Origin of the sequence: Sporomusa sp. (assembly GCF_035561155.1) — a bacterium.
GTDB lineage: Bacteria > Bacillota > Negativicutes > Sporomusales > Sporomusaceae > Sporomusa.
This window is the reverse complement of record NZ_DATMYD010000011.1, coordinates 1-46,252: the sequence shown is the minus strand read 5'-3', so window position 1 is coordinate 46,252 and position 46,252 is coordinate 1. Positions and strand designations below refer to the sequence as shown.

40 protein-coding genes and 1 rRNA gene are annotated in these 46,252 nt (G+C 44.0%); 29 read left to right on the top strand and 12 right to left on the bottom strand.

What is annotated here, in order from left to right; genetic code table 11:
• The 5 genes from VN447_RS02285 to VN447_RS02265 form a co-directional block, all read left to right on the top strand.
• A 16S ribosomal RNA gene (locus VN447_RS02285) occupies positions 1 to 126 on the top strand; the annotation flags it as partial.
• Positions 127 to 555: 429 nt separating this feature from the next.
• The gene (locus tag VN447_RS02280) at positions 556 to 2,202 is read left to right on the top strand and encodes a glycosyltransferase family 39 protein (protein WP_325522391.1); all 1,647 of its coding nucleotides are present in this window, start codon (positions 556 to 558) and stop codon (positions 2,200 to 2,202) included.
• 43 nt (positions 2,203 to 2,245) lie between these two features.
• Positions 2,246 to 2,938: a response regulator transcription factor gene (locus VN447_RS02275; RefSeq protein ID WP_325522389.1), complete on the top strand. Its 693-nt coding sequence runs from the start codon at positions 2,246 to 2,248 to the stop codon at positions 2,936 to 2,938.
• A complete protein-coding gene (locus tag VN447_RS02270) occupies positions 2,919 to 4,208 on the top strand; it encodes a HAMP domain-containing sensor histidine kinase (RefSeq protein WP_325522387.1) in 1,290 nt (429 codons plus the stop codon). Before VN447_RS02275 ends, VN447_RS02270 begins: the two co-directional genes overlap by 20 nt.
• A 243-nt stretch (positions 4,209 to 4,451) precedes the next feature.
• Positions 4,452 to 5,795: an MFS transporter gene (locus VN447_RS02265; RefSeq protein WP_325522385.1), complete on the top strand. Its 1,344-nt coding sequence runs from the start codon at positions 4,452 to 4,454 to the stop codon at positions 5,793 to 5,795.
• A 65-nt stretch (positions 5,796 to 5,860) separates the two neighbouring features.
• Here the strand turns inward: VN447_RS02265 and VN447_RS02260 are convergent, their stop codons facing one another.
• Positions 5,861 to 6,055: a DUF378 domain-containing protein gene (locus tag VN447_RS02260; protein ID WP_325522383.1), complete on the bottom strand. Its 195-nt coding sequence runs from the start codon at positions 6,053 to 6,055 to the stop codon at positions 5,861 to 5,863.
• A gap of 204 nt (positions 6,056 to 6,259) precedes the next feature.
• Here VN447_RS02260 and VN447_RS02255 point away from each other — a divergent pair, with 204 nt between their 5' ends.
• From VN447_RS02255 to VN447_RS02245, 3 genes are all read left to right on the top strand, one after another.
• Complete coding sequence (locus VN447_RS02255; RefSeq protein WP_325522381.1) at positions 6,260 to 6,808, top strand: hypothetical protein; 549 nt, start codon at positions 6,260 to 6,262, stop codon at positions 6,806 to 6,808.
• A 1-nt stretch (position 6,809) separates the two neighbouring features.
• Positions 6,810 to 8,300: an AAA family ATPase gene (locus VN447_RS02250; RefSeq protein ID WP_325522379.1), complete on the top strand. Its 1,491-nt coding sequence runs from the start codon at positions 6,810 to 6,812 to the stop codon at positions 8,298 to 8,300.
• Positions 8,301 to 8,371: 71 nt separating this feature from the next.
• Positions 8,372 to 9,433, top strand: coding sequence for an SIR2 family protein (locus tag VN447_RS02245; RefSeq protein WP_325522377.1), 1,062 nt, complete (start codon positions 8,372 to 8,374; stop codon positions 9,431 to 9,433).
• 59 nt (positions 9,434 to 9,492) lie between these two features.
• Here VN447_RS02245 and VN447_RS02240 read toward each other — a convergent pair whose 3' ends face one another.
• The 5 genes from VN447_RS02240 to VN447_RS02220 all read right to left on the bottom strand — a co-directional run bounded on the left by VN447_RS02240 (position 9,493) and on the right by VN447_RS02220 (position 12,530).
• Positions 9,493 to 9,624: a hypothetical protein gene (locus VN447_RS02240; protein WP_325522375.1), complete on the bottom strand. Its 132-nt coding sequence runs from the start codon at positions 9,622 to 9,624 to the stop codon at positions 9,493 to 9,495.
• 65 nt (positions 9,625 to 9,689) lie between these two features.
• On the bottom strand, positions 9,690 to 10,622 hold the full coding sequence (gene fba / locus VN447_RS02235; RefSeq protein ID WP_325522373.1) for a class II fructose-1,6-bisphosphate aldolase: 933 nt from the start codon (positions 10,620 to 10,622) through the stop codon (positions 9,690 to 9,692).
• Positions 10,623 to 10,700: 78 nt separating this feature from the next.
• The gene (locus tag VN447_RS02230; RefSeq protein WP_325522371.1) at positions 10,701 to 11,573 is read right to left on the bottom strand and encodes an RluA family pseudouridine synthase; all 873 of its coding nucleotides are present in this window, start codon (positions 11,571 to 11,573) and stop codon (positions 10,701 to 10,703) included.
• 110 nt (positions 11,574 to 11,683) lie between these two features.
• Positions 11,684 to 12,151, bottom strand: coding sequence for a hypothetical protein (locus tag VN447_RS02225; RefSeq protein WP_325522369.1), 468 nt, complete (start codon positions 12,149 to 12,151; stop codon positions 11,684 to 11,686).
• 34 nt (positions 12,152 to 12,185) lie between these two features.
• Positions 12,186 to 12,530 (bottom strand): hypothetical protein, encoded by a 345-nt coding sequence (locus tag VN447_RS02220; protein WP_325522367.1) that lies wholly within the window; start codon positions 12,528 to 12,530, stop codon positions 12,186 to 12,188.
• A gap of 259 nt (positions 12,531 to 12,789) precedes the next feature.
• On the opposite strand from VN447_RS02220, the gene VN447_RS02215 reads away from it, so the two are divergent.
• From VN447_RS02215 to VN447_RS02155, 13 genes are all read left to right on the top strand, one after another.
• The gene (locus VN447_RS02215) at positions 12,790 to 13,041 is read left to right on the top strand and encodes a hypothetical protein (RefSeq protein ID WP_325522365.1); all 252 of its coding nucleotides are present in this window, start codon (positions 12,790 to 12,792) and stop codon (positions 13,039 to 13,041) included.
• Between the two features lie 12 nt (positions 13,042 to 13,053).
• Positions 13,054 to 14,166: a hypothetical protein gene (locus tag VN447_RS02210; protein ID WP_325522363.1), complete on the top strand. Its 1,113-nt coding sequence runs from the start codon at positions 13,054 to 13,056 to the stop codon at positions 14,164 to 14,166.
• A 135-nt stretch (positions 14,167 to 14,301) separates the two neighbouring features.
• Positions 14,302 to 14,697 (top strand): class II SORL domain-containing protein, encoded by a 396-nt coding sequence (locus tag VN447_RS02205; protein WP_325522361.1) that lies wholly within the window; start codon positions 14,302 to 14,304, stop codon positions 14,695 to 14,697.
• A gap of 259 nt (positions 14,698 to 14,956) precedes the next feature.
• Positions 14,957 to 16,699, top strand: a complete 1,743-nt coding sequence (locus tag VN447_RS02200) for a diguanylate cyclase (protein WP_325522359.1) — start codon at positions 14,957 to 14,959, stop codon at positions 16,697 to 16,699.
• A 298-nt stretch (positions 16,700 to 16,997) separates the two neighbouring features.
• Positions 16,998 to 17,543 carry a protease gene (locus VN447_RS02195; RefSeq protein ID WP_325522356.1) on the top strand — a complete coding sequence of 182 codons (546 nt, stop codon included), beginning with the start codon at positions 16,998 to 17,000 and terminating at the stop codon, positions 17,541 to 17,543.
• Positions 17,540 to 19,024, top strand: coding sequence for a flotillin family protein (locus tag VN447_RS02190; RefSeq protein ID WP_325522354.1), 1,485 nt, complete (start codon positions 17,540 to 17,542; stop codon positions 19,022 to 19,024). The genes VN447_RS02195 and VN447_RS02190 overlap by 4 nt, the downstream gene beginning before the upstream one ends.
• A gap of 406 nt (positions 19,025 to 19,430) precedes the next feature.
• Positions 19,431 to 20,411, top strand: a complete 981-nt coding sequence (locus VN447_RS02185; protein ID WP_325522352.1) for a tripartite tricarboxylate transporter substrate binding protein — start codon at positions 19,431 to 19,433, stop codon at positions 20,409 to 20,411.
• A 97-nt stretch (positions 20,412 to 20,508) separates the two neighbouring features.
• Positions 20,509 to 20,961, top strand: a complete 453-nt coding sequence (locus VN447_RS02180; RefSeq protein WP_325522350.1) for a tripartite tricarboxylate transporter TctB family protein — start codon at positions 20,509 to 20,511, stop codon at positions 20,959 to 20,961.
• A 12-nt stretch (positions 20,962 to 20,973) separates the two neighbouring features.
• Entirely contained in the window at positions 20,974 to 22,479 is a 1,506-nt protein-coding gene (locus VN447_RS02175; RefSeq protein ID WP_325522348.1) for a tripartite tricarboxylate transporter permease, read from the top strand.
• A gap of 30 nt (positions 22,480 to 22,509) precedes the next feature.
• Positions 22,510 to 23,499, top strand: a complete 990-nt coding sequence (locus tag VN447_RS02170; RefSeq protein ID WP_325522346.1) for a LacI family DNA-binding transcriptional regulator — start codon at positions 22,510 to 22,512, stop codon at positions 23,497 to 23,499.
• Positions 23,500 to 23,504: 5 nt separating this feature from the next.
• Positions 23,505 to 24,323, top strand: coding sequence for a transketolase (locus tag VN447_RS02165; RefSeq protein ID WP_325522344.1), 819 nt, complete (start codon positions 23,505 to 23,507; stop codon positions 24,321 to 24,323).
• Positions 24,323 to 25,240 (top strand): transketolase family protein, encoded by a 918-nt coding sequence (locus tag VN447_RS02160; RefSeq protein WP_349255154.1) that lies wholly within the window; start codon positions 24,323 to 24,325, stop codon positions 25,238 to 25,240. The genes VN447_RS02165 and VN447_RS02160 overlap by 1 nt, the downstream gene beginning before the upstream one ends.
• Before the next feature lie 101 nt (positions 25,241 to 25,341).
• Positions 25,342 to 25,821 (top strand): hypothetical protein, encoded by a 480-nt coding sequence (locus VN447_RS02155; RefSeq protein ID WP_325522341.1) that lies wholly within the window; start codon positions 25,342 to 25,344, stop codon positions 25,819 to 25,821.
• A 115-nt stretch (positions 25,822 to 25,936) separates the two neighbouring features.
• Here VN447_RS02155 and VN447_RS02150 read toward each other — a convergent pair whose 3' ends face one another.
• From VN447_RS02150 to VN447_RS02130, 5 genes are all read right to left on the bottom strand, one after another.
• Complete coding sequence (locus VN447_RS02150; protein ID WP_325522339.1) at positions 25,937 to 26,086, bottom strand: hypothetical protein; 150 nt, start codon at positions 26,084 to 26,086, stop codon at positions 25,937 to 25,939.
• Positions 26,086 to 31,149, bottom strand: a complete 5,064-nt coding sequence (locus VN447_RS02145) for a heavy metal translocating P-type ATPase (RefSeq protein WP_325522337.1) — start codon at positions 31,147 to 31,149, stop codon at positions 26,086 to 26,088. The genes VN447_RS02150 and VN447_RS02145 overlap by 1 nt, the downstream gene beginning before the upstream one ends.
• A 94-nt stretch (positions 31,150 to 31,243) precedes the next feature.
• Positions 31,244 to 31,477, bottom strand: coding sequence for a hypothetical protein (locus VN447_RS02140; protein ID WP_325522335.1), 234 nt, complete (start codon positions 31,475 to 31,477; stop codon positions 31,244 to 31,246).
• 47 nt (positions 31,478 to 31,524) lie between these two features.
• Positions 31,525 to 32,322 (bottom strand): hypothetical protein, encoded by a 798-nt coding sequence (locus VN447_RS02135; protein WP_325522333.1) that lies wholly within the window; start codon positions 32,320 to 32,322, stop codon positions 31,525 to 31,527.
• Positions 32,323 to 32,431: 109 nt separating this feature from the next.
• Positions 32,432 to 33,247 carry a hypothetical protein gene (locus VN447_RS02130; RefSeq protein WP_325522331.1) on the bottom strand — a complete coding sequence of 272 codons (816 nt, stop codon included), beginning with the start codon at positions 33,245 to 33,247 and terminating at the stop codon, positions 32,432 to 32,434.
• A gap of 313 nt (positions 33,248 to 33,560) precedes the next feature.
• On the opposite strand from VN447_RS02130, the gene VN447_RS02125 reads away from it, so the two are divergent.
• From VN447_RS02125 to lplT, 8 genes are all read left to right on the top strand, one after another.
• Positions 33,561 to 34,187 carry a hypothetical protein gene (locus VN447_RS02125; protein ID WP_325522329.1) on the top strand — a complete coding sequence of 209 codons (627 nt, stop codon included), beginning with the start codon at positions 33,561 to 33,563 and terminating at the stop codon, positions 34,185 to 34,187.
• A 204-nt stretch (positions 34,188 to 34,391) separates the two neighbouring features.
• Positions 34,392 to 36,641, top strand: coding sequence for a cation-translocating P-type ATPase (locus VN447_RS02120; protein WP_325522327.1), 2,250 nt, complete (start codon positions 34,392 to 34,394; stop codon positions 36,639 to 36,641).
• Positions 36,642 to 36,849: 208 nt separating this feature from the next.
• Positions 36,850 to 38,607, top strand: coding sequence for a 2-oxoacid:acceptor oxidoreductase subunit alpha (locus tag VN447_RS02115; RefSeq protein ID WP_325522325.1), 1,758 nt, complete (start codon positions 36,850 to 36,852; stop codon positions 38,605 to 38,607).
• Positions 38,608 to 39,462: a 2-oxoacid:ferredoxin oxidoreductase subunit beta gene (locus VN447_RS02110; protein ID WP_325522323.1), complete on the top strand. Its 855-nt coding sequence runs from the start codon at positions 38,608 to 38,610 to the stop codon at positions 39,460 to 39,462. It begins immediately after the preceding gene.
• Between the two features lie 191 nt (positions 39,463 to 39,653).
• Entirely contained in the window at positions 39,654 to 40,460 is an 807-nt protein-coding gene (locus tag VN447_RS02105; RefSeq protein WP_325522321.1) for a ceramidase domain-containing protein, read from the top strand.
• A gap of 42 nt (positions 40,461 to 40,502) precedes the next feature.
• The gene (locus tag VN447_RS02100) at positions 40,503 to 41,075 is read left to right on the top strand and encodes a helix-turn-helix domain-containing protein (protein ID WP_325522319.1); all 573 of its coding nucleotides are present in this window, start codon (positions 40,503 to 40,505) and stop codon (positions 41,073 to 41,075) included.
• Between the two features lie 75 nt (positions 41,076 to 41,150).
• Positions 41,151 to 43,262: an AMP-binding protein gene (locus tag VN447_RS02095; protein WP_325522317.1), complete on the top strand. Its 2,112-nt coding sequence runs from the start codon at positions 41,151 to 41,153 to the stop codon at positions 43,260 to 43,262.
• Entirely contained in the window at positions 43,255 to 44,424 is a 1,170-nt protein-coding gene (gene lplT, locus VN447_RS02090) for a lysophospholipid transporter LplT (RefSeq protein ID WP_325522315.1), read from the top strand. The genes VN447_RS02095 and lplT overlap by 8 nt, the downstream gene beginning before the upstream one ends.
• A gap of 105 nt (positions 44,425 to 44,529) precedes the next feature.
• Here the strand turns inward: lplT and VN447_RS02085 are convergent, their stop codons facing one another.
• Complete coding sequence (locus VN447_RS02085) at positions 44,530 to 45,780, bottom strand: NAD(P)/FAD-dependent oxidoreductase (RefSeq protein ID WP_325522313.1); 1,251 nt, start codon at positions 45,778 to 45,780, stop codon at positions 44,530 to 44,532.
• Between the last annotated feature and the right edge of the window lie 472 nt (positions 45,781 to 46,252).

Below are 46,252 nucleotides of genomic sequence, written 5' to 3'. Positions count from 1 at the left end.
GTCAGTCACACCCGAAGCCGGTGGGGTAACCAGCAATGGAACTAGCCGTCTAAGGTGGGGCCGATGATTGGGGTGAAGTCGTAACAAGGTAGCCGTATCGGAAGGTGCGGCTGGATCACCTCCTTTCTAGGGAGAACTGTTCGGCGTAACAGCCGAACTACTTCCAAGGTCGACGATGCCATCGAGGAAGTCTGCAGTCTGCAGAAATCTGACGACCGTCTTAAAAGGTTATCTTAATTCGATGCGCGGACATTTGGCAGATGCACAAATCTTACATTGTTTAGTTTTGAGGGAATGCTAGGGAATGTTGCAAAGAATAATAAATAGTAATGAACAATTAAGGCTTACGCGGTTTTTACTTCGTAGGCTTTTGTTCTTTTATCAGTATAAATTTTAGTAGGCATTTATTTGGAGGGGATTAAATGTTTTTATGTGGGGACTTTACTTATGTCGGCTACAGGTGAGATTGTAATACGTATCGGTTTCATTTAGTTTTCAGATTGCATTGATATACTTATTAGATGTCAGTAGTTTACTTTTAGCCAGGAGGATATTATGAACGGTATTATCTCTATCGGTACACTACGCTCACGGGATATTTGCCTGGGCATATTTTTAGCTTCTTTTTTATTTTATCTGTTGTTTAGCCATCTTGTACCTATTACTGATCCTGTAGAGTCTAACTATACACTTACGGCAAAAGAAATGGTGGTAAGCTCAGACTGGCTATCGCCCAGGATATATGGAAATGTGTGGTTTGACAAGCCTATTTTTTTCTACTGGCTTACGGCTATAGCTTTTAAGTTCTTTGGTTTTTCCGATCTGGCCGCGCGTTTATTTCCGGCTTTTTTTGCTGCTTTAGGTGTGGTGCTAATCTATTGGTTCTTAACCAAAGTCTCTCAACCATCGGTTGCATTTATAGGCATGCTTGTCATGGGGACTTCTTTAGAATATATGTTGTTGGCGAAATTCGTCATCACTGATATGGTGTTCTTTGTATTCAATAGTGCCGCATTGGTATTTTTCTATCTGGGCTATACTGGTATGGACGGAACAAAGCGATGGTATTTGGCGATGTATGCCAGTCTTGCCTTCGCGGTACTGACTAAAGGGCCGGTCGGCCTTCTCCTACCCGGTTTGGTTGCTGCCGTATTTCTGGGGCTGCAACGCAATTTATCAGAGCTTAGAAACATGTCCCTGCTATCTGGTGTTTTTCTCTTCTCAATTATCGCGCTACCATGGTATTCCCTTATGTATATCAATTATGGTTCCGAGTTTTTAAACACCTTTCTGGGGGTTCATAACTACTTACGAGCAACGGTGTCAGAGCACCCAAAAGATAATGTAGCCTACTACTATGTTATAGTATTTTTACTCAGCATGCTGCCTTGGTCTTTTCTGGCAATAAGGGCTGTAGTGGATCAGTGCAAGGAATTATCTTCTAAAAAAGCTCATTTGGTGCTGCTAAGTTTTATCTGGGCATCAACCTATTTCATTTTTTATTCGCTAATGGCTACGAAGTATTTAACCTATACTTTTCCAATACTTTTCCCGGTAGCCATTTTGACTGCTGTTTACCTTGATAAGTTGATTGCCCAAGGTAAAACTAAATTAATTGTCTACTGGGTGGGGGCTCCAACAGTGTTGGCCATCATTAGTTATAGTGTTGTAGCTTACCGTTATCTCAATAGTTCTGCGCTTTTATCTATGATAAGCATCTTATTAATAACACTGTTATTTACATGGAGGCAGGCCAAAGGTCAAAATACAAGGTATGTTTTTGGGTTACTTTGTTTATGCCAGCTAGTATGTTATAGTGCACTTTCATTTTTTGTATTTCCCGCAATTGCTCAAACCAGGTCAGAAAAAGGCCTTGCAGAAATCGTATCCGAATATCATGGATACAAGATAGGCTTTTATCAGTTTTATAGCACTTCGGCAGTATATTATAGTGGGAATGTAGCCATTAAAATTAAACCGTCCTCAGAGTCTACTTCAAATCAATCAGAATTGTTGAGTTGGTCCAGTAAGTATACTATGCCTAGCCAAACACTGGATAATTTTGCAGTACAGTCTGAGCAAGATCAAAGATTGATTATCGTACCTGATAGCAACAAAGCGTCATTTCTGAAAGAAGCGGAGAATTTTAATCCTCAACTCTTGAGGAGTGCTGGGGGATTTAGTTATTATAGTATTAAATAACTGATATAATATTATTTAGGTAACAAATGAAGGGGTTTTGTGTATGCGAGTGTTACTGGCCGAGGATGATACAAAACTTGGTAGATTAATTAAGCATATGCTAGAAAAAGCAGCTATACAGGTGGATTGGGTAGTACAAGGGGATATGGCGTTAGATTACGCTACCTATTCCTCATATGATGTAGTGGTTCTAGACTGGATGATGCCAGAGCAAACAGGGATTTATGTGTGTGACCGGCTGCGTAAGCAGGGTTATCAGGGAGCTATCTTAATGCTTACTGCTAAAGATGCACTGGAAGACAGAGTTTTGGGTTTAGATACAGGGGCCGATGACTATCTCGTAAAGCCATTTGAGTTTGCAGAACTGCTTGCTAGACTTCGCGCTCTGTCCCGGCGTAGTAGCGCTAAATTGCAAGAGGACATAGTGGAGTTAGGCAACCTTGTTTTACATCGTTCAACACGCAGTATTAAGCAAGGCGAAACCGAGGTACAACTTACTAGCCGTGAATTTCAGCTTCTTGATTTGCTTGTCCAAAATAAAGGGCATGTTGTCCCAAGAGAGGTTATCTTAGATAAGATATGGGGCTTAGAGGCAGACATATCATCAAATAATTTGGACGCGTATGTGCGATTGCTTCGGAAAAAGATTAATTGGTCTGATGCGAACATTGTGTTGCAAAACATCAGAGGTATAGGCTATAAATTGGAGGACCATGATGTTTGCTCATATTCGTAACCGCTTAACTATGCTTTATTCCGGTATTATGGTATTGTTTTTAGTGACTTTCATTATTGTTAGCTATGCCGGACTAATTTGGGTACTTTATCATGAAGAACAGCGTGATGTACAGGCAATCACAGAAGAGGAAGCACGTGAACACGTGCTTATTTTAAAACAACCAGAGGTATTACCCCACTCAGGGGGGCAGGAAGGGTACAATAACGAAGGAAAAATATTTTATTATGTATTTGGTGAAAATGGAAATCAGGTTTTTCGAGCTGAACCTGCTAGCGACTTGCGTTTAAATGTGCGGGACATCATCCAAAACTGGAATGAAAGAGATGGAGAGGCACGCTTAAAGATATTTTCTCTTCCTAGCGGGGAAAGCGCTTTTGTAATGATGTGTAGTAAAAAAATTTACGACGGGGATCATTTTTTAGGAACAGTTTTTGTGGGAGAGGATTTAACAGCATATTATCAAATGCTAAAGAAGTTGATGGTGATGCTTTTCGCTGTCGCTATCGTATTTCTTCTTATCGCGGCTTTTATTGGGCATACACTCGCAGGGCGAGCTATTATACCTATTAAACAGTCTTTTTTGAGGCAGCGGGAATTTGCTGCAGACGCCTCACATGAACTGCGCACCCCACTCAGTGTACTTATGACCTCTGTGGATGTGGTGCAGACCGATGATGAAAGTAATCTATCGACATTTTCAAGTCAAGTGCTTGCTGATATGAAGAGTGAAATAAAAAGGATGTCAAAACTTGTATCTGATTTATTGATCCTGGCGCGGGGTGATGCCGGGGTGACCACTATGAACAAAGAGAAGTTTAATTTATACAATGTGGGCGAGCAGGTTATTCGCATTCTTCAACCAGCAGCAATTGAAAAGGGTATAAAACTGGAACTTAGTGGCATCAACAACATAAATGTTTATGCCGACAAAGAAAGAATGAAGCAGTTATTATTGATTCTAATTGATAATGCAATCAAATATACAGCCGATGGCGGTACGGTGATTCTCTTGCTCAAAATGGTGAATGGTCTGAAACAAGCAGTCAATATTACCGTGCAAGATAATGGTGCTGGTATTCCTAAAGAGCAGCAGCAGCTGATCTTTGAACGTTTTTATAGAATAGACAAAGCAAGATCAAGAGAAGAAGGCGGCACAGGGCTAGGTTTATCTATTGCTAAATGGATTGCAGAGGCGCACGGGGGGGCAATAAGAGTTGAAAGCGTTCCAGGTATTGGGAGTTCTTTCATCGTAACTTTCCCGATGTAACCGACAAAAAAATGATAAATTGATAATAATATATTATGCTAATCGACATAAATTTGACAAACTGATCAAAGTGTGTAATAATCAGAAAAACCACATATGGAATCCTTTAAATCAGTCCTGTGAGGCTGGCAAGGTCGTCGTTTGATTACTTAAGCTTATTTGTGCTATACAATTAGCTCAATTAAGGCTTTCTGCCACTTCCAGGCAGAAAGCCTTTTTAATTTTTATGCAGGGGGAGTTATAATGGAAATTAACGTAAAAACTAACCAAGGCAGTGTAGGCGTAGTTCAGCCAGATAACTTACCGGCTGAGGTTGATACTACTTCAGCCAAGTATCGTTGGAAGGTACTAATTGCTTCAGTAATGGGGTATGCAATGGACGGATTGGATATGCTTATTCTATCCTTTGTTATGGCCTCAATAATGAGTACGTTTGGACTAACCTTAGCTGAAGGCGGGTTTGTGGCTACTGTAACACTCTTTGGTGCTGTTATCGGCGGCTATGCTTTTGGGATACTGGCCGATTACATCGGACGAGTTAAGGTGTTCTCGCTTACGATCTTGATTTTTTCAGTGTTTACTGGCTTAACGGCATTTGCCTCTAACTTGACAGAACTGAACATTTACCGCTTTTTGGCTGGTCTAGGGTTAGGCGGTGAGTTTGGTATCGGCATGACCCTGGTAACTGAGACTTGGCCGAAAGAAAAGCGCGCCAGAGTCACCGGCGGTGTCGCCATCGGTTGGCAATTAGGTGTAGTGCTTGCTGCAGTTGTAAGCGCCTGGGTATTGCCTACGTATGGATGGAGAGCAGTGTTTCTGGTAGGTGCTCTACCTGCAGTGTTTGCTGCATGGTCTCGGTATGGTTTAGCCGAGCCGCCTATTTGGGTTGCCAGAAATGAACTGAGAAAACGGCTTAAAGAGAAAGTCAAAAATAATGAGCAGCTGACTCAAGAAGAACTGGAAATCTATAAACAAACTAATAAATTTCCTTTGCTTCACCTGTTTGCTAACAAGCGAATTTCCACGACCACGTTTGGTCTTACCGTAATGACAAGCGTGCAAAACATGGGTTACTACGGTATTATGGTCTGGCTGCCAACAATTTTGATGCAAAAACATGGTTTAACCCTCACTAAAACCAGTGCCTGGATGATAGCAACAGTAATTGGCATGATGCTTGGCATCATGGTATTTGGATATGTTGCTGACAAAGTGGGTAGACGTCCGGCATACATTACTTTTCAAATTATGTCTGCGGTTTGTGTGTGGATTTATTCTGGATTATCTGACCCCGTGCACCTTTTGTTTGGCGGGGCAATCCTCGGATTCTTTTGTAATGGCATGATGGCAGGTTATGGGGCATTGCTTTCAGAAAACTACTCAACTGACGCGCGTTCAACCGCTGAGAACTTTATTTTTAATACCGGACGTGCTGTTGGCGGTCTGGCTCCGGTACTAATCGGTATGCTGGCAGCCAAGTATACATTGTCCGGTGCCTTGGCTCTCCTAGCATTTATTTATATCGCAGCTGCAATTAACGTATATTTCTTAATCCCTGAAACCAAGGATAAAGAATTGGTAGACTGAGTAAGTATAGATAAAACCCCTGCTCTGACCAGAGAGCAGGGGTTTTGTTGTTTATTTTCAATTGTTTAAACCCGGCTACGATCCTGGAATAGGAGGGACACAGAGTAAATGCCAGCTAAGCCGACCAAACTGTAAACAACGCGGCTTAAGAAGGACTGCTGCCCTCCAAATATGGCCGCTACTAAATCAAAATTGAATAAACCGACAAGCAGCCAGTTCAATGCACCGGCAATGACAAGGATTAGAGCAATTCTATCCATATGACTCCTCCTTTTTTAAGCGAATATTTATGATCTATAAATATTATGACCGGATAACTAATGATACATCCCCACAAATGCTGGCTGATTTGGATTCTTTTTACGCTATACTATATTTATAATACATGATATAATTTTACCCACTAATAGTGTTACATTAGAGTGCAAAAAATATATACTTCTAGAGGAAGGGGGCATTAAGACATGCCGCAAAAAGACTATAACTGGGTTGTTGGCTGTCTGACACTAGTGCTAACCCTCGCTGCCTTGTTTGGCGGACAATTATTATGGAATAAATACGCAGTAGCCAACCCAATTAACAAAACGTTTCAAAATATTGACGGGATTGAATCAGTTAGTGTTGGGCGTCTGAATGAACAAGGAAAAAATAGTGATAAGATTAAAATATATGTAAAACTTACTCATGTACCGAATTTGCAGAAGGTGTACGGTGAGATGGCTGATGGATTAAAGCGGGTGGACGGAGGAAAGAAATATGATATTGTTATCCAGGATAACCGCACACCGGAACTGGAGCAATTCTACTATTCTATTCATTATAGTATTCAAGAAGCCATTTTCACCGGTAATTTTGCAACAATGGCTGAGCGTATTGAATCTAAGTCCAGCAGCGCGGGAGTGGAGACTCAGACTTATGTAGACACCAAAAATGTTTATGTGAAAATGACCAAAGGAACGAGCGACATGTACGTGGTAGTTGCACGTGACGACAGTAGCCAGGGGGTGAAATAGCATGCGTTATATTGAAATTGGTATTGGGATGGCAGTGGCTATACTCATTTTCTTAGCTATACAAGGGATTGATCTTTTACCGGTGCTTTTTTTTGCTGGCTTAATGGCCGCATTCTTTTATGGCAATATCAAGCGCACCGGTAATAAATCGTTTGCTACTGTTTCTAAAGGGGCGGCTGATGAAAAATTGGTAAGTTTTGACGATATTGGCGGCCAGGATATGGCTAAGGGTGAATTGTGTGAGGCTCTTGAGTTTATCAAAGATGTTGAAGGCATTAAGACTTTAGGAATTCGCCCGCTCAAAGGCATCTTACTCAATGGTCCACCTGGTACCGGTAAAACGCTGCTCGCAAAAGCGGCAGCCCAATTTACCAGGTCAGCGTTTTTGGCAGCCAGTGGTTCCGAGTTTGTCGAAATGTATGTCGGCGTTGGCGCCCAGCGGGTACGTCAGCTGTTTAAGCAGGCCCGCGACATGGCAAAACGCAATCATAAGACAAGCGCAGTCATCTTTATTGACGAGATTGAGGTTTTGGGTGGCAAGCGTGGTCAAAACGCCGGTCACATGGAATATGATCAGACATTAAATGAGCTTCTGGTACAAATGGATGGTATATCGGAAAATGATGCTATCCGCGTCTTGGTGATCGGCGCGACCAATAGGATTGACATTCTTGACCCGGCACTTCTTCGCCCAGGTCGTTTTGACCGCCAGGTTAAGGTTGATTTACCTGATAAAAAAGGGCGGATGAAAATTCTTCAATTGCATACCCGCAATAAGCCGTTGGCTAACGATGTTTCGTTGGCTGATGTGGCCAATGATACCTTCGGCTTTTCCGGCGCTCACCTAGAAAGTGTAGCCAACGAAGCGGCTATTCTAGCTTTCAGGGAAAGTTCCGGAACGATTACTGCCCAGCATTTACGCAGTGCTGTAGAAAAGGTAATCATGGGGGAGAAGCTTGATCGGATTCCGAGCTCACAGGAAAAAAATCGGATAGCCGTTCATGAGACTGGGCACGCGCTGTTAAGTGAGTATACTCTGCCAGGCTCAGTAGCCAGTGTTAATGTAGTGCCGCGCGGTAATGCTCTGGGGTATGTCCGGCAAACGCAACAGGACGATATGTATTTGTATACTGTCGATTATATTAACAGCAAAATCGCAGTAGCTATAGCCGGCGCGATTGCCGAAGAAATGTTCCTTGGCGCACGCAGTACAGGTGCATCCAACGACTTTAAGCAGGCTACCGATTTGGCTAAACAAATAGTATTTGGTGGTATGTCTGAGCTCGGTATTGTATCTCCTGAGGATGTGCCCAAAGAACTGCTGCACAATACAATTACCGGCATTATTAAACAGATTGAATGCCAGGTAAGAACAGTGCTTACTAATCATCAGACAGCATTTACCCTAACGGTAGACACACTACTCGCTAAAGAGTTTATTTCCGGGGCTGAGTTCAGGGTCCTTTTGAACGGTGATGAACAAGCGGCATAACTTGCGTCCATCGTCAGGTGGACGCTTTTTTTTGCATACTCCTGTGTATAGCGGAGAGAATAAAATTCTGTATGATAAAAACAACAATTTTTTTAGGCGGCGGCGCTTCGGCGGCTGAGGGCGCGCCGGTACAAAGCATGCTCTTCAAGAAATATTTTAAAGCACTCCGGGCCGAGAATAATTACAGCGACATGAAGCGGGTAAGCGAACTTTGCGCCTATTTTAAACAAATGTTTTTTATTGATGTGCTTCATGATGATCTGGACGCGATCAATTTTCCGACCTTTGAAGAAGCGATTGGACTCTTAGATTTAGCTGTTCGCAAGCGTCAGTCATTTAAAGATTTCGATCTGGAAAACCTTGCTAAAAGCAGTAATAGAATTGGTTTTATTAGGCAGTACCTGGTGCTGTTAATGGCTGAGGTACTGGAAGATAAGACGTCAGTAGTAAAGGGCCTTCATCGCGTTTTAGTGGAACGCTTGGGCGAACTTGGCTATCTGACTGACATGGTGTTTGTATCCACTAATTATGATGTATTAATCGATCAAGCCTTGGCTTCTAGAGACGATATTGCTGTAGATTACGGCGTGGACTTCACCAATTATATAAGTCCGGCTTTTTCACAGACTCAGAGCAAGCCTATTGTAAACCTTTATAAAGTGCATGGCTCGCTTAATTGGTCCTATTGCCCGACTTGTAATGCTTTAAAGTTAATTAACTACCAACAGGGAATTCTTCGGTTGCTAACCGATCCATCACAAGCGGTATGCGCAAATTGCCAGTCAATAAAAACTCCTGTGATTGTACCTCCGACTTTTTTTAAAGATATGTCAAACAGTTTTTTGAACATTGTTTGGCACAAAACCGAAACAAGTCTTCGTGACACCGGTCACCTTATTTTCTGCGGATATTCGTTTCCTGATGCTGATATGCATATAAAATACCTGATAAAACGAATTCAGACTAATCGTACTGATCGTCTACGCATAACAGTAATTAACAATTATCCGGGTAAAAAGCAGGAAAAGATTGCAGAAGAAAAAAAACGTTATTCGCGTTTTTTGGGAACCAATATTTTCTTCACAAATGATACCTTCGAAGATTTCTGTAGGCAGCCGGAAAAGTTTCTATAAAAAAATAAGCCGCGGCTGGTTACGTGCGTACAACGTGCGTAACCGCGGCGGCTTTTTTGTTACTTATCTTTGTTAAACGCGAGAAGAAAAACTTTACTGCCGTGTTTAGCAGCAAACTCTTTCTCAAACTTTTCAATGGTATCAAGCTCTTCTGTAGATAAAGCAGCAAAATTCACATTATTAGTGTGCATGATAAGACCCCTTTCTATAATGGATTTGTCATTAATTTTTCCCATTATAGAAATTATATGCTAGCCTACTTCAGGCGGCCGCTACAGTTTAAGACATTACGGATTTTGTGCTTGACCATGCCTGTGATGGCTTCACGGGCAGGTTTGAGGTATTGACGAGGGTCGAAGTCGGACGGATTCTTGGACAAATGCTCTCTGATGGATGCTGTCATAGCCAGACGGAGATCGGTATCAATATTAATTTTGCATACTCCCAGTTTACCGGCCCTAAGCAGCATATCCTCAGGCACACCTTGTGCTCCTTTTATCTGACCACCATAATTATTGCACTTTTCCACAAATTCAGGCAGCACAGTAGAGGCACCGTGCAACACCAGTGGGAAATTAGGCAGAAGCTTTGAGATCGTTGCCAAGCGGTCAAAATCAAGATTACAATCGCCTTTAAATTTATAAGCGCCGTGGCTGGTGCCGATGGCAATAGCCAATGAATCTACACTGGTACGCTCAACAAACTCAACGGCTTGATCAGGATCAGTATATGTAGCGTCTTTGGTGCTGACGTTGACGGCGTCCTCGATGCCAGCCAACCGGCCAAGCTCAGCTTCCACAACAACACCGCGTTCATGGGCGTATTCGACTACTTTTTTAGTAAGTGCAATATTTTCCTCAAACGGTAGTTTTGAGCCGTCAATCATGACAGAAGTAAAGCCGCCGTCAATGCAAGATTTACAGATTTCAAAATCCTCACCATGGTCAAGATGTAAGCAAATAGGCAGGCCTGAATCTTCGATGGCGGCTTCAACCAGCTTTATTAAGTAGATATGCTTAGCATATTTACGGGCGCCGGCAGATACCTGGAGGATAAGCGGGGCCTGTTCTTCCTTGGCAGCGTCAACAATACCCTGGATAATCTCCATGTTATTAACGTTAAACGCTCCAACAGCGTACTGTCCTTCATACGCTTTTTTAAACATCTCTTTCGAAGTGACTAATGACAAATGAAATCCCTCCTATGTTTTTCCTGGGAACCAGATATATTATAGCATATTTCCCATACATTATAGCATATTTGTAGCCTAATCGCCAAGTTGGCTTAAAAGATCTGTCAAGTCACCGGGAAGTGGGCTGGTAATATCGATATTCTTTTTCGTAATTGGATGGGGTAAGCTGAGCTTAGCAGCATGCAATGCCTGGCGATGAATTAAATTTGTTGGACCACCGTACAAGTCATCACCTAGTAGTGGGCAGCCGATATGGCTTAGATGCACCCGTATCTGGTGGGTACGTCCGGTTTCTAGTATAATCTCAAGCAAACTGATATTGTTAAAGGTTGTAAGTACGCGATAATGGGTGATTGCCTGCTGGCCGTCTAGACTAACCTCGCGTTCAATTATGCTTCCAGGCTTCCGGCCAATGGGAGCGTCAATGATATCCTTGTCAGGATGAGGTATGCCTGATGCGATGGCCAGGTATGTTTTTGATAATTGCTGTTGGTTTTGATTCAGCCAATGCTGAATGTCAGGCCGTTTGGCGATAAGTACTAAACCTGAGGTATTGCGGTCAAGCCTGTTAACGGGATGGAAACCGCAGGAGTAATTTTGCAGTCGATAATAATGCATGACCGCATTTGCCAAGGTGCCTGACTGTTTTCCGGCTGCCGGGTGTACCAGCATACCGGCAGGCTTGTCAGCGGCTAAGAGCCATTCATCTTCATAGGCAATAGCAAGCGGCAAGTTTTCCGCAGTGATTGTTGAATCTTCCGGCCAGGTGACAGAAATTGTGTCACCTGGATAAACCAAGTCGTGTACAGCTGCTGGGAGGGCGTTTATCTTGAGTGTTCCGTTGTATTTTATCTTACGCCATAAGGTCAGTGATATTCCGGCCTGACGACGTAAGAACTCTTTTACCGGCAGGGTAGGGCAGGTTGACGGTACTGAAAAATCGGGCATAACGACTCCTTAAAATACTTAATTGCTGTGAAATAGTATTCGTATTATCCAGATTAAAATCCTTTAAAAAAATAAAGGAGGCAGTTGCCTCCCTTGCATTAATGGAAGTCTTATATCATATTTTGTACCATGCCAATCATGCCTGCCACATTTTCCCTTTCCATAGCAATAGATTCCTTGATATAGTCGCCCATCGGATTTGTTTTTAAGCCATAGAAGTAGGCAAAACGGCGATGCCGCCGAATAAGCCCTAAGAGGAGCGATAGAAGTAGCAGGCGGCTGCCGTAAAACTGCCGTTCGGCATCTGCCGGCTCGTTGTCGTTCATTTTAAAACCATGTTTTTTCATGACTGCGGCTAAATTTTCATCGTGCATACATATCATGTGGATTACGTCCAAATATTCTTCCCAGTGAGTCTCTGCCATATTATTAAGTGTATCACGTATGCCGTCACTTGCCTGTTCAGATGCTTCGACAGCTGTGCGCATAAGCTCAAGCTGTTCTATGGCTTCCTGGTGCAATGTAATCATGTGCGCCGGGTCAACGGCTAACAGCCGGCGAATGAAGGGTTTTTTCATGGTGTATCATCTCCTCTGCCAAGGCGTTAGAGAATTACCGATGGCCTTTAAAAGGAGCGATGAAACGAATCATTTTAATTGGTATATGCAGTGAAATACAGCGACGGCAGAATTTGCTATTAACGATAATGTAGTCGCAACCTACGTAGCAGATTGTACCGCAGAAAGTAGAGCCTTTGCGGTCGATCAAGGCATCAGTACCGATGAGAACTTCGTCGCCTAAAAAGCAAAGCAAGCGGTCTTTAAAGTTATCCCGGTACATTTTGTAGGACATGGAGTCGTCCATGTATTGATCGTCACAACACATCATGTCTTTATCCGGATAGTCGCAGCACATTTTGTCTTCCGGACCATACCAATGCGGATATTTAGTTTCCATAAATATCAATAACCTCCTTTATTTACCTTAGGGAAAATGATGAAATTTTTATATATCTGTCTCTACTTCAGCATATGAATTTCTAAAACATAATGTTACAACCGTTAACAATTTAGGAGATGAAATATATGCCCTTTTACTCATAAAAAGGAGTGTATGTTCTAATTAGAGTTACTGCTTATTTCGGCTATGCAGGAAAAAAACTGTGTTACAGCGAATAGTAAAGCTATTCTTGATGTAGGCAGGTGAACCTTCAGTAATGGAGTTTATGAAAAATAGCAACATTATTCTAATGGGATTTTTAGTGTGGCTGATTATTGCGCCGCGCGCCACCAGTCCGCGCTATGGCGAACTATTTCTGGCCTATATGGCAGCGCTTTTATTCAGTCTGATTGGTAGTTCAGAGATTATGATGGTAAAGCCAATTGCCTTTTTCTTCACGTTAGGCGGGGTGCTTGCTTTTTGTTACGTAGTAGCGCGTAAAACCATCAGGATAACAATTCGTAAATAGGGAGGTTATTCTATGTCTGAGAAAAAGCCTCCTAGCGGCGGGCGGGGTAGGGAAGGCACTTCCGGAGACCGGGCTGAAGTCCGGTATTTTAAGGGTGAAGAACAGTTTGAACGCTGGCGTAAAGAATTTGTTCAGCATCAGGATTATGAACTTAAGTTGGCCTCAGTCAGCAAATTCAGCTATGAGCCTGCAGATTATCAAGCCCTGCTTGTCAGGGAAGAGTTTGGTGAGCTCAAACTAACAGACTACAGCCACCTTATTGGCCAGGCTAAAACTAAAGTTGAGGCTGAATATTTCTATCCAATTGCTGCCAGGATTGCTGCGATAGTTTTCTTGCTTGGCGCATTAGTCATCCTTTTTAGCCCCGTAGTTCTCCTCATTACGGCAGCGCTCGGAGTTGCTGCTGCAGTATCGTTATACTTTACTAATAAAGATCGGGATGACGCGATGACGAGGGCTGAACAGGATGCAGAGGAGGAAATTTTCCGACGCAATGAGCAAGAGCGGGTAGAATACGAGGAAGCCAAAAAACGTCATGAAGAACAGGAAAATTCCCGAATAACGATTATTGAAAAATTGCTTGCAGGTGAAGCCAGCGCTGTAAGGTCAAGATTGGATGATGCCCTAAATCAACTAAAATTACCGATAGTTGTTGAAGTAGACATTGATTTTCATGTGAATATCCCGTTAGTCAGAGTGTGGTTGCCACCCAAATCAGTCATTCCCCGCCAGACCTGCGAAATGCTTCCGTCAGGCCGTATTCAGTATCAAGATAAAGACACCCGGGTATTTAACAAACAGTATTTTGAATTATGTGCGGCGATCATGCTCCAGATCGTATCCACAATTTTGGCGAACATACCATCTTTTGAGGAGGCATATACTGCAGGTATAGTGAATAGTGAGTTTAGCGACGACTGCGTTATAGCTGCACGAATCTCCAAAGAGAAAGTTGGCAATATTAACCGTGCTTCAAACGCGATTGCTGCTATGCAGGCATTTGATGCAGTATATGAATGTGATACCTCATTAGTGCTTTATCCTGTGGATATACTGCGTCCTCCTGAATGGGAAGGCATTGAACCACAACTATTAAAGAGCTTGCGGGTGCGAATATTTAAATAAAAATCGCAGAATACTAGTCGCAGAAAATTTTTGCAAAAAAATTATAGTCCTCAAAAGGAATTTTAATTTTTATGGAGAATAATTATTTCTAAAGCTGTTGGTAATTTATACTAAACATCTGAGGGGGAATAGTTAATGAAACTTGCTGATTTAGTACAAAGTGCTGATTGGAAAGCTGAAAAGCATGTGCCAGTTATCGAAGCACCTGACAAAGTGAAAGCTGGAGAAAAAGTTACAGTTGAAGTATGTGTTGGTAAAGAAATTGCCCATCCCAATACGACTGAACATCATATTCGCTGGATAAAACTTTTCTTTAAACCTGATAATGCTAAATTTGCTTATGAAGTTGCCGCTTTTGAATTTACCGCTCACGGAGAATCAACTGACGGTGCTAACAAGGGCCCTGTTTACACCGAGCCAGTTGCTAAAGCCGTAGTTAAACTCAATGCTCCCGGTACTTTTGTTGCTGAAGCATATTGCAACATCCATGGTTTATGGGAAGGTTCCAAAGCAATTTCTGTCGAAGAATAAAATAGTTCTCTCTAAGACCAGGGCGTTACTCCCTGGTCTTTTATTTTCCTGACAGAAAGTATAACTTTCTGCTGGATAAGGGCAACATTACCCAAAGGGCACAGGCGGCTTTTCCGCTTTCGCCAAAGGCTCGGCGCAAGCCGTGTTTTCTTTATATTCGGATGAAAAGGAATACACATTTCCATACCGAATGTTAATAAAAATACTATGTAAATAATGGTTATTAGTAAATGCAGAAATCGGGTTGGCGATATTGTAAATGACAAAGAAGGCCTGCTTAATAGTTTTGGTGACACTTTTGACGTCAATTATTTCTAATGGGTTATTTAATATCGTATATGCGGGGCAAAAGTCTGAACATAACATACACTCCATAACTGACTTTGAATTTGTTGAGGATGCAGGTGGTGAATATAGTTTTGATACTATAAGCTCACCTAGCTTTGCTAATCGATTTAAGCAGTATCCCCATGAGGTGATTTCGCTAGGTATTACAAAATCAGTATACTGGATACGCTTTCAACTGCCGCCCAATGATCCACAGGCGATGACTGCCAGTCAATTATTACAGTTTAAGAATCCGAATATTGACAAGATCGACATATTTATACCCGTTGCCGATAATAATGCAGCTTCAGATTTGCATTATCTTACAAAAGCTGTGGGAGTAAGTAGACCTGCAGCGAACCGAGATGTTTTGGATAATACCTGGGTATTCTCTATTCCGGATCAATACCGGCAAAACCAGTTTTTGTATCTTCGGCTTGAAAGTAGTTCGGCTTTGCGGCTACCTGTTGTACTATGGCGGGCGAATGCTTTCATCACCGAGGCTTTTTTGAAAAATATCGGTTTTGGTATTTTCTATGGTATTCTCCTGGCCATGCTGCTTTTTAATCTTTTTATATTTTTCGTTTTGCGAGATAAGGCCTATTTGTTTTATGTTTTATATATTGGCTTCATGTTGCTTTATCAGTTTCAGGTGCATGGCTATCTGAGGCTGTGGCTGGATATCTCCTATGAACTATATAATGCGATTTTTTGGGTATGGTTAGCTGCGGCATTTATCTCGTCGATTTACTTCACCCATCATTTTCTACAGGTTGGCAGTAAAAATACCCTTTGGAATAAGCTGATGGCAGTACTGGTGGCAACGGCTCTGCTGCAGGGGATATTAGGTGTTTGTGGCTATAATATTTGGGCTAACCAAATTGCCCACGGCTTGGGCCTGGTAGGACCGCTGGTGATCATGGTGTTGGCTGTTTTTCGTTTGCGTCAGGGTTTTCGGCCGGCTCGTTATTATCTGCTTGCCTGGGGAGTGCTCTCGATAGGTATTGTAGTATGGGTTCTGGCTGCTTACATACCGGATACATTTTCTGCTGTCAATTATCTATTGGTGGCAACAGCCTGTGAATCGATATTGCTTTCTTTTGCTTTATCGGACAGATTTAAAACCTTACGCTTAAAAGAAGCGACATTAACGAAGAACATGCAATACTATCGGGATTTAAGCCTTACTGATGAACTGACTGGTTTGTATAATAAACGGCACTTAACAGAGCTACTGGGGCGGGAAGTAGCGGGTGGTGGGCTATTAACACTTATGGTGATTGATATTGATCACTTCAAAACATATAACGATAATTATGGTCATTGGCAAGGAGATCAAGTGCTGATTCGGCTTGGTAACATACTGCTCACTATTCTGGAAAAATCTCAGCCGGCTTTTCGGTATGGTGGAGAAGAGTTTGTTGTTTTGCTGCCTAATATCAATTGTGCTGCTGCCATTGGGATTGCAGACCGTATTCGGGAAAGGATCCAGGCTGAAGAGTTTGTACCTGCCCCTAATCTGACAGTAACAGTGACTGCCAGTTTCGGTTTAGCCGAGTTAAGATATGATGATAATGCTGAGAAGCTGTTTCAACGGGCTGATGAAGCGCTGTACAAAGCTAAGGCAGCCGGAAGAAACCAGATTGTCTGTTTATCCGATGACAACCCGCTCTAAGACTCCCATCTTTTACAAGTGGGAGTTATACCCAAAGGGCACAGGCGAGCGGCTAAGTCCCTGGATAAGGGCGACTAACCTTCAGATGGGGTTAAAACCCCACCTGAAGCTAAGTCTACTTTATAACAGGTACGACAGAGTGGCTGGGGTTCACCCCCGGAAAAAACGTATAATTGGAAATATTATCGCTTTGCTGGAGGATTGCTACTTTTTTGGAAGAAATCATATAGTAGTTTTAGGTTAGTTTAAGCTGATCTTTAAATAACCTCATGAATTTTAGTACGAAAGGAAGGAGTGTATGCTGGAGATATATTGGGGCTGTCTGATCTTTGGCGTAATTTTCGCGGTAGTAACTCTGTTATTCGGAGACGTTTTACACAGTGCACTGAGCGTCTCCCCGGAGTTCTCTTTTGATCACTTAGCGTGGTTACAATCTATGGTTGTTGTAGGGGGGATAACCAGCTTTGGCGGAGCCGGCGTGTTACTGACAGGGTATACGGAACTTACGGGCTCTGAGGTGATTATGCTTTCTTTATTTGCAGCTATTGTACTGTCTGTCCTGGTATATTTCGTATACGTTAAACCAATGAGGAACTGTGAAAATTCGTCCGGTTTTTTTATAACAGATCTCATCGGGAAAACGGGAGAAGTGATAGTGCTCATACCTGCCGGTGGTTTTGGTGAGGTGTTGATTAGGATCGGTGCAGGAAATACAAATCAGACTGCAGCAAGTCATGATAAGGTAGAACTTCCTGCCGGCACGCGGGTCGTAGTAGCAGAAATTAGAGAAGGCGTTTTATATGTATGTCGCAATAATGAACAGGGTGGAGGAGGAACAGTATGACCGCAGCTTTTTTAACTATTCCTGTACTTGTATTGATCGTGTTTGTTGTTTTGGGATTAGCTTTTTGGGCGCGATACAAGACTGTAGGACCGGATGAAGCAATGATTGTTACCGGTTCATTTTTGGTGGGGGGAGATGTTCTTACTGACGATTCAGGACGGAAAATTAAGATTGTAAGAGGTGGCGGTGCATTCATCCTGCCAATTTTTCAACAAGCAGCCACGTTATCGCTACTTTCTCATAAGCTAGATGTTTCTACGCCTGAGGTCTATACCGAGCAAGGGGTTCCGGTAATGGCAGACGGGGTAGCAATTATTAAAGTTGGAAGTTCGATTGAAGACGTAGCAACCGCTGCTGAGCAGTTTATGGGTAAACCCACAGAAGCCGTCCAAGGGGAGGCCCAGGAGGTATTAGAAGGGCACCTGCGGGCTATCTTAGGAACGATGACCGTAGAAGAGGTGTATCGTAACCGGGATAAGTTTGCTCAAGAGGTTCAGGGTGTGGCCGCACGGGACTTGAAAAAGATGGGCCTGCAAATTGTATCTTTTACGATAAAGGATGTACGTGATAAGCAGGGGTATCTCGAAGCGCTTGGTAAACCCCGGATCGCGGCAGTGAAAAGAGATGCTGATATTGCTGAAGCCGAAGCAGTAAGAGACTCCCGGATCAAAAAGGCTCAGGCGGAAGAAGAAGGACAAAAAGCAGAGCTATTACGCGACACAAATGTTGCAGAGGCTACAAAAGAGAAAGAACTCAAAATTGCGGCGTTTAAACGAGAACAGGATACAGCCAAAGCCGAAGCAGACCAGGCTTATAATATACAAAAAGCCAAATCAGAGCAGATGGTAACACAAGAGCAGATGAAGATTGAGATTGTTCGTAAAGAGCGGGAAATCGATGTGCAGGAAAAGGAAATTCTGCGCAGAGAGAAGCAGTTTGATGCCGATGTGAAAAAGAAGGCAGATGCAGACCGCTATGCGGTTGAGCAAGCGGCTGAAGCTGCTAAAGCAAGGCAGATGCGAGAAGCGGACGCTCTCCAATATCGCATTGAGGCTGAAGCAAAAGCAAATGCCGAGCAGAAGCGCCTGGAGGGCTTGGCCATTGCTGATGCCGAGCGAGCCAAAGGTACTGCTGAAGCTGATATTGTTCGGTTAAAGGGTTTGGCAGAGGCGGAAGCAAAAGAGAAATTAGCGGAAGCATTCGAAAAATTCGGCGAGGCGGCAGTACTGGATATCATTATAAAGATGTTGCCCGAACTGGCTGGCAAAATCGCAGAGCCGCTTAAGTCTATTGATAAACTTACGATTGTTGATGCCGGAGATGGCGATGGTGCTGTTCGGGTTAGTAAATATGTGACCTCATTGATGGCAACCGCACCTGAAATGTTGAAAAATGTCTCAGGGGTTGATCTTGAGCAAATAATTAAAGGTTTGCTTAAACAACCTACTGATGGTTCTGAAGAGAATAAAGAAGCTAAATAGTGAGACACACAATGAAGGACACCGCAAAACTTGCGGTGTCCTTCATTGTGTGTTTGGTAAGTTACGGGTAGATCTCTTGCTAACTTTAAAAAAAATTAAGAAAACGTTAACGATGATAATACGCAGTAAAAACAGCGGATAAATATGAAAATAAGACTTTAAAGATAAATAATATAGGGTAATTTAGCGTAAATATTTAGAAAATTCTATTGACTATTGCATATATTTCCCATTAAAATAGAAATGAAACGAAAACGTTAACGTTAATAAAAACAGTTATGGAGATGAATTTGCAGGGGGTGATTTGCTGCTCTAACAAGTACGGTTATTACGGGGTAAAGTTTCGCAATTTTAAGTTTTTTTCTAAGGTAGAGTATTATCCAAAGTAATGATGTGAGGTGTAATAATGAGAAAAACGGGTTCCTTATTATTAGCTGTATTGTTGGTCATGTCCCTAATTATTACAGGCTGTGGGAATAAATCGGAGGTCTCCAAGCAGCAGCAAGCGGTTAAATACCCGACAAAGGCCATTGAACTGATTGTGCCATATGCCGCCGGCGGCGGTACGGATGCTGTCGGACGGGCATTGGCTGAGGCATTAAAAAATGTCCTGAAACAAGATGTTGTTGTAATTAATAAAACAGGTGGTGCCGGCGCTGTTGGCATGAATGAGGGCCTGCATGCTAAGGCAGACGGTTACAGTATAACAATGGTTACCCGCGAAGTCGCGATTCTTCCCATGCTGGGGCAGGCCCCCTTTAAAACACTGGATTTTAAATATGTAAGTAATGTTAATGTTGATCCGGAATTAGTTGTGGTGTCATCTAACTCCGAGTATAAAACGATTGAAGATTTGATTGCGGCAATGAAAGCCAATCCAGGCAAACTAAGTTTTGCTGCTGCGTCAACTCCTAATTTCTACGGCATTCAGTTTGCTCAGACTGCTGGCGTCAATTTTAAAACAGTGCCTTTCCAAGGGGCAGCACCGGCCATGACGGAGATACTGGGAGGCAGAGCTGATTTTGGTATATATAATCCCGGCGAAGTAAAGGCACAGATAGAAAATGGCAAGTTGCGTCCGCTGGCAGTTATGGCTGAGAAGCGGTTTGAAGGATTAAAGGATGTCCCTACATTCAAAGAAAAGGGTCTGGATGTCATCTGTGGCACTTATCGGGGTATAGCTGTACCGCCACAAACCCCGGACGAAGTAGTCAAGGTTTTAGAGGATGCCCTTGCTAAAGCTGTAACAGATCCGAAATTTATTGAATTTATGAATAAATCACAACTGGGTATTGCCTATAAAAACCCTGCGGATTTCAAAAGTATGGTTGAACAAGATATGAAAGTCCTGGCACCTATTGTCGAAGTCGTTAACAAAAAACAGTAATAACCGGCTTGTAGGGGACGAAGTCAGGTAAGGGAAAGCTTCGTCCCTGTTGTAATTATTAGAAATAAATGCTGTTATCTGCTGGAGGGTGATAAGTGTGCTGACAAACGCCGGTGTTTGGACAAGTATAGTTCTGTTGGCGTATTCATTGACATTGTTGTTCCAATCGCTTTCTCTTGATTACTATAACCAGCTTGGCCCAGGCCCGGGCTTTCTGCCATTATGGCTGAGCGGGACTTTAGTTATCGTTACCCTGTGTTATTTATGGGATTCGATTAAGGGCGAAGTGATTTCTATTGGCGAGATATTTCCTCGCGGCGATACCTTAATAGATATTGTATCAATGCTCGGAGGCTTGTGCTTTTTTGCGCTAGTTGTTGAATATGTAGGCTTTACTCTATCAGGCAGCCTATTGGTATTCATCATGACAGTTCTGAAGTATAAATGGTATTATGCCTTGCCAACCGCTATTATAGTTGCTTTCTCGATCTTTATAATCTTCCAGATACTTTTGGGGGTTCCATTACCTGTTAACGAGTATGGGTGGTAAGGAGGTTCGGTAGTGGACATATTTATGCCTTTGTTTCATGGCTTTGAGACGGCACTGACAGGCTGGAATTTATTCTATTGTCTGCTTGGTGTTACGATTGGGATGCTAGTCGGTATATTGCCAGGTCTGGGACCGACAACAGGTATTGCTCTTTTGTTGCCGATTACGTTCTCTATGGATGCGATTCCGGCAATTATTATGTTATCTGGTATTTATTATGGTGCAATGTATGGCGGAACTGTGACTTCGGTTTTGATTAATACCCCGGGGGAAGCAGCCTCAGTTGCCACTTGTTTTGATGGTTATCCGATGGCCAAGCAGGGGAGAGCCGGAACTGCGCTCGGTATAGCAGGAATAGGTTCATTTATTGGCGGGACGGTTTCTATGCTAGGGCTGGTATTTATTGGTCCCCCTCTGGCCGAGATGGCATTGCAATTCGGGCCTCCCGAGTTCTTTGCACTGATGGTACTTGGACTGGTAATGGTGATTGGTTTGATGGGGAAGTCTTTAGTCCGCGGACTGATTGCCACCCTGATCGGGTTGAGTCTATCAATGGTAGGGATGGACCCCTTATCTGGAGTGGTGCGCTTTACCTTCGGCGAAGCTAACTTGATGGAAGGATTCGATTTTGTCGTAATATCGATGGGCTTGTTCGGTATCTCAGAGGTCATGATAGGAATGGAAACAGCCCTCCATACTGATAAAATCCCGAAAGTTGGGAAGCTTTTGCCAAACAGAGAGGAGTGGGCTCCGACCTTAAAGGCAATTGCCCGCGCCACTGGCCTTGGTTTTGCTATTGGGCTGATACCTGGTTCCAATTCGGTTATACCAGCGATATTGTCATATTCCATTGAGAAAAAGCTGGCGAAAGACCCTTCGCGTTTTGGTAAAGGGGCTATTGAAGGGGTCGCGGGGCCTGAGACTGCTAATAATTCCTATTGTGGTGGAGCACTTATTCCGTTGTTTACAATCGGTATTCCCAGTTCGCCCACGATTGCTATCCTGTTTGGCGCGTTTATCATGCATGGTTTAACGCCGGGGCCGACACTCTTTCAAAACAATGCCAACTTTGTCTGGGCAGTTATTGCCAGTATGTTTGTCGGCAACTTAATATTATTGATTATGAATTTGCCAATGGCGGGGATGTGGGGGAGAGTAGCCACCATTTCACCATCGATAATGTATCCTGGAATTGTCATTATTTCCGTTGTCGGCGCCTATTGTACCGGCAATAGAATTTGGGACGTCTGGATCATGATTATATTTGGAATTATCGGCTATATCATGAAAAAAATCGATATTCCGATGGCGCCGATCGTGCTGACCTTTGTTTTAGGAAAAATGATCGAGAATTCGCTGGTGCAATCTTTGATCTACTTCGATGGCAGTATGTTAGGGTTTACCAGTCGGCCAATGGCTTGTGTGTTGTTGATTATCGCCCTGATGATTCTGACAGGAAGTATTGTCGCCGGCATCAAAAACAAGCGGGGAATTCTTGCTAATGATGTGGAGATGTAAGAAAAATTATGAATGCTGGAGTACTTGATAATGTTAGGCATTAAAGATATTGCACAAGAATGTAATGTGTCTTTAACGACCGTTTCCCGGGCTTTGAATAATAACAAAGGGATTTCGGAGAAAACTCGTGATTATATACTAGCGGTATGTGAGAAACGGGGCTATAGACCAAACTCAGCGGCGAGAAGCCTGATTCTCAAGAAAACGAATATGATTGGTCTGATTATTCCAGATATAACGAATCAGTATTATGCTTATATCAGCAAAGGTGTCAGTGCTTTTTTAGAAAAGGTTGGGTATGGACTAATTCTGTGCAATAGTGACCGTAACAAGGCTAATGAAAAGATGTATACACAGTTTCTTTCGGAGAAAAGGGTTGACGGTATTATTCTTATTCCAATTAAGCCTAAAAAAGATGACTATAGCTTCTTGCTTAATCATGACATACCACTTGTGCTGATCGACAATTATGTGAATGATTTAGATGTGAGTTTTATTACCAACGATAACTACGCGGGGGCACGGAAGATTGTTACCCATATGATAAAGCAAGGTTACCGTAGGATCGGCGTAATCCTGGGAGATGAGAATTCTTCTGCTAGTAATGGCCGCCTGACAGGCTACCTGGATGTTTTACGGGAACACGGCATGGATATTGATAAAGGTATTTTAGTGTATAGTGATGCTCGCTTCGAAGATGGTTTCAATCTGGCACCAAAATTGATCGAACAAAATGTTGACGCCATATTTGCCATAAATGACGTGGTGGCGCTGGGTGTGTTAAAGTACTGTTACTTAAAGGGGATTAGAATTCCTGAAGATATTGGTGTTGCTGGTTATGATGATATTGAACAGGGATCGATGCTGCCGATACCGCTAACTACGGTACACCAGCGGAAGCATACCCTAGGGGCTAAGGCAGCGGAAATCCTGATTCACGAAATTAATAATCCTCAATTCGGAAAACAAAAGGTAATATTACAGCCCGAAATTGTAATAAGAAAATCTTGTGGGGAGTGAGTTCATTGTTAGATACTAATTTAATTAAAGAAAAAGCCAATAATATGCGCATGGCGGCGCTGGAGGCGATACACTGTGCAGGTTCAGGGCATCCAGGCGGTTCATTATCCGCAGCCGATATTGTGGCAACCCTGTATTTTTATAAAATGAGAGTGGATGTCGCCAATCCGCGCTGGGCGGAACGTGACAGATTTGTTTTGAGTAAGGGGCATGCTTGTCCGATTTTATATGCTGCATTGGGGGAAAAAGGCTTTTTCCCTAAAGCGGACTTAAGGAATCTGCGTAAGCTGGATTGCCATCTGCAGGGCCATCCGGATATGAAAAACACCCCTGGGTTAGATATGTCCACAGGTTCATTAGGACAAGGTGTATCGGCCGCTGTCGGAATGGCTTATGCTGCAAAATTGGATAAGCTGGCCTATAAAGTATATTGCTTATTAGGCTGCGGCGAGTGTCAGGAAGGACAGGTATGGGAAGCGGCTATGAGTGCCGGGCATTTTAAGCTGGATAACCTAGTCGCAATCGTTGATAATAACCATCTGCAAATCGATGGAACAAATGAATGTGTAATGTGTAATGGTGATGTTGGTCTGAAGTTTAAGGCCAATGGCTGGCATGTGATCTATGTTGACGGCCATGATATCGAGCAAATTGCCAAGGCACTGGATGATGCTGATCATCAAGGTAAACCTGTAGCGATTATTGCCGAAACAGTTAAGGGCAAGGGTATTTCATTCATGGAAAACCAAGTAGATTGGCATGGTAAAGCTCCTAGTGAAGCTGAATTGGCTAAGGCTTTGGTTGAATTGGGAGGTGCGAAATAATGGAAGCGAATAGGATTGCGTATGGTAAAGCGTTAGCTGAACTAGGCAAGGTCAACGATAAAATTGTTGTTTTAGACGCGGATTTGGGTAAAGCGACGAACACCATTAAGTTTAAGGACGTAGCCCCTGACCGGTATCTTGATTGTGGTATTGCTGAGCAAAATATGATCGGTATTGCTGCCGGTTTAGCAACTACCGGCAAGATTGCGTTTGCCAGTACGTTTGCCGTTTTTGCCAGTTTGCGGGCTTTGGAACAAGTGAGAAACTCAATATGCTATCCTAATTTAAATGTTAAGGTGGTAGCTACCCACGCTGGCATCGAAACTGGCGGTGATGGGGCTTCCCATCAGGCTATCGAGGATATTGCCACAATGCGCTGTCTTCCTAATATGAAAGTACTGGTTCCGTCAGATCATATCTCAACAAACAAATTGGTAAAGGTATTGAGCGAGGAATATGGGCCAATGTATATGCGGGTAGGGCGGGATGCTAATGAAGCACTCTATGCTGCAGACGAGCAATTTTTCATTGGTGGCAGTAAGGAACTGGTTTCCGGGGATTATGCAACTGTGATCGCCTGCGGCACTATGGTTTACCAAGCACGTGAAGCTGCAAGCAAATTAGCGGCAGAGGGTATTAACATCCGGGTTATTGATATGTATAGCATAAAACCGCTGGATGAAGCGGCAATTATAAAGGCAGCTAAAGAAACGAAAGGTATTGTGACAATAGAAGACCACAACATTATCGGTGGTTTGGGAAGTGCGGTTTGCGAAGTAGTTTCGTTCGCTGCACCAACCAAAGTAATCAGGCTGGGCGTACAGGACAAATTTGGCCGTTCAGGCTCTGCGAATGAATTGTTCCAATTTTATGGTTTGACGGCTGATGCTATTATGGATGCCGTAAAAACATTATAATTTGAGATAATGCAAAAATGTTCACTGCACCCGATCCTATACTTTGAACACATAAACCTTTATTTTACGGGAAAATTAAACTAAGTATAAGGAGGTGCCTTATGAACATATTACGTATGGGAGCTCGAATAATTAGTAAAAGCTCGCCCATATTGCTAATTGCTAGCGGCACGGCGCTTGCGCTGACCTTGCCCCCAGTCCGTCGAGGGCTACGTACTTTTGCGGTCAAAGCAACAAAGGGGGCCTTAATTGTCAGCGATGAGGTAAAAAACCTAACCGCAAAGATGAGAGACAAAGCTTCAGACATAGTAGTGGAGGCACGTGAGACTGGTGAGTGCCCTTGTCCCGCCGCGGCGATTAAATCACTCCGGTCCTCTGCCAAAGTAAAGGGACGTCGAATTGCCGTGGCTACGACCGCCGGAGTACTGAGTATGCAAGAAAAAGCAAAGTCTGTCCGCGATGAGTTCAAGGACATTGTGGATGAAGCTAAACAACTTCGCGGAGTAAATCAATCAGAACCAGATGACGGGAAAAAAACAACTGTTGACGATGCCGATTCTGATATACCTCGATGGACTTGAAGCCCCAACAACATATATTGGTCCGGATTCTTCGCGACAAAGTAACTTTGCCTCATCAAAAGCTATAGATTAAATACCAAACCCTCCGAGATAATTCGGAGGGTTTGGTATTTATTTATAGATGTTCCGGGTCGTGGATCATTTCTTTGTTAGCTTCTCTTACTCCGCAAGCCTTACCTAAACCGTAAACAAGTGGAATTCCAATGGCGTGGACAAGTAGGAAAGCACCCCAGCTAACAGCCGGACGCATGAGCAACCAATGCATCACACCACCTCCTGAATTTTAGTATCTGCAATAGGAATAAATCTATTCTTTTTGCCGCTTCTCTCAATAATACCTTCGATGCCAAAATCCGCTATAGAGGTGAGTCCGGCTAAAAGCGCAGCTATCAACCACTCACTGCCTGTCAGAGCGACAGTACTGAAAATTGGTTGAAGCCAAGGCAGGTGAATAATCCCAACGACCATGGCCAGCGAAAGTGAAAACGCGCCAATAAGCCATGGATTGCTGAAGATGCCAACCTGTCCCGCTTCCCGCTCGATCCGGCAGTCGAAAAGGTGAATAAATTGGCTAAGCGCCAGTTGCGCAATCACGATGGTGCGGGCAAGGGTCAAATTGCCTGTATTAATCAGTTTCCAGGCAAATAGCGCTAAACTTGTGACGCCGATAATTATACCGCGCGAAACGACTTTACGTCCTAATCCACCAGAAAACACACTTTCATCTGCTGTTTTCGGCGATTGAGTCATGATGTTTTTGGCAGGAGGATCATTAACAAGGGCAATAGCCGGTAATCCATCGCCGATCAGATTGAGCCAGAGCAACTGTAACGGGATTAACGGTAACGGCAAGCCGATAACTGCGGCCAACAGCATCAATACAACCTCGCCTATATTGGTTGCGACTAGATAACGGATGGCTTTACGAATGTTGGTATATATAGAGCGTCCTTCTTCCATGGCTCGTATTATGGTAGCGAAGTTATCATCCGCCAATGTCATACTTGCCGCCTGTTTGGTAACATCAGTCCCCATAATACCCATAGCTATGCCGATATCGGCGCACTTTACGGCCGGTGCGTCATTTACCCCATCTCCAGTCATGGCCACAACAAAACCATTGCTCTTTAGCGCTTTAACAATACGTAACTTTTGCTGCGGCGATGTTCGTGCATATACGCTGATATCTGCCACAATTTTTGCCAGTTCAGCATCAGACATGATGTCTAATTCATTGCCCGCAACGACTCGCTCTGTGCTGCCCATCAAACCTAACTCACAGGCAATGGCCTTGGCGGTCAGGGGGTGATCCCCGGTAATCATAATGACTTTGACCCCGGCAGCCTTGCATTTAGTGATAGCCTTAGGCACCTCCAGCCGGGGTGGGTCAATCATACCAACTAAACCACAGAAGACAAGCTGCTCTTCCAGATCATTAGCCTGTTCCTCATCTTGAAAATGCGGTAGATCCCGGTACGCACAGGCAAGCACACGCATTGCCTTGCCTGTCATGTGCAGGTTGGCTTGCTCAATCTTTTCCCGGGAAATAGCGTCTAATGGCAGAGTTTGACCGTCTTTGACATAATGAGTACAAATCGATAGAATTTTATCGGCTGCCCCCTTGCAGTAGAGGGTTGGCAGAGCCTGTTTTTCCTGACAAACGACAGACATCATCCGCCGTTCAGCTTCAAAAGGCAATTCTTTTAAGCGTCGATAAGTACTTTCCAGTTGCGTTTGTTTCAGGCCTGCTTTGGCGGCAACGACGACAAGTGCGCCTTCCGTGGGATCGCCATCAATGGCCCAGGTTGTTTGCCTGGTTTTATTAATAGCAATTACATTGCCTGTGGGTGAGGAGTCTGCTACCAGCCGGGCATTGTTGCAAAGGATGCCACTTCTGAGTGTTGCCATTAATTCTATATTGCTGGAAGGCACAATAGCGGTCTTGTCAAGCTGGAAACAGCCACAGGGCATATACCCTTCGCCGGTTATTCGCCAAGTACGGTCAAGGGTATAAATTTCCCGTACAGTCATCTTATTTTGGGTTAACGTACCGGTTTTGTCTGAGCAAATGGCTGTTGCGCAACCAAGTGTTTCAATGGAAGATAGTTTGCGGATAATGATATTGCGCTTACTCATGCGCTGGACGCCCATAGCTAAAGCAATGATGACAATGGCTGTTAAGCCTTCCGGTATTGCGGCTACTGCCAGACTTGCCGCAGTCTGAAGCATAGTGAGAGTTGTTTGGCCGCGAAGTAGTCCAATTAAAAATACTAAACCGGATACGCCAAGACAGCCATACACCAGATATTTTCCCAGTTCCTCAAGCCGCCGTTGCAGAGGGGTGGTTTCTTCATTGTGGCTTTGAATCAGCGAAGCAATTTTCCCCATTTCAGTTGCCATACCAGTAGCAATTACAACCGCTGTTGCCCTGCCACGTGTTACGCTAGTACCCATAAACGCCATATTACGTCGATCCGCTAACTGATACTCCTGCGGACAGAGTGTGTTGGCTTCCTTACGTACTGGCAATGGTTCGCCGGTTAGTGCTGATTCTTCCACTTCCAAATGAGAACAAGATAGCAGTCGTACGTCCGCAGGTACACGATCGCCGGCTTCGAGAACAATGATATCCCCGGGAACCAGGTTTTCGGCAAATACTTTGAAAGTTCGTCCTCCTCTTGTAACACGAGCCTGAGGAGCTGATAGTGTTTTAAGGGACTCAAGGGAACTACTTGCTTTCCTCTCTTGAATTACACCCAAGAAGGCATTTGCTATTACAATCCCCACTGTGAGCATAGCGTCTCTTGTTTTACCAATGGCAAAGGCAAGTCCTGCAGCCCCAAGTAACACCTGAACCATGAAATCCTTAAATTGAGCACTTAATAACTTCCAGAACGAAGGTTTTTCCGATTCTTGCAGGGCATTTTTTCCATATTGGCCAATACGTAATTGCGCCTCATGATCAGTAAGACCAAACTGACTGGAGGTTTCCAGCATGTCACACACGCTGGTCGAGGCTTGCGCATGCCAGGAATTCTGGGTATCTGCGGAATTATTATATGAGTTGTTGTTACCGGGAAAGCATACTACATTACTTTTTGAGGCGGAACACGCCTTTGCCATACTGTTTTTTTGTGAAAACCGTTGGAGATCCATTTGTACTTGTTCGCGTCGCCGTCTACGTGACAGCAAGCGTCCTGAGTTAAAAATTACTGCCAAAGTGCTGACATTTAGCAGTAAGCCTGCTGTCACCGGCGATATCAAACGGGCAGCAGCTAGTGCCATGCCCACTATGTTCGAGCCAACAGACAGCGCCAAATTCTGTTTAATCACTTCGTTTGTGTGTCTACCGAGACGTACTGCTTGGGGTACCTTTCGAGGATCATCATTGGCAATTACAATATCGGCTGCATGGATTGCCTGTGCCGTCCCGCTCATACCCATGGCAATTCCGACATTGCTGGCAGCAAAGGCAGGAGAATCATTGGTTCCGTCTCCTACCATGGCAATCTGCTTGCCGGTTTGACGTATTTCTTCAATTGCATGCATTTTTGCTTCGGGGAGCATTGAGTGCCACTCCTCCGTCAAACCGAGCTCGGTAGATATGTGTTCCGCAGCGTAGGGAGAATCTCCAGTGATAACACTAATAGCTTTGATTCCCAGGGACCGGAGCTGGCGAATGGCTGTGTAGCTTTCGGGTTTAATCATGTCGCTTACACCTATCAGGCCGACGAGCCGCCGATTGACTGCAACATATAAAATGCTGTTTCCTAAATGTTCTAAGCGCATGACTGTGGCTTTTGCCCGAAAGAACGGAACCTTTTTTCGCTCCATCAAGAGGCGATTGCCGATAACAATTGTCTTTTCGCCAATGATGGCTTGTACACCATAACCAAAAAGCGATCGACTGTTAGCCGGTATTAAAGCAAGATCCCGTTTTTGAGCTTCGCTCAGCAGCATTCTGGCCAGCGGATGACTGGTGGATTTTTCTGCTGAAGCAGCAAGAACCAATACTTCATTTTCATTATAGTCTGGAGTTAACGAAATGATCTCGGTAATCTGAGGTAACGCTGTCGTCAATGTCCCTGTCTTATCAAACAAAACGGTATCGACCTGTCCAACGCGTTCTATAGCCTCAATTTCTTTTACAAAAATTCCTTGTTCTGCCGCTGTGGAAACTGCCGCTCCGAGCGCAGCATTACGCGATAAGGCAATGGCAGCAGGGCAGCCGGTAAGCAGTACGGCCAGACTACGCATCACATCACGTGTCAGCCAAAAGACAGTTCCTGAAATTGCTATCGCCCACCACATAAGTGTATCGGCATACCGATTCGGTGGCAGACTTTTCGTTGCTTTGACCTGAGCTTCTGTTACCAAACAAGCAATCTGCGCCATTGAAGTTGCGTTGCCAACTTTATCAGCGTTTACTTTTAGCGACCCCGCCTGAACTTGGGTACCTGCATATACCATATCTCCCACAATTTTAAGCTGTGGCTGATAGTCACCAGACATGGCAGCTTGGGTTACACAGGCTTTTCCGGCTACGACTTGCCCGTCAACAGGGATACTCTCGCCAGGGTGAATAAGAACGATATTTCCCTCCTGAAGATCGCTGTACTTAACTAAATTCTTTCGCCGATTTTCCCAACGCCATACCTTTTGTTGCTTGTCCGTAAGGAGGTGATTAATATACCCGGTGTTTCGAACTTGCATAGTTAATCTAAATAAATTGGTTAGGTGTACTAGCCAGAGAACAGATAATCCCGTGATGCTTTCCCGCATCGCCAGGAGTACTAGGGTAGCCAGAAACAGTACTAAGTCATGATTAATTCTTTTTTTCTTAGCTAATGTTTCAAATCCGTTGTACAAAATTGGATATCCGGCAATAATCGTCGTAAGGGCTGCAAGATTAAATACGCGGGTAGAGGAGGATAACGGCGATTTTCCAGCTATCAACCTTTTTAATATTAAAGCCGCCAAAACTCCGCCTGTTGCCAAGGTATACATGGTATGGGTTTTGTTCTGCGCATGCGTCGTATTGACTATCGTATTCTTTAGTGTCTGTGGAGTGGACTCCAGGGTAAAATAAGCCTGACTGGCAGCGGAAATCAACCGCTGAATCTCCGCTACGCCTAATAATGCGTGGTCGAAGTAAATGAGTGCCCTTCCTGTTAACGGGTTTGCAGTGACTGACCGAATGGCCTTTTCACCCAGCAAATGTTTTGCTAAATTCTGAGCATACTTAGGATCTTGACGGAGTTCTGTGATCGATATCCGTAAGCGGCCTGGAATCAATCTGTACTCACTTGTTGCGATCACTGCTGGCACTGGAAAGTTCCTCCCTTTTGAACCTAAATGTGGTTAAAAAATCAACAGCAAGGATGATCTCCTTGCTGTTTACGCCAATTGGGAATACCTCGGACTAAAAGAGCTTCAAGCGTGTCCAGGAAATACCCGCAAGTAAGTTATCTTTCGAATCTTTACTTTTTTTCTTAATATACCCAAAAAACTGGCTCAAGAATTCTTCCCAGATTGTTACTACTTCTCCCTTAGCCTGGGGGGATTGGCGTCTTATTTCGACACTCATATCAATGGCTTCTTGCAACTCACGGCTAGCATTTTGGATTTTCTGATGCAGCAATTCAATAGTAGCCAATTGTTCCTCCTGACACACTCATTGGACATAGCCAGTCTAAAATAGCCTCAGCTTGTGCCTCCCGGTTCAACCGGTTCTTCTACTACAGTATCAAGCGAGTCTCTAAAACGTTCAAATTGTGCCTCACTTACCAGGTCTTCAATATCTTCACGCATACCACTAAATATGCCTTGGGCTTGGTCTGTCAACCCAAGTACACCTTGTACTGCTTTGACAGCTAAGGGGCGTAGTTTGTCTCTGACACTGGGAAGTAGGACTGCTCCCACAACGGCAGCTCCTAACCAGAACGTCATGTCCTGGCCTGTACGCATTTTGACCTCATGGTTAACGCGGCGTCTGGTTCTGGCTAGGCCAGTCATCTCTGGGCTTTGTTCTACTAAATCGGTAAGTTCGGCTAAATGCAGTAACTCTGCCCGCTCTTTACGTATCATCTGTTGCAATGACCTACGCGCATAAGGATCAGTAATTGTACCTAATCTTTGTTCATAGATGCGTATCGCAGCCAACTTAGCCTCAAATACCTGTTCCAGCCCCAGGACCGATTCTTCATTACTGGTTTCCATAGCTAACTCGCGCATGCGCTGTTTGCGGCTGTATCTTGACTCATACCGTGGATCACGGGTGGTATCATATCGTGCCTCGCGGCTGGCACTATATCGTGGTTCGCGGTTGGTATCATACCGCGTTTCACGTTTGGCATCATACCGTGGTTCACGGTTATTATCGTACCGTGGTTCACGGTTGGTATCGTACCGTGGTTCGCGGTTAGTATCATATCGCGCTTCGCGGTTGGCGTATGACTGTGCTTCACGTTCATCATCCGGGTGTGCTTCTATATCAGGCATTATATCCCCCCTTTACAGCTTTTATTCACTGTCGTAGACAAGGATATTTTTACCATGATTGTCTATAGTATACATTTTTTTGAGGTTATCAAAAAAACCAGGCATCGTATTACGATGAACTGGTTTTTTTTACTAGATATAAATGGTGAGGCCGGGATGGTACTTGTTTACATGACTCGTGAGAGGAATAAATCAATTTCGCAATATTTTTCATACATTGGTGTTGCAATTGCTGGTAGAAGCTGTCTAGAATTCCAGTCAGGCATTGTGATATATCAGCTATGCAACGTTTTTCTTGGTCTGCCGGGTGACAGTTTGTTACTTTCAACAAGGCTGTGCCTAAGCTTAGCTTTTTTGATACCTTCTTTACAAGCCAGGGAAGAGTAAATTCTTCCAGGCTTTTATTACAAACCGCTTCTGTGACTTTAGCGATGTTCTTAGTAATTATAATAGTATTTTTATATTGTTGGATTAGACCTGCAGAACCGTCAATAAAAGATGCCGGATCGATCATACTTTCTTTTATTGCAGTAGTACAATGCTCGGGCGGTATCGATAAGGTAGTACTTATCTGTAGACTTATCAGGGAAAGCAGCTTTTGAACCTCATCTTGACTAATAATTCTACGGCGAAAGGAGTCCGCGCTGTAAAATTCTTTACCTGATATAATATCAACAATAAATGGTGTAATCTTGCTCCGGGTCTCTTCTAACGAAGCATCAACCAATAGACGAACGAACTGACGGCAAGTCGTTACTGCGATTACCCGTTTCCATTCTTGTTTCCTACGATGTGATTCAGCGGCCATTATTTTTAGCTTGTGATGGGAAGTAATGATTTTTTCACCAAAGATAAATAATTCCTGAAAGCGATGATATCGGGTCTTTAATTTTCGCACCTCAGATTGCTGGAAGGCCAGGCGCATTAAGATTCACCGACTTTCATGTAGTATTCTGTTTTTAGTGTACCGCAATTGGCCGCTGTTTTGGTTAAACATAGATTAACTTTAGGTTAACTTTGATCCCTCCCCGCGTAACCGGGCTCTGAATCTTTCTACCTACAACTTTGGATAGTACTCTCTATTGATAGACAGTGGTATAGTGCCAGTTTGATAAGAAAGTCTCTGTCTGTAAACTGGTAGGGAGTGTATTTTCTTCAGCTAGATATTGACTAATACTCCCACCTGTTCTATACTAATGATAATGATTATCGATATCGCAAGGGGGCTATTCCTGCTTATGTCAGTATATATAAAGCCTATAGACTCGTTGGTCGGAGAATGCATAAAGGATATACGCTGGGAGTTTCATCAAATACGCTCCCGGATTCGGACAGACGAGGTCCATAGGTTAGCAGAAGGCCTTCTCAACCGAACCTCCCTGGAGTGGCCATTAGTATTACTTGAGTTACAAAAAGGGAATGCGCTTAATCGGCTTTTAGAGCATCTGAACTTTCATGTCCGGCGACATGGGTTGCCATCAGAAAAGGAGCTAGTTTTCAAAGGTCCTTTTCCCAGTCTTTCTTTAAGACCTTTGCAGGCTATCGTTGACACGCATCGCTCTACAGTACGTATGGCTCGTTGTATCGAATTCCTAGGAAATAAAGCCTGGGATCATGCGTTAAAACCTGTTAAAAAAAGTTTAGTTCCTTTTAAAGTTGAGGTTGCGACTTTGACACTAAACGCTTTCCAATGTTCGCCTAAACATCAGCTAGACGTAGCGCTGGTAGACCTTTCTCAACGAATCAGAGGGTATATTATTAATTTTTTATGTGAGTGGGAAGCTTTACTAATCCAGCAGGTTCAGGAGCAGCTCTTACTATACAAAGCAGATTCGTATCTGCCAATTTCAGAGGCTGCAGTATAATCCTAAATAACTTCCATATAATACTTCCTAGTGGGGCATTGGCCTTGCTAGACACTCAATAATCCCAGTGTCTGGGATTATTTTTATCCTGATAGAAAGTATACTTTCTCCTGGATAAGGGCAACATCGGCTTCCGCTTTCGCCAAAGGCTCGGCGCAAGCCGTGTTTTCTTTATTTTTTAGACCTCGTAAGGAGGGAAGCTGTTTGTCTCAAGGATACCCGCAGATTGTTCACAAGTTACCCGGACGCATTCGTGTATATATGCCACAGATTAGATGTAATCCTCGCCTTGCTTCTCAGCTTGACGTATTGTTAAGGGAACAAAACGGGGTTAAAGAATGTACAGCCAACCCCAAATCAGGTAAAGTATTAATCTATTATGACAGAGGCATTATTTCTGAACAGGCGCTATGCTCTTTGATACATAGAGTTTCCTGTGAAATTCCGGTGCAAAAAACCGCAACTGTAGAAAAAATATATATAGAAAAGAAAAAGCCCTTTGAGTTAGAGGATATGTCCATCCCTACCCAAATAGCTCTGGTCGTTCTGGGCGGTCTAGGGTTACTTTATCATCTTTTTCACCATCTTCGGCGTCGCGGTCCTCTCTCTCTGGTGCTGGAACGTCAATTAAGTCTGCTCACCTTGATTACGGCTATTCCCATATTACGCAGTGGCCTGGAAAGTCTCTTTCTACATCGCAAATTAAATAATGAAATTTTGATCGGTTCAGCAACTGTCCTTTCTCTACTATTGCGAGAAGGAGCCACCGGTTTAGTTGTCGTATGGTTGGTTAACTTAAGTACACTAATAGAAACGTTAACACTAGATAAATCGCGTCGAACAATTCGAGCTATGCTTGAAGGCAACCAGAAAAACGCATGGATCGTTGTGGATGGACAGGAAGTATTAGTCCCAATACCCCAGTTGCAAGAAAATGATACAGTATCGGTAAAACTAGGTAGTAAGATTCCTGTGGACGGGACCGTTGTTGACGGAGAAGCAGTTGTAAATCAAGCCGCTTTAACCGGAGAACCTATACCTGTTTATAAACACCAGGGTGATCGAGTTCTAGCAGGTTCTACCATTGAGCAAGGCACTTTATATATTAGAGCCGAACGAGTGGGTGACCAAACATCTGTTGCGCGCATCATCCATCTAGTTGAACAAGCTACACAATCCAGAGCTCCGATACAGACCATGGCGGATAAATATTCTGCCCGGATAATTCCTGCCTCCTTCCTATTGGCCTTGATTGTATTCCTGCTGACACGGGATATACGACGTACAATGACGATACTCATTGTTGCGTGCCCTTGTGCGGCAGGCCTGGCAACACCGACCGCTCTGAGCGCGGCAATTGGCAACGCTGCCAGCAGAGGAATACTTGTTAAAGGTGGTCGCTATCTTGAAGAAGCAGGCAAAATAAATTGTTTACTATTTGATAAAACAGGCACTTTGACAGAAGGTAAACCTACTGTGGTAGAGGTTGTTCCAGTTAATCAGGGACATGACGCAAACTCTATCTTAGCTTTAGCCGCTGCGGCTGAGGCAAACGCGAATCACCCGCTGGCCGATGCTATTAAACAGGCTGCAGAAAATCAGGGTATAAAGCTTCCCTGCATCCCCAATAGTGAAATGACGATTGGGCGCGGTGTAAAGGCTACTGTAAATGGCACAGCTATTTATGTGGGCAACTCCCTTTACTTAAGTGAGATAGGTATTAAGATTCCTCCACCAATTCCTGTGCTGATCCGCGATCTTGAGCAAAACTCAACGCTGGTGTACGTAGCCAGCGAGACTCAGGTTATAGGGATTATTGCGATAAAGGACGCTCTACGTAAAAATGCAGTAAAAGCCATTCGTGACATTAGATCTGAGGGCGTTATCGACATCGGCATCGTTAGCGGTGATACTGATGCAGTTGTAAAGGAAACGGCTAGTCACTTAGGAATTGATAGAGTCTGGTCAAATATGCTCCCACAGGAGAAGTTTGAATTAGTAAAATCCTTAAAAGACGAGGGTCATGTAGTTGGGATGGTCGGCGACGGTGTCAACGACTCCCCTTCACTGGCTCTTGCAAACGTTGGGATTGCCATGGGGGTAGGAGGAGCAGATGCGGCCATTGAAACAGCCGGGATTGTTCTGCGTGAAGACAATCCGGAGAAAATTGTCGAAGTCATTCGTCTTGGGAAACGGTCATTATTGATTATCCGGCAAAACTTTCTTTTTGCCATTGGGGCCAATATCATCGGCCTAGGGCTTGGTTCGGCTAAATTAATATCTCCTTTCTTAGCAGCCATCTTGCATAATGCAAGTACCCTTGCAGTAGTACTTAATTCCACACGGCTTCTTTCATACGCCCCAGACCGATTGAACGATGAGCATACGCTCTGCCACACAGAGAAGGATAGATATACACTTACCTATGAACAAGAACTGCCAGTGCTGAAATAGTAATAGATCATAGTGAGGCCCTGAACTCTAATACGAGGAGTTCAGGGCCTTGTTTTGTTGTGAAAGAAAATTTATCAATCTTACTTTTTTTGGCAGGTAGGTTAATAAAGACGTCGAATAATATTCAATTAATAATTATTATTAAAGTGATCAAAGTAAGGTACTTCAGTCAGTCTGGCATAATAAGAAACAGAGCGGAGGATGTTGTATGTGGCGAAAACCATTTACCGTTATGTTTGGCGGGCAAGCAGGCTATGGCATAATGAGCGCAGGCACGATGATTGCCAAAGCGGCAGGCCGTAATGGATTATGGGCATTTGTAGTTAATGAATACCCTTCATTAATCAAGGGCGGGCTCAATACCTGTACTGTAAGCTTTGATAGCAGACCGATAAAAGCCCATGAGGAGCGGTTAGACTTTTTAGGGGCATTATCTCAGGAAGCATTGGATCAGAACTATGAGAAGCTGGACTCTGAAGCGGCGGTTCTATATGACAGTGAAGCAGTCAAGCCCAATATGGCAAGAGTTCCAGCAGGGGTAAAACTATATCCTGTTAAACTAATTGGTTCCCTTACCGGTGAAGCGGCTAAAGTGATGGCAAACAGCGCGATGTTGGGAGCATTTTGTGCACTGTCCGGATTTCCCTTAGAGATCATAGCCGGTATAATGCGAACAGAATTTAAAAAAGAAAATATTTTGCAGCAAAATCTTGAGTTACTTCAGCAAGCTTTTGACCTAACCAAGCAGCAATATGCAGAGCATAAAGCATTTCCGCTATCTTTCCAGCCTGACGGCGAAAAAAAGATGCTCCTGAACGGTAATGATGCCATATCTATGGCGGCAATAAAAGCGGGAGTTAAATTTGCTGCCGGTTATCCCATGACACCAGGCTCAAGTGTTTTAACCTATTTAGCTGATCATGCCACAGAATATGGCTTGGTGTTTAAACAAGCTGAAGATGAAATCGCGGCAGTCAATATGCTAATTGGAGCCGGTTTTGCCGGTGTCCGAACCATTGGCGCCACAAGCGGGGGCGGTTTTGCCCTGATGACAGAAGCACTGGGGTTCGCTGCCCAGGGAGAAGTACCGCTGGTAATTGTTGAGGCCCAGCGAGGTGGTCCCAGTACCGGCTTGCCGACCCGTACTGCCCAGGCTGACCTGAATTTTGTTGTCTATGCTTCACAGGGGGAATTTCCGCGAATTGTTGTTGCGCCTGGCGATATTGAGGAATGTTTCGCTGAAACGTTTCGTCTGTTTAATCTTGTGGATAAATATCAAGTGCCTGGTATTATCTTGACAGATAAGTATTTGGCTGATTCCAGTGTGATACATCCCTACTTTGAAGATAAGCAGCTCCAGATTGATCGCGGAAAACTGGTAGATGAAGCATGGCTTAGTGAACATCAGCCTTACTTGCGTTACCGCATTACTCCTGATGGGGTTTCACCGCGGGCAATTCCCGGACAAAAAGGGGGGCGGCATATTGTTACCAGCTATACTCACGGAGAAGACGGTTTTTATAGCTCGGGCAACCGTGAATATGCTGAAACAGAGCCACAGGTAACTGCTGATGGGCTTGATAAGTTGTTTAGTAAGGTTCCTGCTATATTACAAGACATCCCGGGAATCAAACTTCACGGCCCACGGGAGGCCGAACTCACGGTGATTGGCTGGGGTTCCAGCAAAGGTGCCATTTTGGAGGCGATAAGCACGGTAAATCAAGAGGGCAGGTCGGTTAATTTTCTGCAGATTTTATATCCGTCTCCATTCCCGGCTGAAGCCGTACAGTCTGTCCTGCAATTGAGCAAAAAGACGTTGTTGGTAGAAGGAAATAAAACAGCGCAAATGGCGGCCATGATCCGGGCCCATACCGGTTTCGCCGTAGATAAAAGTTATTTAAAATATGACTCACGCCCATTTGTCCCTTCTTTAGTACTAGAAGAAATAAAGGAGGTACTATCTTAGATGGAGGCTCTAAAAACACAATTTGTCCCCACCTGGTGTGCTGGTTGTGGTAATTTTGGCATATTTACTGCATTAAAAAAGGCATTTTCGCTGTTGGCGCTGGACCCGGAGCAGCTTGCTTTGGTAACTGGGATTGGCTGTTCCAGTAAAATTTCCCAATATATTAATTCCTACCGGATTGAAACCCTCCATGGTCGAACACTACCTGTTGCCACTGGCGTCAAACTGGCTAATCATCAGCTCACTGTCATTGCCGAAGGCGGCGATGGTGATGGCATGGGGTTGGGGATGGGACATTTTATTCATACAGCCAGGCGTAATCTTGATATTACCTACATCATCCATAATAACCAAATATACGGCCTAACTAAAGGGCAGGCTTCGCCGACCAGTGATTTAGGTACGGTTACAAAATTTACTCCTGCGCCACAAGGCAATGTGGAACAGCCGATCAATATTGTTCAGATGGCTTTGCAGGCAGGAGCAACCTGGGTTGCACGGTCAACTGCCGCTGATCCGCAGCTTGCCGATATCATGGCACAGGCAGTAAAGCATAAAGGTTTTTCGGTACTTGATATTCTCCAGCCCTGTGTGTCCTTTAATCATGTTAACACCTATAAATGGTATCAGGACCGTGTTTACCGGTTGGATACGCTGCCAGAGTATGATCCTGCGGATCATGATAAAGCAACGTCTGTTGCCAGCCAATGGGGGGATAAAATTCCTATTGGTGTATTTTATCGTACTGAGCGTAGGACGTTTGAAGACTCTTTACCGCAATTAGCCAATAGAACGTTAGTTGAGCAGCCTCTGGAAAACATCTCGGTGTCTTTGTTGATGGATGAGATGGCATAGGGGAGGCTCTGGGTGTTAGGCAAGCGAAAGGGACTGTGTTTTTTACACAGCCCCTTTTTATTAATTAATGCGTATGTGCCAAAGCGATAAGGTTAGAGGCTGAAAACAAGCTTTTTAAGTTGGTTATTGACACCGGAGTGGAAATCTATTACAATCAAGTTAACGAACGTTAACTTGATTGGAGGGATAGCATGTCAACTAAGATGAAGCTTGGCTGTATCGGGGTTGTTGTACTATTTGCAATGGGGGTGATGCTAACTCAACCGCCCATTCCGCAGGCGGCAGCCTGTCACGCTTTTGCCGATGATGCGGCATGGTGGGGGATTGTAAACGCACAAAATGTCTTATCTAACATGGCCTTCGTTATTGCAGGACTCATAGGACTTATGAAGGTGGGAAGGCTGCCGAAATCGGCAGTTACTTCAATGTGGAGATTCTTTTTCAGTGCGGTTGTGCTTGTCGGTTTAGGGTCTGGTTATTATCATTGGCTGCCCTCGAATAATACTTTGGTCTGGGACCGGCTGCCTATGACATTATGTTTTTCCGCTTTGACTGCCTGTGTATGTGCAGAACGTTTAGGTGTTAAATTTGGTCAGCGGCTTTTCGTACCTCTGGTTATAAGCGGTGTGTTCAGTGTATTTTATTGGTGGCTGTCAGAGCAGCATGGTTTTGGCGACTTACGTCCCTATATAGTCGTTCAGTATCTTCCGATGGTCCTGATACCGCTAATGCTCCTCCTCTTTCCGAAAACGCCAAGGCAAGATAGGCCCTATTGGCTGTTGCTGGCTAGTTATATCATTGCGAAAGGTTTTGAGTTGAACGACGGTCTCATATTTAACCTGACAAACGAGGTCATTAGTGGTCATACCTTAAAGCATTTGGCAGCTGCAGCAGGCATTATGTTACTGCCGCCAACTATCTCCACTGAGGTAAGTAAGGATGAAGAGGTAAAAACAATTTTCCCCAAAAGATTCTTGACAAAAAAAGAGCTATTATAGTACAGTTAAGTTAACGAATGTTAACTTAAGCGGGTGAAAAGTATGCAACAATTATTGGCAAACTACGGAAAAAGAGGAGATCTCCTTAAAGCGAGTCTTACACTATTTGCAGAAAAGGGCTATGATGCTGTTTCGGTACGGGATATAGCGAAAGCAGCCGGCGTATCAGAGGCAGCCCTTTACAAGCATTTTAAAGGAAAAGACGATATGGCGCTCTATATTTTTAAGGAAATTGTAACTGACTACACAGGTCGTTTGAAGCGGGTCGACAGTAGTATGGAAGGGGCTATAGCCAAGCTTTGCCGCATTGCGGAAATAACCTACGATCTATATCAAGAATATCCCTCAGAAATCCGCTTTGCACTGCTGTCCCAGTACTCCTTCTGGGATTTGGTAGAAGAGGAGATAAAGCCGCATTTCATTATTCGTAAAATACTGGAAGACGGGATGGCAACAGGAGAAATACCCCGTCAGGATGTGTATTTTTGGGTAACAGTCTATACTGGTCTCATGCTGCAACCGTTGAATCAATACCCGTATTTTTATGATGTATTACCGGAGTTTGCTGAATTAAAAACAAAGATTTCAAATCTTGTACGCAAAATGTTCACTTAGTAGAGTCGTACTATTTAATAATTAAATCCCTACGGCAAAAATTGCGCTGTAGGCCGACAAAATGGGGGGAGAAACATGAGAACGATCCTTCGTTGGCTACTTCAATTCCTATTTAAAACCAGGGTGATTGGTAAAGAGAGATTCCAGTTTAGCGGTCCAAGCATTATTATGCCTAACCATGTTTCGTTTCTTGATGCAATTTTGTTATATGCATACCTACCCCGGGAGGTCTACTTTGTTGTCAACACAACGATAGCGGCCAAGATTTCTTTTATCCTGAGATGGGTCAACCATATAACTGTCGACCCGTTTAACCCCTATTCGCTCAAGAAGATCGTCGGGATTATCAAGGCTGGACACCCGGTGGTACTGTTCCCTGAAGGCCGTATTACTACTACCGGCAACCTGATGAAGATCTATAGCGGTGTGGGCTTTATCGCTATAAAAACAGGAGCTTTTATTCAACCCGTGATTTTTCGCGGACCGGAACGATCAAGGCTGTCGCGGGTGCAAGATAAGGTTAAAGCGCAATATTTTCCTCAGGTAACCATCTACGTTGCTTCACGGGAGCAGCTTTTGGCTGCTGCAGGTAAAAGCTTTCGTCTGCAGAAGCGGGAGATTAGTGACCGGATACTGAGCTTACTGCAACAAGCCATGTTTCAGGCTAGGCAACAACAAGACAAATACACAAATATTTTTGATAAACTACTGGCTGCTGGGCAAATCCATGGCATGGGAAAGGATATGGCCGAGGACATCGGGGGAACGGTCAGTTATCGTCAGGCAATAATGAGCAGTTATGCTTTAGGTGCAAAGTTGCAGCCACTGTTACCAGGGGAACACCCTGTTGGGGTTATGTTGCCTAACTCGATCGGACACCTGATTACACTATTTTCTCTCTTTTGCATCGGCAAAACACCGGCTATCCTCAACTTTAGTGCTGGAGCGGAAAACAATCTGGATTGTGTCGAGACCGCCGGATTAAAAAAAATCTTAACCTCGCGGGCTTTTATCGCAAAAGGGCATTTGGAAGAGTTAGAAGCACGGTTAGCCTCCCGGTTCGAACTCATTTATTTGGAAGATATTAAGCAGCAAATCAGCCTTGCTGACAAGCTAAGTGCCCTATATAACTATCTCACCCGGCAAACTGCGGTGGGAGACGCCGCACTGATCCTGTTTACCAGCGGCAGTGAGAGCAAACCTAAGGGTGTAGTACTTCACCATACCAATATCCTCGCGAATATCAATCAGGTAGCTAGTGTGATCGATTATACCCCTCGTGATAAAATGCTGAATGCTCTGCCCATGTTCCACTCCTTCGGGTTAACTGCCGGTACACTGCTGCCGGTTCTTAACGGTGTTAAAGTATTTCTGTACCCAACACCACTACATTACAAAGCCATTCCTGAAATTGCCTATGATCGAAATATCACGCTGCTTTTAGGAACGCCGACTTTTTTGCACGGATATGGGAAATCTGCCCATCACTACGACTTTTATAGCCTGCGTTATGTGCTGGCCGGGGGAGAAAAGCTTAACGATGAAGTGCGCAGCTTGTGGCAGGAAAAGTTTGGTGTACGGATTTTTGAGGGGTATGGTACTACAGAAACAGCTCCGGTATTGAGTCTAAACACACCGCTGTTTAGCAAACCCGGTACAGTAGGCAAATTTCTCCCCGGTATCGAATGGCGTACTGAAGAAATCCCAGGTATCTCTGAAGGCGGCAATCTTTTTGTCAAAGGGCCTAACGTTATGGCCGGGTACTTATTGCCTGGGCGAGGCTTCGTGCCGGCCCCTGAATGGTATGATTGTGGCGATGTGGTCAGTATCGATGAAGCTGGTTTTATCAGAATCCGGTCACGGTTGAAACGATTTGCCAAGATATCAGGCGAGATGGTTAGTCTAGACGCTGTGGAAAAAGCTGCTGAAAGCTGTTTTGGTACAGACCGCAATACGGCCATCAATCTTCCAGATACCAAGAAGGGCGAAAAAGTGATCCTCTATACTATGCACAAAGATGCATCGAAACAGCTGCTGCGGGAATTCATGAGTAAGACCCGGCAGAGTATGCTGGCAATGCCGGCAGCGGTTATTGTGGTTGATAAATTGCCCCTATTGGGCAGCGGGAAAATCGACTATGTTACTCTTAAGAGCTGGGGGATAAGCGAGGTGAAAGAAGATGCTTAGGTTATCACCGCTAAAAGCGTTGTTTACGGCCCAATTTTTATCCGCATTTGTCGATAATATGATCTTGTTTATTGTGTTGGCAATTATCAAAAGGGATGGTTATCCCGACTATTACTTACCTTTTGTCCAGAGTACATTTTTGGCCTCTTATATTGTTTTATCGCCGTGGGTTGGTCGGTTTGCGGACAGAAAGACCAAGCCTGAAGTGTTGATCATCGGGAATATCGTAAAGGCCGGAGGGGTGCTGCTTCTGTTTGCGGGCTGCAATCCTGCGTTAAGTTATGCGGCGGTAGGCCTGGGAGCAGTCATATACAGCCCTGCTAAATATGGGATACTTCCTTTTCTTACCCGTAATGAGGATGAACTGCTTAGAGCCAATTCCGGCTTAGAGAGCTATACCATCCTGGCAATTTTAACTGGCTCTGTAGCAGGTGGTATGTTATCTGACCTGTCAGTATCTCTGGCGCTCAGTGCTTGTTTAGTATTATACGGGGCCTCGATTGCTGTTAACACCATTATTCCTAAGAATCCCGGCAACCGGAGTGTTGGCTATCAAAACGCAATTGGTGAATTTTACTCTGATATTGTTACCCTGCTGAGGAATCCCCAAAGTCACTATTCGCTGATAGGCAGCGGCTCCTTTTGGTTAGCATCTGCCGTGCTGCGTATGATTATTTTTGCCTGGGTGCCTCTTACTCTGGGAATCACCAGTGGTACTTCAATCAGCCTCATTATTGCCGTAACCGGGGTGGGCATCGCGGTGGGGGCCGCAATCACTCCCTATCTGATAACGATTAAAAACTATCACCGTACTGTCTGGTTCGGCTATGCGATGAGCGGGTGTATACTCACGTTTCTTCTCATTGAAAGTCTGCAAACTGCTATTATTTTTTTACTACTGATAGGGGTGTTGGGCGGCATCTATATTGTCCCGATGAATGCCTCTCTACAGCAGGTAGGGCATCGTACTGTCGGGGAAGGGAAGACCATCGCCGTGCAGAATTTTTTTGAAAACTCATTCATGTGCCTGGGCGTAGGCCTGTATACCCTTGCCGCCCAAAAAGGGGTTACCACTTATAGCGCCATCGGGACTACTGGTGTAGTATTGCTGTTGTTTGTCAGTTATCTGCTTATGTATAGTAGACTATATACAACGCGTTAACAATACACCACCCACCTGTGTCTGCAAACTTCTTTAATGCGGGATATATAGGTAAAAAAGCCGACCCTCAGGCAGAGGATCGGTTTAGGTAAAACAGTAGGATTCTTATTGGCGCGTAATGATCCGAACAAGGCGGTCATAGAATACATATTCCCATACCCATTTCATAAAAACGACAAAACGGTTCCGGAAATCAATTAACCGCAAAATGTGTACAAGAGACCAGATTAACCAGGCAAAGAATCCTTTTAATTTAATACGCCCCATGTGAACTACGGCTGCGTTTCGTCCAATTGTTGCCATACTTCCTACATCTTTATACGCAAATTTTTCCAGTACTTTTCCCTTAATTAGCTTTTTTATATTTTTTGCTGCAACATCTGCTTGCTGAATCGCTACAGGTGCAATCATTGGCAAAGGTCCCCCGTTGTGCTCGAAACGGGCGGAATCGCCGATTACAAAGACTTCCTGGTGGTCTGGCAATTGTAAATATTCATTGACGATGGCACGGCGAGCTTGATCTTGTTTAATATTCAATTTGTCTAGAAGGGGAACTGCTTGTACGCCAGCTGCCCAGATGACTGTATGTGTGGGAATGATTTCGCCACCTTTGAGGGTTAAACGTTCACCATCATATTCAGTGACTTGTACGCAAAGCCGTACTTCAACATGTTTGCGGATTAATGTTTCGACGGTAACTTCTCGTAATTCTTCCGGCATAGACGCCAATACTTTATCTGAAGCCTCAACTAATACAATGCGCACCTCTTTAAAATTTAGATTATGATACTCCTCAGCCATAACTAAATAAATCAGCTCAGATAAGGCACCGGCAGACTCTACGCCGGTAGGTCCGCCGCCAACAATAATAAAAGTCAATAATGCTCGCCGCTTGTCCTTATCTTTTTCATAGGAAGCTAATTCAAATTGATGGAGTATGTGGTTGCGAATGGTTACTGACTCATCCAGTGTTTTCATACCAAAACTATAGTTTTCAACAGATTTAATCCCGAAGTAATTTGTAGTTCCGCCTGTAGCCAATACCAGATAATCATATTTTATTTCATCGGTATCAAGAATAACCGATTTGCGCTCCAAATCAATACCGGTTACCTCGCCCATCCGGAAGAGAACATTTTTTTGACTTTTTATCATAGCCCTCACAGGGTAGGCAATATCATCAATTGATAAAGTGGCAGTGGAAACTTGGTACAATAACGGCTGAAACAAATGATAGTTATGCTTGTCAATTAGAGTAATTTGTACATCAGCTTCACGTAATGCGCGGACTGCCCGGATTCCACCAAAACCGGCACCGACGATTACGATGTGTTGCGATTTTTGTTGCTCTTTCATGAGTGTATCTACCTCTTCATTTAATAATAGACTATGGCTGATATTCTACCCTTGCTATTCCAGTCTTTATGGCTGCTTTGGCAACTGCATCTGCCACGATGGACGGTATTGTGGGATCCAAGGGATTGGGGAAGATGCTGCTTGCCGTAAGTTCGTTAGTTGGCACGCTATTGGCTAAGGCTACGGCAGCAGCAAATTCATCTCTAATTTGCCATGTGACTGTTGGTGTAATGCTAAAGATTTTTCAAATACATTCATATGGTATCTCCTTTTTTGTTGGAATTACTGATGTGACTAATCAAATGATTCTAATTTGCTTTATCCGATGACTAACCCGCTCTAAGACTCCCATCTTTCCTGTGCCCTTTAGGGTATACAAGTGGGAGTTATACCCAAAGGGCACAGGCGAGCGGCTAAGTCCCTGGATAAGGGCGACTAACCTTCAGATGGGGTTAAAACCCCACCTGAAGCT

Excerpts from the sequence above, each read along its gene's own strand:
- VN447_RS02280 (WP_325522391.1), top strand. The coding sequence starts at position 556 with ATGAACGGTATTATCTCTATCGGTACACTACGCTCACGGGATATTTGC.
- VN447_RS02275 (WP_325522389.1), top strand. The coding sequence starts at position 2,246 with ATGCGAGTGTTACTGGCCGAGGATGATACAAAACTTGGTAGATTAATT.
- VN447_RS02270 (WP_325522387.1), top strand. The coding sequence starts at position 2,919 with ATGTTTGCTCATATTCGTAACCGCTTAACTATGCTTTATTCCGGTATT.
- VN447_RS02265 (WP_325522385.1), top strand. The coding sequence starts at position 4,452 with ATGGAAATTAACGTAAAAACTAACCAAGGCAGTGTAGGCGTAGTTCAG.
- VN447_RS02260 (WP_325522383.1), bottom strand. The coding sequence starts at position 6,055 with ATGGATAGAATTGCTCTAATCCTTGTCATTGCCGGTGCATTGAACTGG.
- VN447_RS02255 (WP_325522381.1), top strand. The coding sequence starts at position 6,260 with ATGCCGCAAAAAGACTATAACTGGGTTGTTGGCTGTCTGACACTAGTG.
- VN447_RS02250 (WP_325522379.1), top strand. The coding sequence starts at position 6,810 with ATGCGTTATATTGAAATTGGTATTGGGATGGCAGTGGCTATACTCATT.
- VN447_RS02245 (WP_325522377.1), top strand. The coding sequence starts at position 8,372 with ATGATAAAAACAACAATTTTTTTAGGCGGCGGCGCTTCGGCGGCTGAG.
- VN447_RS02240 (WP_325522375.1), bottom strand. The coding sequence starts at position 9,624 with ATGCACACTAATAATGTGAATTTTGCTGCTTTATCTACAGAAGAGCTT.
- VN447_RS02230 (WP_325522371.1), bottom strand. The coding sequence starts at position 11,573 with ATGCCCGATTTTTCAGTACCGTCAACCTGCCCTACCCTGCCGGTAAAA.
- VN447_RS02225 (WP_325522369.1), bottom strand. The coding sequence starts at position 12,151 with ATGAAAAAACCCTTCATTCGCCGGCTGTTAGCCGTTGACCCGGCGCAC.
- VN447_RS02220 (WP_325522367.1), bottom strand. The coding sequence starts at position 12,530 with ATGGAAACTAAATATCCGCATTGGTATGGTCCGGAAGACAAAATGTGC.
- VN447_RS02215 (WP_325522365.1), top strand. The coding sequence starts at position 12,790 with ATGGAGTTTATGAAAAATAGCAACATTATTCTAATGGGATTTTTAGTG.
- VN447_RS02210 (WP_325522363.1), top strand. The coding sequence starts at position 13,054 with ATGTCTGAGAAAAAGCCTCCTAGCGGCGGGCGGGGTAGGGAAGGCACT.
- VN447_RS02205 (WP_325522361.1), top strand. The coding sequence starts at position 14,302 with ATGAAACTTGCTGATTTAGTACAAAGTGCTGATTGGAAAGCTGAAAAG.
- VN447_RS02200 (WP_325522359.1), top strand. The coding sequence starts at position 14,957 with ATGACAAAGAAGGCCTGCTTAATAGTTTTGGTGACACTTTTGACGTCA.
- VN447_RS02195 (WP_325522356.1), top strand. The coding sequence starts at position 16,998 with ATGCTGGAGATATATTGGGGCTGTCTGATCTTTGGCGTAATTTTCGCG.
- VN447_RS02190 (WP_325522354.1), top strand. The coding sequence starts at position 17,540 with ATGACCGCAGCTTTTTTAACTATTCCTGTACTTGTATTGATCGTGTTT.
- VN447_RS02185 (WP_325522352.1), top strand. The coding sequence starts at position 19,431 with ATGAGAAAAACGGGTTCCTTATTATTAGCTGTATTGTTGGTCATGTCC.
- VN447_RS02170 (WP_325522346.1), top strand. The coding sequence starts at position 22,510 with ATGTTAGGCATTAAAGATATTGCACAAGAATGTAATGTGTCTTTAACG.
- VN447_RS02160 (WP_349255154.1), top strand. The coding sequence starts at position 24,323 with ATGGAAGCGAATAGGATTGCGTATGGTAAAGCGTTAGCTGAACTAGGC.
- VN447_RS02155 (WP_325522341.1), top strand. The coding sequence starts at position 25,342 with ATGAACATATTACGTATGGGAGCTCGAATAATTAGTAAAAGCTCGCCC.
- VN447_RS02150 (WP_325522339.1), bottom strand. The coding sequence starts at position 26,086 with ATGCATTGGTTGCTCATGCGTCCGGCTGTTAGCTGGGGTGCTTTCCTA.
- VN447_RS02135 (WP_325522333.1), bottom strand. The coding sequence starts at position 32,322 with ATGCCTGATATAGAAGCACACCCGGATGATGAACGTGAAGCACAGTCA.
- VN447_RS02130 (WP_325522331.1), bottom strand. The coding sequence starts at position 33,247 with ATGCGCCTGGCCTTCCAGCAATCTGAGGTGCGAAAATTAAAGACCCGA.
- VN447_RS02125 (WP_325522329.1), top strand. The coding sequence starts at position 33,561 with ATGTCAGTATATATAAAGCCTATAGACTCGTTGGTCGGAGAATGCATA.
- VN447_RS02115 (WP_325522325.1), top strand. The coding sequence starts at position 36,850 with ATGTGGCGAAAACCATTTACCGTTATGTTTGGCGGGCAAGCAGGCTAT.
- VN447_RS02110 (WP_325522323.1), top strand. The coding sequence starts at position 38,608 with ATGGAGGCTCTAAAAACACAATTTGTCCCCACCTGGTGTGCTGGTTGT.
- VN447_RS02105 (WP_325522321.1), top strand. The coding sequence starts at position 39,654 with ATGTCAACTAAGATGAAGCTTGGCTGTATCGGGGTTGTTGTACTATTT.
- VN447_RS02100 (WP_325522319.1), top strand. The coding sequence starts at position 40,503 with ATGCAACAATTATTGGCAAACTACGGAAAAAGAGGAGATCTCCTTAAA.
- VN447_RS02095 (WP_325522317.1), top strand. The coding sequence starts at position 41,151 with ATGAGAACGATCCTTCGTTGGCTACTTCAATTCCTATTTAAAACCAGG.
- lplT (WP_325522315.1), top strand. The coding sequence starts at position 43,255 with ATGCTTAGGTTATCACCGCTAAAAGCGTTGTTTACGGCCCAATTTTTA.
- VN447_RS02085 (WP_325522313.1), bottom strand. The coding sequence starts at position 45,780 with ATGAAAGAGCAACAAAAATCGCAACACATCGTAATCGTCGGTGCCGGT.